This is a genomic window from Burkholderia sp. S171 (assembly GCF_009766085.1).
Classification (GTDB): Bacteria; Pseudomonadota; Gammaproteobacteria; order Burkholderiales; family Burkholderiaceae; genus Caballeronia.
The window spans coordinates 1-56,694 of sequence record NZ_LMUF01000011.1 but is presented as its reverse complement, the minus strand read 5'-3'; the positions used below and the strand labels follow the sequence as shown (position 1 = coordinate 56,694).

At 58.0% G+C, this 56,694-nt stretch carries 58 protein-coding genes and 2 tRNA genes (1 of these 60 only partly in view); 41 read left to right on the top strand and 19 right to left on the bottom strand.

Features of this window, described 5'->3' with window-relative positions; translation table 11 throughout:
• Positions 1 to 8, bottom strand: the 5' end (the start) of a protein-coding gene (locus GSQ93_RS07875; RefSeq protein WP_158935076.1) for a hypothetical protein. The gene continues 286 nt to the left of window position 1, outside the view; 8 of the gene's 294 nt are visible here — the first part of the coding sequence; the start codon lies at positions 6 to 8; the stop codon falls past the left edge of the window.
• 364 nt (positions 9 to 372) lie between these two features.
• Here GSQ93_RS07875 and GSQ93_RS07870 point away from each other — a divergent pair, with 364 nt between their 5' ends.
• The 19 genes from GSQ93_RS07870 (at position 373) to GSQ93_RS07780 (ending at position 14,196) form a co-directional block, all read left to right on the top strand.
• Positions 373 to 573, top strand: a complete 201-nt coding sequence (locus tag GSQ93_RS07870; RefSeq protein WP_158935075.1) for a hypothetical protein — start codon at positions 373 to 375, stop codon at positions 571 to 573.
• Positions 566 to 760 carry a hypothetical protein gene (locus GSQ93_RS07865; RefSeq protein WP_158935074.1) on the top strand — a complete coding sequence of 65 codons (195 nt, stop codon included), beginning with the start codon at positions 566 to 568 and terminating at the stop codon, positions 758 to 760. Before GSQ93_RS07870 ends, GSQ93_RS07865 begins: the two co-directional genes overlap by 8 nt.
• Before the next feature lie 131 nt (positions 761 to 891).
• On the top strand, positions 892 to 2,445 hold the full coding sequence (locus tag GSQ93_RS07860) for a hypothetical protein (protein ID WP_158935073.1): 1,554 nt from the start codon (positions 892 to 894) through the stop codon (positions 2,443 to 2,445).
• 232 nt (positions 2,446 to 2,677) lie between these two features.
• Positions 2,678 to 2,902, top strand: a complete 225-nt coding sequence (locus GSQ93_RS07855) for a hypothetical protein (protein WP_158935072.1) — start codon at positions 2,678 to 2,680, stop codon at positions 2,900 to 2,902.
• A gap of 3 nt (positions 2,903 to 2,905) precedes the next feature.
• The gene (locus tag GSQ93_RS07850; protein WP_158935071.1) at positions 2,906 to 3,433 is read left to right on the top strand and encodes a hypothetical protein; all 528 of its coding nucleotides are present in this window, start codon (positions 2,906 to 2,908) and stop codon (positions 3,431 to 3,433) included.
• A 2-nt stretch (positions 3,434 to 3,435) separates the two neighbouring features.
• Positions 3,436 to 3,885: a hypothetical protein gene (locus GSQ93_RS07845; RefSeq protein WP_158935070.1), complete on the top strand. Its 450-nt coding sequence runs from the start codon at positions 3,436 to 3,438 to the stop codon at positions 3,883 to 3,885.
• A gap of 464 nt (positions 3,886 to 4,349) precedes the next feature.
• Entirely contained in the window at positions 4,350 to 4,670 is a 321-nt protein-coding gene (locus tag GSQ93_RS07840) for a hypothetical protein (RefSeq protein ID WP_158935068.1), read from the top strand.
• 71 nt (positions 4,671 to 4,741) lie between these two features.
• A complete protein-coding gene (locus GSQ93_RS07835) occupies positions 4,742 to 6,748 on the top strand; it encodes a hypothetical protein (RefSeq protein ID WP_158935067.1) in 2,007 nt (668 codons plus the stop codon).
• A gap of 7 nt (positions 6,749 to 6,755) precedes the next feature.
• A complete protein-coding gene (locus GSQ93_RS07830; protein ID WP_158935066.1) occupies positions 6,756 to 7,967 on the top strand; it encodes a hypothetical protein in 1,212 nt (403 codons plus the stop codon).
• 34 nt (positions 7,968 to 8,001) lie between these two features.
• The gene (locus GSQ93_RS07825; RefSeq protein ID WP_158935065.1) at positions 8,002 to 8,193 is read left to right on the top strand and encodes a hypothetical protein; all 192 of its coding nucleotides are present in this window, start codon (positions 8,002 to 8,004) and stop codon (positions 8,191 to 8,193) included.
• Positions 8,194 to 8,202: 9 nt separating this feature from the next.
• Entirely contained in the window at positions 8,203 to 8,454 is a 252-nt protein-coding gene (locus GSQ93_RS07820; protein ID WP_158935064.1) for a hypothetical protein, read from the top strand.
• Positions 8,455 to 8,463: 9 nt separating this feature from the next.
• Positions 8,464 to 8,667 carry a hypothetical protein gene (locus tag GSQ93_RS07815; RefSeq protein WP_158935063.1) on the top strand — a complete coding sequence of 68 codons (204 nt, stop codon included), beginning with the start codon at positions 8,464 to 8,466 and terminating at the stop codon, positions 8,665 to 8,667.
• Between the two features lie 2 nt (positions 8,668 to 8,669).
• Positions 8,670 to 8,891 (top strand): hypothetical protein, encoded by a 222-nt coding sequence (locus GSQ93_RS07810; RefSeq protein WP_158935062.1) that lies wholly within the window; start codon positions 8,670 to 8,672, stop codon positions 8,889 to 8,891.
• A gap of 58 nt (positions 8,892 to 8,949) precedes the next feature.
• Positions 8,950 to 9,552, top strand: coding sequence for a hypothetical protein (locus GSQ93_RS07805; RefSeq protein ID WP_158935061.1), 603 nt, complete (start codon positions 8,950 to 8,952; stop codon positions 9,550 to 9,552).
• Positions 9,545 to 10,849 carry a hypothetical protein gene (locus tag GSQ93_RS38020; protein ID WP_158935060.1) on the top strand — a complete coding sequence of 435 codons (1,305 nt, stop codon included), beginning with the start codon at positions 9,545 to 9,547 and terminating at the stop codon, positions 10,847 to 10,849. Before GSQ93_RS07805 ends, GSQ93_RS38020 begins: the two co-directional genes overlap by 8 nt.
• A 24-nt stretch (positions 10,850 to 10,873) precedes the next feature.
• Positions 10,874 to 11,026 carry a hypothetical protein gene (locus tag GSQ93_RS07795; protein ID WP_158935059.1) on the top strand — a complete coding sequence of 51 codons (153 nt, stop codon included), beginning with the start codon at positions 10,874 to 10,876 and terminating at the stop codon, positions 11,024 to 11,026.
• A gap of 7 nt (positions 11,027 to 11,033) precedes the next feature.
• Positions 11,034 to 11,279 carry a hypothetical protein gene (locus GSQ93_RS07790; RefSeq protein ID WP_158935058.1) on the top strand — a complete coding sequence of 82 codons (246 nt, stop codon included), beginning with the start codon at positions 11,034 to 11,036 and terminating at the stop codon, positions 11,277 to 11,279.
• Positions 11,280 to 11,985: 706 nt separating this feature from the next.
• Positions 11,986 to 12,189 (top strand): hypothetical protein, encoded by a 204-nt coding sequence (locus tag GSQ93_RS07785; RefSeq protein WP_158935057.1) that lies wholly within the window; start codon positions 11,986 to 11,988, stop codon positions 12,187 to 12,189.
• A 1,308-nt stretch (positions 12,190 to 13,497) separates the two neighbouring features.
• Entirely contained in the window at positions 13,498 to 14,196 is a 699-nt protein-coding gene (locus GSQ93_RS07780) for a hypothetical protein (protein ID WP_216857586.1), read from the top strand.
• Here GSQ93_RS07780 and GSQ93_RS07775 read toward each other — a convergent pair.
• Together GSQ93_RS07775 and GSQ93_RS07770 are read right to left on the bottom strand one after the other, a co-directional pair.
• Positions 14,193 to 15,209: a hypothetical protein gene (locus tag GSQ93_RS07775; RefSeq protein WP_158935056.1), complete on the bottom strand. Its 1,017-nt coding sequence runs from the start codon at positions 15,207 to 15,209 to the stop codon at positions 14,193 to 14,195. The two genes, GSQ93_RS07780 and GSQ93_RS07775, sit on opposite strands and share 4 nt — an antisense overlap.
• A gap of 267 nt (positions 15,210 to 15,476) precedes the next feature.
• Positions 15,477 to 16,880: a site-specific integrase gene (locus GSQ93_RS07770; protein WP_158935055.1), complete on the bottom strand. Its 1,404-nt coding sequence runs from the start codon at positions 16,878 to 16,880 to the stop codon at positions 15,477 to 15,479.
• Between the two features lie 131 nt (positions 16,881 to 17,011).
• Between GSQ93_RS07770 and GSQ93_RS07765 the strand changes: the two genes are divergently transcribed.
• The 3 genes from GSQ93_RS07765 (at position 17,012) to GSQ93_RS07760 (ending at position 18,044) form a co-directional block, all read left to right on the top strand.
• Positions 17,012 to 17,086 (top strand) — tRNA-OTHER (locus GSQ93_RS07765).
• Positions 17,087 to 17,279: 193 nt separating this feature from the next.
• Complete coding sequence (locus GSQ93_RS37600; RefSeq protein ID WP_174254593.1) at positions 17,280 to 17,453, top strand: hypothetical protein; 174 nt, start codon at positions 17,280 to 17,282, stop codon at positions 17,451 to 17,453.
• A 57-nt stretch (positions 17,454 to 17,510) separates the two neighbouring features.
• The gene (locus GSQ93_RS07760) at positions 17,511 to 18,044 is read left to right on the top strand and encodes a Fur family transcriptional regulator (protein ID WP_158935054.1); all 534 of its coding nucleotides are present in this window, start codon (positions 17,511 to 17,513) and stop codon (positions 18,042 to 18,044) included.
• 667 nt (positions 18,045 to 18,711) lie between these two features.
• On the opposite strand, the gene GSQ93_RS07755 is transcribed toward GSQ93_RS07760, so the two are convergent.
• From GSQ93_RS07755 to GSQ93_RS07745, 3 genes are all read right to left on the bottom strand, one after another.
• Complete coding sequence (locus tag GSQ93_RS07755) at positions 18,712 to 19,044, bottom strand: hypothetical protein (RefSeq protein WP_158935053.1); 333 nt, start codon at positions 19,042 to 19,044, stop codon at positions 18,712 to 18,714.
• Positions 19,045 to 19,115: 71 nt separating this feature from the next.
• On the bottom strand, positions 19,116 to 19,781 hold the full coding sequence (locus GSQ93_RS07750) for a peptidoglycan DD-metalloendopeptidase family protein (protein ID WP_254073801.1): 666 nt from the start codon (positions 19,779 to 19,781) through the stop codon (positions 19,116 to 19,118).
• Positions 19,782 to 20,005: 224 nt separating this feature from the next.
• Positions 20,006 to 20,911, bottom strand: a complete 906-nt coding sequence (locus GSQ93_RS07745) for an aldose epimerase (RefSeq protein ID WP_158935052.1) — start codon at positions 20,909 to 20,911, stop codon at positions 20,006 to 20,008.
• Between the two features lie 583 nt (positions 20,912 to 21,494).
• Between GSQ93_RS07745 and GSQ93_RS07740 the strand changes: the two genes are divergently transcribed.
• Together GSQ93_RS07740 and GSQ93_RS07735 are read left to right on the top strand one after the other, a co-directional pair.
• Entirely contained in the window at positions 21,495 to 22,325 is an 831-nt protein-coding gene (locus GSQ93_RS07740; protein WP_158935051.1) for an undecaprenyl-diphosphate phosphatase, read from the top strand.
• A 100-nt stretch (positions 22,326 to 22,425) separates the two neighbouring features.
• Positions 22,426 to 22,502, top strand: a tRNA-Arg gene (locus GSQ93_RS07735).
• A 121-nt stretch (positions 22,503 to 22,623) separates the two neighbouring features.
• Here the strand turns inward: GSQ93_RS07735 and GSQ93_RS07730 are convergent.
• Positions 22,624 to 23,610 carry a sulfonate ABC transporter substrate-binding protein gene (locus GSQ93_RS07730; protein ID WP_158935050.1) on the bottom strand — a complete coding sequence of 329 codons (987 nt, stop codon included), beginning with the start codon at positions 23,608 to 23,610 and terminating at the stop codon, positions 22,624 to 22,626.
• A 174-nt stretch (positions 23,611 to 23,784) separates the two neighbouring features.
• Positions 23,785 to 24,093 (bottom strand): hypothetical protein, encoded by a 309-nt coding sequence (locus GSQ93_RS07725; protein ID WP_158935049.1) that lies wholly within the window; start codon positions 24,091 to 24,093, stop codon positions 23,785 to 23,787.
• A gap of 269 nt (positions 24,094 to 24,362) precedes the next feature.
• Between GSQ93_RS07725 and GSQ93_RS07720 the strand changes: the two genes are divergently transcribed.
• Positions 24,363 to 24,770 (top strand): RT0821/Lpp0805 family surface protein, encoded by a 408-nt coding sequence (locus tag GSQ93_RS07720; protein ID WP_158935048.1) that lies wholly within the window; start codon positions 24,363 to 24,365, stop codon positions 24,768 to 24,770.
• Positions 24,771 to 24,832: 62 nt separating this feature from the next.
• Complete coding sequence (locus GSQ93_RS07715; RefSeq protein WP_158935047.1) at positions 24,833 to 25,285, top strand: NUDIX domain-containing protein; 453 nt, start codon at positions 24,833 to 24,835, stop codon at positions 25,283 to 25,285.
• Positions 25,286 to 25,345: 60 nt separating this feature from the next.
• Here GSQ93_RS07715 and GSQ93_RS07710 read toward each other — a convergent pair whose 3' ends face one another.
• Together GSQ93_RS07710 and GSQ93_RS07705 are read right to left on the bottom strand one after the other, a co-directional pair.
• Positions 25,346 to 26,239, bottom strand: coding sequence for a transporter substrate-binding domain-containing protein (locus GSQ93_RS07710; RefSeq protein ID WP_174254592.1), 894 nt, complete (start codon positions 26,237 to 26,239; stop codon positions 25,346 to 25,348).
• Between the two features lie 145 nt (positions 26,240 to 26,384).
• Positions 26,385 to 28,094, bottom strand: a complete 1,710-nt coding sequence (locus tag GSQ93_RS07705; RefSeq protein WP_158935046.1) for a glutamine--tRNA ligase/YqeY domain fusion protein — start codon at positions 28,092 to 28,094, stop codon at positions 26,385 to 26,387.
• A 350-nt stretch (positions 28,095 to 28,444) separates the two neighbouring features.
• Here GSQ93_RS07705 and GSQ93_RS07700 point away from each other — a divergent pair, with 350 nt between their 5' ends.
• The 11 genes from GSQ93_RS07700 (at position 28,445) to GSQ93_RS07650 (ending at position 39,576) form a co-directional block, all read left to right on the top strand.
• The gene (locus GSQ93_RS07700) at positions 28,445 to 28,663 is read left to right on the top strand and encodes an ornithine acetyltransferase (RefSeq protein WP_254073805.1); all 219 of its coding nucleotides are present in this window, start codon (positions 28,445 to 28,447) and stop codon (positions 28,661 to 28,663) included.
• 735 nt (positions 28,664 to 29,398) lie between these two features.
• Entirely contained in the window at positions 29,399 to 32,023 is a 2,625-nt protein-coding gene (gene alaS / locus GSQ93_RS07695; RefSeq protein WP_158935045.1) for an alanine--tRNA ligase, read from the top strand.
• A 355-nt stretch (positions 32,024 to 32,378) separates the two neighbouring features.
• Entirely contained in the window at positions 32,379 to 32,570 is a 192-nt protein-coding gene (locus GSQ93_RS07690; RefSeq protein ID WP_254073804.1) for a hypothetical protein, read from the top strand.
• Between the two features lie 138 nt (positions 32,571 to 32,708).
• Positions 32,709 to 33,743 (top strand): low specificity L-threonine aldolase, encoded by a 1,035-nt coding sequence (locus tag GSQ93_RS07685; protein WP_158935043.1) that lies wholly within the window; start codon positions 32,709 to 32,711, stop codon positions 33,741 to 33,743.
• Between the two features lie 25 nt (positions 33,744 to 33,768).
• Positions 33,769 to 34,299 (top strand): NUDIX domain-containing protein, encoded by a 531-nt coding sequence (locus tag GSQ93_RS07680; RefSeq protein ID WP_158935042.1) that lies wholly within the window; start codon positions 33,769 to 33,771, stop codon positions 34,297 to 34,299.
• A 101-nt stretch (positions 34,300 to 34,400) separates the two neighbouring features.
• On the top strand, positions 34,401 to 35,555 hold the full coding sequence (locus GSQ93_RS07675; protein ID WP_158935041.1) for an iron-containing alcohol dehydrogenase: 1,155 nt from the start codon (positions 34,401 to 34,403) through the stop codon (positions 35,553 to 35,555).
• Positions 35,556 to 35,558: 3 nt separating this feature from the next.
• Positions 35,559 to 36,005 (top strand): thioesterase family protein, encoded by a 447-nt coding sequence (locus GSQ93_RS07670; RefSeq protein ID WP_158935040.1) that lies wholly within the window; start codon positions 35,559 to 35,561, stop codon positions 36,003 to 36,005.
• An 11-nt stretch (positions 36,006 to 36,016) separates the two neighbouring features.
• Positions 36,017 to 36,970 (top strand): branched-chain amino acid ABC transporter permease, encoded by a 954-nt coding sequence (locus tag GSQ93_RS07665; protein ID WP_301952051.1) that lies wholly within the window; start codon positions 36,017 to 36,019, stop codon positions 36,968 to 36,970.
• Entirely contained in the window at positions 36,963 to 38,138 is a 1,176-nt protein-coding gene (locus GSQ93_RS07660) for a branched-chain amino acid ABC transporter permease (protein ID WP_158935039.1), read from the top strand. The genes GSQ93_RS07665 and GSQ93_RS07660 overlap by 8 nt, the downstream gene beginning before the upstream one ends.
• Positions 38,135 to 38,875 (top strand): ABC transporter ATP-binding protein, encoded by a 741-nt coding sequence (locus GSQ93_RS07655; protein WP_158935038.1) that lies wholly within the window; start codon positions 38,135 to 38,137, stop codon positions 38,873 to 38,875. Before GSQ93_RS07660 ends, GSQ93_RS07655 begins: the two co-directional genes overlap by 4 nt.
• The gene (locus tag GSQ93_RS07650; protein WP_158935037.1) at positions 38,872 to 39,576 is read left to right on the top strand and encodes an ABC transporter ATP-binding protein; all 705 of its coding nucleotides are present in this window, start codon (positions 38,872 to 38,874) and stop codon (positions 39,574 to 39,576) included. Before GSQ93_RS07655 ends, GSQ93_RS07650 begins: the two co-directional genes overlap by 4 nt.
• 15 nt (positions 39,577 to 39,591) lie before the next feature.
• On the opposite strand, the gene iolB is transcribed toward GSQ93_RS07650, so the two are convergent.
• The 7 genes from iolB to GSQ93_RS07615 form a co-directional block, all read right to left on the bottom strand.
• Positions 39,592 to 40,401, bottom strand: coding sequence for a 5-deoxy-glucuronate isomerase (gene iolB, locus GSQ93_RS07645; protein ID WP_158935036.1), 810 nt, complete (start codon positions 40,399 to 40,401; stop codon positions 39,592 to 39,594).
• The gene (gene iolE, locus GSQ93_RS07640; RefSeq protein ID WP_158935035.1) at positions 40,398 to 41,303 is read right to left on the bottom strand and encodes a myo-inosose-2 dehydratase; all 906 of its coding nucleotides are present in this window, start codon (positions 41,301 to 41,303) and stop codon (positions 40,398 to 40,400) included. The genes iolB and iolE overlap by 4 nt, the downstream gene beginning before the upstream one ends.
• A 3-nt stretch (positions 41,304 to 41,306) precedes the next feature.
• Positions 41,307 to 43,169, bottom strand: coding sequence for a 3D-(3,5/4)-trihydroxycyclohexane-1,2-dione acylhydrolase (decyclizing) (gene iolD / locus GSQ93_RS07635; RefSeq protein ID WP_158935034.1), 1,863 nt, complete (start codon positions 43,167 to 43,169; stop codon positions 41,307 to 41,309).
• Positions 43,166 to 45,160: a 5-dehydro-2-deoxygluconokinase gene (iolC, locus tag GSQ93_RS07630; RefSeq protein WP_158935033.1), complete on the bottom strand. Its 1,995-nt coding sequence runs from the start codon at positions 45,158 to 45,160 to the stop codon at positions 43,166 to 43,168. Before iolC ends, iolD begins: the two co-directional genes overlap by 4 nt.
• A 52-nt stretch (positions 45,161 to 45,212) precedes the next feature.
• A complete protein-coding gene (locus GSQ93_RS07625; protein WP_158935032.1) occupies positions 45,213 to 46,025 on the bottom strand; it encodes an ATP-binding cassette domain-containing protein in 813 nt (270 codons plus the stop codon).
• 16 nt (positions 46,026 to 46,041) lie between these two features.
• Entirely contained in the window at positions 46,042 to 47,244 is a 1,203-nt protein-coding gene (locus GSQ93_RS07620) for an ABC transporter permease (protein ID WP_254073800.1), read from the bottom strand.
• A gap of 158 nt (positions 47,245 to 47,402) precedes the next feature.
• Positions 47,403 to 48,455, bottom strand: a complete 1,053-nt coding sequence (locus tag GSQ93_RS07615; protein WP_158935031.1) for a sugar ABC transporter substrate-binding protein — start codon at positions 48,453 to 48,455, stop codon at positions 47,403 to 47,405.
• 212 nt (positions 48,456 to 48,667) lie between these two features.
• Between GSQ93_RS07615 and GSQ93_RS07610 the strand changes: the two genes are divergently transcribed.
• From GSQ93_RS07610 to GSQ93_RS07595, 4 genes are all read left to right on the top strand, one after another.
• Positions 48,668 to 49,564: a MurR/RpiR family transcriptional regulator gene (locus GSQ93_RS07610; protein WP_158935030.1), complete on the top strand. Its 897-nt coding sequence runs from the start codon at positions 48,668 to 48,670 to the stop codon at positions 49,562 to 49,564.
• Positions 49,554 to 50,552 carry an inositol 2-dehydrogenase gene (gene iolG / locus GSQ93_RS07605; protein ID WP_158935029.1) on the top strand — a complete coding sequence of 333 codons (999 nt, stop codon included), beginning with the start codon at positions 49,554 to 49,556 and terminating at the stop codon, positions 50,550 to 50,552. The genes GSQ93_RS07610 and iolG overlap by 11 nt, the downstream gene beginning before the upstream one ends.
• Positions 50,549 to 51,568, top strand: coding sequence for a Gfo/Idh/MocA family oxidoreductase (locus GSQ93_RS07600; protein ID WP_158935028.1), 1,020 nt, complete (start codon positions 50,549 to 50,551; stop codon positions 51,566 to 51,568). Before iolG ends, GSQ93_RS07600 begins: the two co-directional genes overlap by 4 nt.
• Before the next feature lie 66 nt (positions 51,569 to 51,634).
• Positions 51,635 to 51,862, top strand: coding sequence for a sulfurtransferase TusA family protein (locus tag GSQ93_RS07595; RefSeq protein WP_158935027.1), 228 nt, complete (start codon positions 51,635 to 51,637; stop codon positions 51,860 to 51,862).
• A gap of 77 nt (positions 51,863 to 51,939) precedes the next feature.
• On the opposite strand, the gene galU is transcribed toward GSQ93_RS07595, so the two are convergent.
• On the bottom strand, positions 51,940 to 52,821 hold the full coding sequence (gene galU / locus GSQ93_RS07590) for a UTP--glucose-1-phosphate uridylyltransferase GalU (protein WP_158935026.1): 882 nt from the start codon (positions 52,819 to 52,821) through the stop codon (positions 51,940 to 51,942).
• A gap of 224 nt (positions 52,822 to 53,045) precedes the next feature.
• Positions 53,046 to 55,928, bottom strand: coding sequence for a valine--tRNA ligase (locus GSQ93_RS07585; RefSeq protein ID WP_158935189.1), 2,883 nt, complete (start codon positions 55,926 to 55,928; stop codon positions 53,046 to 53,048).
• Positions 55,929 to 56,694: the final 766 nt, after the last annotated feature.

Here is a 56,694-nt window from a genome sequence, read left to right as displayed (position 1 = left end):
TCAATCATGTCATTCTCCGGTCTAGATGTGCGTTTTTGGCAGAAAGTGCTTTCAACATATCAGAAGGACCGACCAAATACGTTAGCGTTCTGCCCGGTGAAGACTTCTATCAGCAGTCGGAACCTGAGCCTATGCAGGCTACTGCGCATCGAATCCCACTAATCCACCGACGCACTGAAGCCGCCTTACAAAATTCTTTCCAACTACCAAATATATTCCAGAGCAAAACAGGCGTGACGGGGATGTTTTGGGCTGTTATTCCACATTATTTATCAAATTGTGATTTCTCACTAAAATGCGCTAAAAAATAATTGTTGAAATCGGTACTACCCGATTTTAGGATGGGGTATTGAATCTCAACTGGTGAACGTCATGGCTAATCCGAAAGGCCCGTTACTCTGCACCTCCTTTTTACTTACCCCTGAATTGCGGGAAAAAGCCAGAGTCGTTACTGAAAAATCTGGTGCTCCACTTGGCGCAATGGCTCGCATTGCCCTTTCTGAATACGTTGATCGGTATTTGGAGCGGGAGCGAATGTATGGGGAGGCAATACGCGGAGCGAATCATGAGTGATTTTAAAAAGACCGTAGTGGCATTCATGCTGACCATGACCGCCGAAGCGCTAGCCGTTTGGATATGGCTAGCTTTATCGGACGGATTCGAACCGGTGACAATGCTGTTATCGGCTATTGCAGTTCTGCTGTTTATGGGTTTGACGACCGTGGTGTATGTGACCGCCGCACCGTTGAATCGCGCATAAAGAAAAAGCCGCCCCGGAGAGGACGGCTTATAAAATATTCGTAGTGGTTAAATCACGAACAGACAAATGTGATTATAGCCACCACGCACGGACTAAGCAAAGCTTTTTAACCCTTAGTCAAGGTGGTAATCGTGGAATATTCAGAAGTTGAAATGCAGGCCGTTGAGTCTGCTGCGCAATTGATTGCGGGAATTGACAAACCTGATAACGCTGTTAAACCGCCACGACTTAAAACGGTATCAGCGTTCGATATGACCGCGCCCGGTGCATGGCGAGCACGGCGCGACCTTTACCGCTCACTTTGCCATACCCCCAAAGACCGTATCTCATTCGAAGCCGCCGATTTATACGAGGATATTCTCGATCTATGGCAGCAGCGCGACCGCGTTCAAAACTTCAGCAAACGGCACAACTGCTTTTACTGGGGGCGGCCCATTGCCAAGTGGGCGAAGAAATACAAATGCACGGAGCGCCAGTTTGATTATTGGTTGAAAGTTTTGCGTGATTGCAAATTGATTGCCACATGCATGATGAAAACCAAAACCAACATGCTGCAAATTCGGCCGCTGGTAGCCGAAGGTTCAGCCTATTTAAGCGGGTGGCCGGATTCGCAGAATTTTAAACACTTGTTAAAACCTAAAACCCAAGCCCAGCAAGGCCAAGCGGAGGGATTTTGTCCCGCTGCATTAGAACAAAATTTGTCCCAATGCATTAGCACCAATTTTGTCCCGCTTAAAAACTTAGGTTTGCATGTAGGTGTTGCATGTACAGGTCTAAAAGACTTTGTGGACGCTTCGCTTTCCACAGAAGCATCAACGAGCAATTCGAAAACCGATTCAGGGAAGACCGACCCCGAAAACCAAACCCCGGTTCTCCTTGAGAGCATTTTGAAGTTTCCGAAATTTTGTACAGCATCTACCCGGAATTCCGCTGGATTACTCTGGGAAAGTTTGGTTGTCCAATATCAGCCTGAACACCATGCTCCGCTGGCGGTGCGTGCCTTCCGGGATCTGCGTACGGCGTTCGAGAAGATCGATTCCATGGCCGACTTGCCCGGACATGAGCCGGTGTTGCGGTGGGGAATTCGTAACTGGGTGTTTTGGGCGCGGCCTATCGGGTACGAACAACAGGTGAACCCCAAGGCGGTGGTGACCCGGTTAGACACGTTGCTGGCGGCGTACAGGGAGGAACGGGAGTGCGAATTGAAGAAAGCTGCCGACAAGGCAGAGATGGCGGCAGCGATTAAGAAGGCCAACGCTGAAATACTCGCGGCGCAAGCGGCGAAGGCATCAGCACCCCCACCAGTGAAAAAGCTAAGTTCCATTGCACAGGCTGTGGCGCAGTTCAAGGCTGGTAAGGCACTGGTCGAGCAGGCCGCCACGCCGCCCGCCGAGCCTTGCCCTTGTGCTGGCACCCCGGAAGCGCATGAGCCGGTTGTAGAGGCCGTGGCAGCACCCGCGCCCGTTCAATGTCCGGCGGTTGTCCTGGCTGATTCAGTGACACCGGCCCTGCTGTTGGACGACGAGCCGTGTAACGAGCCGCCGTTCGAAAGCGAAAGATGCGCGCTAACGCCAACCGAACTGCGAGTGCTGGATATCGCCAAGCAAAAAGCAAAGCAGCGGGCTAAGGCGAAAGCGACCGGGGCAAACATGTTCCAGCACGCGAAGGCCAGCGCGACCGCCTAAGCGAATTATGTCGGGCCTGCCGCCGCGCGTTTGATGAACGGTGAGGGTGCGAAGTAGTAGCCCGTCATAGAGGTTTTTAGCTTACGGCATCGTCCGCGCAATCAATTGCGTACTGCTAATCGGTTTGACAATCAAACGATCGGTGCAATAAATAGTTATACGAAGGACTTCCCATGCAGGACCGCAAACGCGCAGACTACTCATATGGACTTATGTCTAGCGGAGCACCAACATGATCGAAGAAGCGATGAGCATTCCACTCCGGCTGATTCCAGACAGCACGATTCAGTTAATTCTGGAAAATATAGCGCGCGGTGACCCCGTATCGCATGCGTGTGGGTCGGCAGGCGTGGCGAAATCTGGTTTTTATCGCTGGCTCACCGAGGATTCCTCGTTGGCTGAGCGATATGGCGAAGCGCTGAAACAGCAAACCCGCGCCCGTTATGTGAAGGAGTAAAACATGGCTACACGCACCCGACCCGCTTGGGACCTCCCGCTTAGCGAAATCAACCGCCGCGCCGATGAGCTAGCGCGCGTGGATCGATATTTCAAAGCAGCACAGCAGCAAGTCCGTGCCGATGCCGCCGCTAGTTCGCGCGTTGAACATGAAATCTTTCATGAAATTGCGAAAAATATGACACCCGATCAAGTCTTCGCGTACTCCGCAGCACTTCGACGCGGCGAAAATCCTAATGTTCGTGATTACACTGACGCGCGCGCAGATACAGCGGGACGCGAGCAGCTTATTACGCATACCCGTGAAGACGTTTCAGGTCGGAAGTACTACGAATATTCGTTTCGCGAACCGGGTGTTGGTTCGAAGACCGCCACGTGGATGAAGCCCTTTCTAAAGCAACCGATGCTGCAAATTCGCGTCAACCGGCGCGCGGGTCAACCAGATTCCGTCTCAGACGCCGCGTTTTTAGCGCAATGGGAGGCTGACCAAGCCATGCGTAGATCAGGTGTATTCCCCCCCTTGGAGCTTTAATCATGAGCGCTCGCCAACCCCTTGCTGAAATCGTGGCGCTTGATCAAATCGCCGAAGAGTACAAAAAACTGATTCAAATCGCTGGCCTTCGTGCGGGAATTGTTGATGTTTGCCGTCAGGACGCCACGTCGCCCGATGACTTCCGCCGCATGCTAACCCGTACATTGCAAAGCACCTTGCCGAGTACGGCATTGCGCAGCGTTCGCGCTGATGCATCACATATGCCTAACACTGAATTCGCCCAGACCGAGGCAAAGGTACGCGAGGCCATTTTCGATCAAGCGCATCAATCGGAGACGTTGCGACCCGTAACTACGCGTGATCGGTCGGGGCGGGACGTTACGGAATATTTTGGGCAAAAGGCGGCGTGGATGCGCGCCTATTCATCACCACCGAGGTTAGCGAAAACAATCGGCGGTGAACTCGTTCGCTTGTCGGTGATCGTGAGTTGATCATGTCCGACCCGATCACGAAAACGTGCAAGCGCTGCCAGTGCGATTTACCGCTGAGTGCATTCCATCGTGATCGAACCATGAGCGATGGACGCGAACGGCGTTGCAGGTCATGCAGGGCATTGATGGCAGCGGAAAGGTACGAAAAGAATCGAGAAAAGATTCTCGAAAAGTGTCATGAGTACTTTGATGCGAACAAACCGGAAGTGTTGGCGAGAAACGCCACGTGGCGGGCAGCGCACCCGGTAGAGAACGCCGGGTATTGCCGCAAGCACCGGGCGAAAGTCAAAGCAGAACGGCACGGGAGTACATCGTGACTGCACCAGCAGCAAAACCCAACCAAGGTAAGAATCGCCCTACTACCGCTCATTCGAAACCGAAGGGCAAACGATTGAGTTTGCAGCAATACAAGGTTGCGCAAAGATTGGCGCACGACGAATTCAAGCGGCAATGCGGAGGCTGAAATGACAATTGATATTGGCCGAATTCAGGCATTAATGGGTGTAGTCCAGCATATCACCTCGATAGAAGTCCCGAGAATCCGCCGTGTGCATGGCGCGAATCTCGAAAGCGCTAACGGCGTTGTTCGTGCACTCGAAGCCGCCCACACGTCTGTATTTGAAGCGCGTTCCCTCGCGGCTGGCGATCCACAGGCATGGGCGACAATCGACAGTGCTTTGAGACTAGTTGAAGATCGATTGGGTGAAGCTATTGCCGAGGCGATGGCGTTCGCTGAAGCGGAAATTGAGCTACTGGCGGAAGCGGCACGAAGCACGAAACATTGAAGTTATAACGCGCGTCCGAGTTAGTCGAATCATGCAATCAATTGCGCAGCGTCAAATCCGAGGGGAGCATCTTGTCAGACAAACCTATACTAAAAATACCGGTTGATACCGAGGAATGGGACCAGTTTGTAGACAGTTTCGCCAACTATCAAAAGCTGCTCGAAACACAGGGCGACGCTTGGGCTGGTAGCAATAAAGGCATTCGCCAGCAAAAGACGGCGTTTGACGAAGTTGATAAAAGCTTCTCCGACCTCGTATCTAAGGCCACTGACAATAAATTCAGCGGCCCCGGCGGTGCGTTCGTCAAGGTTCAGAAGAACTCGAAAGAAACTGAAAAATCGTGGCGTAACATCGCTAAGGACTTAGAGAAGTCCGCTAAAAGCATGGGCGGCCTCGCCCGTAACGGCCTTAGCTTTAGTGGTGTGGGCGGCCTTCTAGGTGTGGGCGGCCTAGCAGCGGCAGGCATGGGGGTATTCAACGCAGTGCGAAGTGCTGATAACTCGCTGGCTGATCAAAATTTATTGGGTAGAAAATTAGGTCTAGCCCCCGGTGAGGAAGGCGCGTTTACCAACGTGTACGAGAAAGCTGGTGGAGACGACGCGCTACTTCATAAAGTAGCGAGTGTAAAGAGTGATCAGAGCCAATGGCGGTCATTTATGGCCTTGGGCATTAGTCAAAACCAGATTCAATCGATGGACCCCGCGCACCTTGCCGCCGAAGTCCTTAAACGCGGTGGCGAGCAGTTCAATGCACGAGGCGCAAGTACGGGGCTATGGGCGAGTGCCACGGGCGTTAGTTCGCTCATAGACGTTAATTCCATGCGCCTTGCTGGCAGCTACCAAGGCAAGTTCGATGGCATGGGAAAGCAATTCGAAGACCTCATTCCGAAGCTGGCCGCGAGTCAGAAAGCGCTTGATGATGCAACGATGGCACGCCAGAAGATCGAAGCGGCGTTGGCTAAGGACGAACTTGAGCTTTACCAAGCGCTCGAAAAGCTGAACCCGTTGGTTATCAAAGGAGCCGACGCCGTAACGGATTGGATCACCGCATTCGCTAAAACCGAAGATTTCGACAAGGACGTGCAGGAAGTTTCCACAGCCTTCACGGAGCTAGGCACAGCCGCTAATTGGGTGTCCGGCAAGTTAAATGCTCTATTCGGTGGTCCCGACTCGGACCCGAAGAAAGACTCGACGGTGACCGTTGATAAAGACGGGCTGTTAGCGAACCTTGTGGCCGCATGGCAGCACCCAAAAGACTTCCTCAACGGTAAAGTCAACGGGGAAGGCTTTTCATGGGATTACGGCAGTGCAGCGCATAAGCTGGTTAGCGGCAAGGACGGCAACAGTGGCGCGGGCGATGGTCCGGTCAACAATCCGGGAAATCTGCGCGTGCCCGGTAGCACGACGCAGTTTCAACACTTCGACAACGCTGACCAAGGCGCGTTGGCGATGGACCGGCAATTACAGCTGTACGCCCAGCGCGATCGCTTGAGCACCTTGCAAGCGATCATCGGCAAGTACGCGCCCAGTTCGGAAAACGATACGGCGGCGTACGTGCGGGACGTGGCAGGTCGTACCGGGTTCGAGTCCGATAAGCCGCTCGATATGAACGACCCCGCTATACGTGCTGCTGTTGAAGCCGCGATGATTCACCATGAGGGTACGCCATATGCCCGCCAGTTCGATCGGCAGCACATTCAGGACCTATTGACCGGCAAGACCATGCCCGACGATCCGACCACGCCGCAGAAATCGGCGTTCGAAAAACACGCGAGGGCTGACGACCCAATGCGCAGCATGCAAATCTTGCCGTACACCGATGACGACGCACGGGCCATAGCGGAAGGCAGTAAATCAGATAGTCAGGTCGTGAGTGAGTCAATAACCGATAGGCTAGTGCGAGGACTTAGCGTTATTGGTAACTCGCTGCGTGAGGGTGGTGGTGCATTCGCACGCGGAGATGACACAACGTCCAAACGAATTGACCGACAGGGCAACATCCTGAATAGCGTCAATGTCACGGTGAGCACGCCCGCCGGGAATAACACAACGATCACAGCTTCCACGCTGTCACAATAGGATTGGCATGCGCTACTATCGAATTTTGATAATTAATCAGGCAGGCGAAATCCTGATTCCGAATTTTGAGGGCCGCCCCGGTTTCACGGCTGTGCCGTTTGACACGCATGCTAGCACTTACACGTCTCTAAATTCCGGCGCGAATCCTTTTACTCAAGGCGGTTCAAACTATGCAGCGCAAAAACTCGAAATCGATATTGCACTGACTAGCATGGACAGTTCCCTGCCGGGTTCGTTCATCCGAGTATGGGGCGTTGGTCTTGCTGAGATTGCGCAGGCGTCGAACCTCAACGGCCAGATGGTCTACATCTACGCCGGAATGTCCCGAGGCCTGCCGCTGGCTAACCCCTCACAATCTGGCTTGATTGCCTGCGGGCAGATTTTTAAGTCGTTCGGAAACTGGACTGGCGTCGATCAGACGCTGGACATTTTCCTAACGGCAGGGGGTTCCAGCCCGAGTTCCAGCGCTGTGACCGGCCAGCCCGGACAGACGCTTGCACCGACGACCAACAACGCACCCGCCGCCATCGTATTTCAATGGCAAGCCGGTCAACCGTTGCTCAGTCCGTTAGTTAACACCTTGCAAACCGCCTATCCGCAATACAGCGTTGTCGGTGCTGTGCATGACGGTCTAGTGTGGGTAGGTGCGGCGGCTACGGGATTCTTTTACACGTTGAGTCAACTCGCAACGTATCTACGACAAAAAAGCCTTTCTATCATTGGCGGATATGCGCCTTCCACGGAACCCGGTAGTTATCCCGGCGTATCGCTGACGCTATCCAATAACACCATCACCGTGAGCGACGGCACGACCCAGACCACGCCTAAGCAAATTCAGTTCGTTGATTTGATCGGGCAACCATCTTGGGTAGATAGTTTTTCCGTAATGGCCTGCTGCGTGCTGCGAGCCGATGTCCATGTGAACGATTACGTGACGTTGCCTGATAACACGGTGGGCATTACCACGGCGGGCAGCAACAGCCAGTATTTTGCGCCGACGCTGGGGGCGGGCGTCTACACCAGTTTGAAAACCAAAAGCATTTTTAGCGGCACGTTTCAGGTAATCGAAGTGCGGCACGTAGGCGATAGCCGCGCCCCCGATGCAGCGGCATGGATAACTACGCTTAAGTTAATTCTGGCGAGTACGCCCGTACAGACGGTCACGGACTTGCCGGTAATAGCGAAGGCAGGACCAAACAAGTACGGATTTTCTTTATAACCACTTTACTATGTACTACTAAGGAGAGAACATCATGGCCGATTCTAGTTCTGGACGTAACAATCTCAATAGCGGTTCGGATTCAGCGAAGCATCACGGCTCGTTGCCTATTGATCGTTTCCACGATTCAGTGAAGCCCGGCGCATCTACACCGACTACCGGACCGAACGGTAGCGTTGTGCGCGATGAACGCCCGTCTGCTATTCCGGGTTCAGCCGTCAAATAGGGGTTGGAAATGAAAATCGATGAAATTGAATACGCGGTTCGGGCCTACCGCGAGATTGAGGCAATCAAAATGCATACGCGCATTAACTCGTTGGGCCGTCGCCAGCAGGAAAAAGTGGTGATTGCACGGCACATGCTGGAATTTGAATCGCGGGTTGCCGGTTTTCGTGAGTCGCTTGGCGCGTCCGACGCTGTGGAACCCGCGCAATCAATTGCGCAGGATGAACCCACGACGGCGCTAAAGCCCGATGTAAAGAGTTAGGGGCGTGACGTGCGAAAAGAAAGTTTGCAATCAATTGCGCAGTCGGCAATGAGATTAGGTAGCGTGGTGGTTATCGTGGGCGAGCAGAATTTGAAAATTCTCTGCGAAGTCGCCATGCAAACACCGTCAGGTTTGAGATGGTATGTGGACAATACTGAAGTACAGGCCAGCGAGGTTTCGCGCTTGCTGGATGTAGCACAACAAGGAGCTTAATTGTGCTTACGGAAATTGAAGACATGGAAGTGTCGTTCGAAGGGCGCTATAGAAGCCGTGACCGGCGCCTTGCTAGCGTGCAAGGGACGGCTCTTGGTGTTCTTAAGTTGATTCAACGTGCACGCGAATTCGAAGAAGTCGATGACAATATTCGTTGCGCGGCGTACTGGCTACGCCTAGCCGCGACCGAATTAGATGAATTGCTGAAAGCGCGAAAGGATTAACCGTAGTAGTCACACCCCATTCAACTGGCACGGAGGCCAAAAATGATTAGAGGCCGTTATGCCGGTGAAGATTATTGGAAAGCAAGCACCACAGAAGCCGCAGGCAGCGGAAGCGCCGCCCAAAGTTAAGCGTTCGCGCAAGCGCATTACCAATGTTGGTTATGCTCCAGAAGTATTCGACCGAATCTTTCAGTACGTTGCAGCGGGTGAAAAGCTTGCGGAAGCGTGCAGGCGTCCCGGCATGCCGAACGCTGTTACCGTGCGCCGCCGTCTGGCCGTAGACGACAAACTGAATGATCAGTATCTGGCCGCGCGGAAAATTCACCTGCATGCGCTGGCTGACGAGATAGATTGCCTGCCGGATCAGGCAATTGCAAAGATTGCCAAGCCAACGGGCACCGACTACATGGCGTGGTCGAAACAAAAGGCTGAAAACAGAAAATGGCTATTGCAAAAGCTGTTGACTGAGTTTCAAGGGCTTGAAGATGGTGGCGGCACGGTCACGCTGAATATCATCGGTGCACCCGACGCGCCACCCGCGCCAGCAGGTACACCCAGCAAACCGTACGTACCACCGGGCCAGCCGGTGCTTAAGATCGTGGGCGGTCCCCCGCAATCAATTGCGCAGCCTGCCGAGGATGAGGACGCGGGCAATGGCTAGTCGTACCATCCAGCTAATGCCGCTGCACCAGACCCAGCGAGACGTATATCGGGGCTTAGCAAAGCGTACCGTCATTCGTTGCGGGCGGCGCTGGGGCAAGAGCGCGCTTATCGAAGTAGTGGCGGGTTACGACGCACTGAAGGGGCAGCGCGTCGGTATTTTCGCGCCTGACTACAAGCGCGTTACCGAGATGTACGCAAATCTCACGCGAACGCTGAAGCCAGCTATCAAGTCGCAAAACAAGACCGAGCTAACCATCGAACTGCTTACCGGTGGCGTGATCGATATCTGGACATGCCTAGACCCGAACGCAGGCCGTAGCCGTAAGTACCACCGCGCCATTGTTGACGAAGCGGGGTTCATTCCAGGACTTGAAGAAATTTTCAGTCTGTCTATCGAACCCACGTTGCTGGACTACGGCGGCAGCGCCATTGTGTGCGGGACGCCAAAGGACATTACTGAAGACAATTTTTTCTACAAACTGTGCACCAACAAAATTGCTAGTGAAAATTGGCCGGTGGTGTGGACAGAGTTTCATCAACCAACATCGTCAAACCCGTTTCTACCCGCCACCGAAGTAGCAGAGCTAAAGCGAACCAAGCCGCCGCTGGTGTATCAGCAAGAGTACATGGCGGAGTTCGTTAACTGGACTGGCGAGAGCTTGTTTAAAGCCACCGACTTGCTGGTGGACGGTCAAGGTGTGGCCTATCCACAGCATTGCGAATTCGTGTTCGCCACCATCGACACCGCCGTTAAAGACGGCGCGGAAAACGATGGCACCGGCGTAATCTATTGGGCAATCAATAAGTATGGATCGGGCGCACCGCTGACCATTCTTGATTACGAGCTATTGCAGATCAGAAGCGACCTTCAGGTTAGCTGGATTCCATCGATCTTCGCACGGTTGGAAACGCTGGCGAAAGAGACCAAAGCCCGGTACGGCTCGCAAATGGGTATCTACATCGAAGACAAGCAAAGCGGTTCTATGTTGATCCAACATGGTGAGCGTGCAGGGTGGAATAGCCATGGAATTCCCGCTGAATTCACGCAGATAGGCAAGAGCGGACGCGCACAGATTGCCATGGGTCCGGTGTTTGAGCAGAAAGTAAAGCTGAGTCAGTACGCGTTCGACAAGGTAGTCGAATTCAAAGGCTCTGCCCGCAATCACCTGCTCACGCAGGTAACGGGTTTTCGCTTGGGTGACAAGGAAGCGTACAAGCGGGCGGATGACCTCGCGGACTGCTTTTTTTACGGTGTTATGGCGACCTTCGAAGGCGAATCACCAGTACTTTTTTGACCGTAAAATTTCGGAGTACATATCATGATCGAAAATACACCCAATCCTAATGTTGCTGTTCCAAAAGAAACCGCGCCAATGGCCGCCGATACCAAGGCCGATAGCACAGACCGGCAAAACCGTTCGCTGGTGAAAGACCTGCCGCCGGGTGACATGAAACCCGCCAACGCCAAGTAGGTGCGCCATGAAGACTATTTATCAGTGGCTGTCCGAAATGGAGGCCGAAGCGATGGCCTGTGCACCCGCGCCCGCACGTGGACATGTGATTTTTGTATCTGGTCGCACAAGAATTGACGTGAAATACCAGCCGAAAACGGACCGGCTTACATGGCTTGTGGATAACCGCGTGGCAGACCGTGAAATAGCCAGCAAGGCGCTGGAGCATGCACGCGCATTCAAAGACCTGCCTTTTCCAGCTAAGCGGGGATGATTGTGGAAGAACAACCACGTATGTTCGTCGTGCAATCAATTGCGAAGGCACGTGCACAGACTTTTGAGGGACCTGCATACAGGCCTTGGGAATGGCCGGGCCATCATTCCCTGCCGCCGCCACCAGACCCGCCAAAGAAAGCATACGGCCACAACGATGACAGACCGGCTAGAAAGCCCGTCGATAACCCTAATATGGTGTGTGTCACCACGGTAGAAGGGAAACGAAAATGGACGCTATCCCCGCAGCTTGTTGAGGAAGTACAGCGGCGCGTTCAGGAAGGCGAGAGGACCAAGGCCATAGCCAGTGCTTTAAATCTGCCCGTTAGCACGATAAACAGGGTACGGACCGCTATGCGCAAGGAAACGGTGGCTAAGCCGGTGGCGCAAGAGCGGTGTCAAGAGCCGCAGCGTACGTTCGTTATCGATTGGAAATCCCGCCTTGCTGCTGTTGAATACAGTGTTCCGCCTACAGGATGTTTGCCACGGAAAGGCCGCAAGTGCGTAAGCAGCATGACACGCGGACAGTTGGCCGAAGCACTTAGATCGCACGGCGTGCTCGTACCGCTCGCAATCAATTGCGCAGCACCTGGACAACAGCCGTGCGCAATCACAGGAAAGCCCGTAAAACCCCGCAAAACGCAGTACGCAAACAAAAAATTCGTGGGCGAAAAAGGTTTTGATGTTGAAGAACTATGGAGAGAAACATGCGCGACCTAGAGCGAATCAAAGCGCAAGCCAACACTTGCGTGATATTCACCGATGCGCATCCACAGGGCGTACGCGGGGTCATTCATATGGCGCGCACGCAGGCTATCTACTGTCACCCTGTAGACGGCGGTCATGTATGGACGATCAACGGCGAGCACGTGCGTGAAAGCACGGTGCGTTCGTTGATATCAGGTGGTTGACGTGCGCGTGCAACCGCCGCCACGCAATCAATTGCGCAACGCCGCTATCCGCACGTCAGTAGTAGACCCCCTAAAAGCCCTATAAATAGGCCAAAATAGTAAAAAAATCGCGGGCGGCCGAAGGCCGGAAAGAGGTGTTGATTTTGAAGTACTACACGTAGCGTATATCGGCACACTAGAGCGTCTTAAAGCCGTATAAGCACGTACAAACAGCTACACAATGCAAACACTTTTGGCGCGTTCTCGCGATTTGTAATTCTGCAATTTCACCGGCAAATAGCACGTTCACACACTGGTAACGCCTGTCACGCACTGTAGTCCGCTGCGGGATGCAAAAGTCGTTCGTTCGCCAAAGTGCCAATTAGTCAGCGTAGCGCGTGCGTGCGCGCAAAGAAATTTTCAGCCCGCCCGCCGTCCGTCTTTGATCGTCGTGCAGCAAGTGCGCGCTGGCCCCGAAAAGCTGGAAAATGGCGATAAAATAAAGGTGGATGCGACAATGAATAGTTGTTCGATAGGGGGTGTGAAAATTCGCTGATAACGCGAAATTCGGTTGATAGAATCCCTTATGTAAAGTGACTCTTACAGGCCCTTTTATGCAAGTCTTTGATAGTAAATATGTTATTCACCTGTAAACAGCGAGTAAGTCCAAAATTCGTAATAAAGGCTCGAATACGCCACTTTCCTTACCAACTGGCTTACAGGTAAGGTTTACAACGGTCGAATAATAGTTGTCGGTGCATGGTTTTACACGCAATCAATTGCGCAGACAGAGTTGTTCAATACATCGCGCTATGATGACGATCCTAACGACAATAAGCGTGGGCGTATGAGATTTCGGACCACATTCCTATACGCCGTGACCTGTGCGTGCTTGCTCGATTCGCAGGCGCACGCGCAGGATGCACAACCCCCCACAGACACCGATCTTAAGGCCGCATACTGCGTTGGCTCCATTCAGCAGAGCCTAGCGAACATGCCGTCCGGTATGCCTGAGGCGTTCGTCAAAAGCCAGCAAGACCGACTCAACCACTTGCAAGCCTTTGTAGTGCCTCGCATGCAGTACGTTGATCCCTTTGGGCTTGCCGCAGCACGCGGACGGGGGCAGACCGACGAGCAGGCGGTTACCGCGCCGGATATGCTAGCGTGCGTTTCCCGTTGCACCACCTCGCCAACCGTTGACGCGGTTACGGCAATGAGGCAATGCACACTTTCTTGCGACACCGAGCACCGATTGCCGCGTCTTTGGGCTTGTGGTGACCTTTCGTGGTTGCCCTTCTAATAAAAGTATCTGCGTTTACCGGTGGAGTCATGAACGACAACGATATATCGGCCAATGAAGCCGATCCGGTTAAACCCCGACCTATGGAAACGCCGGTCAAACTATTTACCGTGACCGCAGCTAACGGCGAAGACATGTTGCCTATGGTGCAGGAGTTCGCACGTTTCATCGGGCTTGAGCAGGCAGCGCCGGGACGCCATAGCTTGTTGTTAGTACTCGCGTTATTTGGCGGCGCGCAGTCGGGCATGTTGAACCCCGCAAAGGTCGTGCGCGAGATATGCGCGTTAGAAGGCATCGGGCCGCCCAGCAAGTTGAAGCCGCCTATCCAAAACAAGCATCCACCGCTGAAGGGCCTATGGCATAAGCACTATCTGGAAGATGGGCGGCGGGCCATGGCGAGCAATATAAAGAAGGGGCTGGGACGCTTTGGCCTTCCGTTGATGCAACAGCGTGCAGATGACGCGGCAGCGGCGGGTATAGAGCGCCCGGTCCCGCTGGATGAACTTGACGAGATAATCACCGATGGCGTGTACGGCAACTGGATGCGTCTTGCAGCATCAGAAGCACTAACCGGTGAATGGCTGGTTTTTGCGAAATACGAAGGCCAGAACTATTACCTTGCGCTGGCGACCCACGACAGCAACACACATGATCAAGTGCGCCAGAAGATTGACGCACTATGCTGTGAGGAATTTCCTTTCCTCGCTAAGTTGCTTGCAGACGCTTAGTCAGTGCGAGGATTTGGCCGTGCAGACTCTACGCCCACGCTTCTCAACCATTTGTCCGCGCACGTTCGGAAGGCCTTTAAATCACGATAGATCGCCGCATCCCGCTGTTTGAGTTTTTTGGTGGATGCGACGAGTTCCCTACGCTTGACTATTGCCGATCCCATTTGCTGCGGGGCACCCATTGAACCGGTGTCATAGGAGTCAAATTCCCGTATCAGCACGTTATTGGCTTGGAAGGACGAGATAAGCCCCTTAGCCTGTGCATAGATGACGACAATCAACCGCCGCAATTTAGCGTCAGGTACCTTGCCTACCCGCGACGACGCCCCGTTGTAGATCGTAAAAGCGTCTGCCGATACCGGATAAACATGGTCGAGATAATCTTCTTCCTCGACCGCCAGCAATTGCTTACGTGTGTCCGACGAATATCCGTACCACACTGACTTTAATTCTTCGCGAATGGCCTCAACGAATGCCACTGTCTCCGTTAGCTCTTTGGCAGATTCGTCGGCGGCACGTCGCGCCTCAAGTTCGCGGGTGTCGCGGTATTGTTTGTTCGAAATCCATACCGCCGCCAGAATCGCACCGATGGACCCGACAGCCTGCACCCATGCTGCAACGGCTTCAGAGGTTTCGGCTGGATGGTGGAAGTAGGCGCTTGCGCCCATGACGCCCGCTATCGTTGCAAGTGGTATTTGCCACCCGTCGATTTTCATTGCATGCCCCCGTTTTTGCCCGCCAGCATAGCACCGGCAGGCCCGCGCAATTGATTGCGCAGAACGGACGAGCGTTTCACGGAATGCAGATGGTGTTGCGGCTTTCGTTGGCACGCTATCGGCAGCAGCACGGTAAAATGCCGTGTCCTTAGGCGATGGCCCTCTCAGCGTCGATGCCCGCCCGCCCGTCAAACGGCGGTTTTTTTCGTGCGCTAGTCCGGTGTTGCCCGCATGACCGGCGCAATCAATTGCGCGCATCACATTACCGGCGACCAACAGAAAAGGGCTTCCGGTCATTACTGGCCTTAAAGATACGGGCGAACAGTTTCACCACGCCACCAACTCATTTTACCGTCTTTGCCATCGGGTTTAGGATATCTGCCCGACGCTATACCCTCATAAAACACCGATTTTTTCACATTTAACAGCCGCATTACGTCGCCAGCGCGAAGCCGGGGAGATAACGGTGCTCTATTAATAATATGAACTGCCATGTGCGCCCCGACTTATTAACTCAAATGTTTAAATCGAACTCCATAATACTCCGGTTTAATCCGTTGTGCATTATGCCGCGTGAGGAAATGGCAACACCTGAGCAGCTAGAATTTCATCCAAGTAATTGCCCAATGCCGTCCATGCCGCCCGCATTTCATCCGCATAATCGTATTGCAGGTAAATACGGCTTAATTTGTCGGCTTGTGCGTGATTCAGGCATCGATGCGCCACACCCTCCGGAATATGAAGGACCTGCATTAGTGTTCCGGCCGTGCGCCGCAGATCATGACAGCGCCACTCACCACCGGGAAGCATTAGCGCGTCTACTTGTTCGGTACGACCTGCAATAGGGTTACCGTTGTCACGCTGACGGTCTGCCAGTGCCTTACCTACCGTTTGGTTATTCAGCGGCTTTAGGCGGTCGGTGCGCGAGGGGAACACCCAAGCACTACGCTTATCGGCATCAAGCTTTTGTCGTTTGTCCCATAGTGCTTGGAATTGCCGCAGTACGAAATCGGAGAGGTAAATGGTGATCGCGGTTTGAGTTTTAGTGTTTTCTTTGGGGATTGACCAAGTACGGGCTTGTAAATCAATATGCCCCCATTCAGCCGCAACCGTTTCACCTACGCGAGTACCACAACCGAGCATGACCCAAACAGCGGATTGCACAACCGCCGTTAATCCTGACTTGGACATTTTCTCTTTGAGTGCCTTGATTTCATCAACGGATAACACACGCGTGCGTTCATTGTCTGAAACAGGATCGTACGCGCCGCGCACTACGTCAGTGTCTTGAATTGCCAGTACATCGGATTCCACTAACAAACGTTTCCACGGTTGATTACTCTCGCCATACCGGAACATTTGTTTTAAGTCCCGCACGATCATGACCGCCAGCCGATTTGCTTCGCGGTTGGACACTCGACGCACAACGTTTAACACATCATTTTTTGTGATTTTCGTGAGGAGTGTATTACCCAAGAACGGCAGTACGTCCTTTTCCAACATGCGTTTGGCTTCAGCGCCACCGTCTTTACGACCTTTCTTGCCTCGCTTGACCGATATTTCCGCGTGCCAGACATCGAAAAGGTTTTGGACGGTCTTTTCGGCATTGCGCTGCTCTTCGCGCGCGCGATTTTCAGCTTCCTTGTCATCGATCAAGGTTTTAGCGTAATCAACGCCTTGCCGTGCGAGCGCTTGAATATTGGCGGCGTGAACCAAAGCATCTTTCCAACTACAAAAATCCGGCCCGCTTCCGTAGGGTTCGGGGATTCGGTACTGCAATTCCTTGCCGTCTACGTGATAACGAACGAGCCAAGTTTTTGTGCAATCAATTGCAACGCGCATGCGCAGGCCTCGACCCGCTGTTATTTGGTAAGGCTTGTCTTTGGCCTTTGCCTTAGCGAATGTCATCGCCGACAGCTTTTCATCGCCTAAGCTTTCATCTGCTTTCACTGTAAGGTTCTTTGCCACGTCACTCTCCGTGTACGGAATTTGTACGGTTTTAGTCCGGATTCCAGTGTACGCGTGCGGAGCAATGCGGAGTGATAAATCGTCGTTAAAGCCTTACTGGATAAGGGTAGTCGGAATATTGCGGAGCTTAGCGGAGTGTCGCGGAGTTGCCTTTTTACCACTTTGGGATCAGAGGGTCGAAGGTTCGAATCCTTTCGCTCCGACCACGTTTTAAATGAAAGGGTCACGAGTTTAACTCGTGACCCTTTCGCCATTTCTGGCACTGTTGCATCGGCTGAGCGCTGTGCCGCAGCCGCCCAGCGTGTCCGTTCTCTCGCAAATCCCCGATATCGTTTAATCTTCTGCGTTCACCCTTCGTATTCGTTTCTGAACTTCCTGAACTTTATTTCCGGGCCGTCCATGCCGCGTTTCGCTGCTTTGCTCATCTGCTCCCTATTCCTGTCCGCCTGTGCCGACGCCACCGTGCCGCATCACACGCCGCCGCAAGATCCGCCCGATTACAAAGGCGTGCCCACCGATACCACGCCGCCGGTCATGATCATCGCGCCAGCCAAGCCTGAGCAGCCGCAGTAAAGCCATGACGCCGCGCGCCCGAAGCTTGGCCCTCATGCCGCAGCGTATAATCCGCCTATGAAAACGCCCGCCAACGACGCCCAGTCTCACGCCCACTCGTCCGCCGACGCGCTCCAGGCGGCGGTCACGATGGCCGACGACTATTGTCGCGAGCGTGGCCAGAAACTCACGCCCATTCGGCGCACCGTGCTCGAGTTGCTGCTGGCCTCGGGCCGCGCGACCAAAGCTTATACGTTGCTCGATGAAATGCGGGCGATGCATCCGAACGCGTCGCCTCCCACGGTGTATCGGGCGCTGGATTTCCTGCTGTCGGCAGGGCTGATTCATCGGATCGAATCGATCAACGCGTTCACCGTCTGCCACGACCTCACGCATTGCCAGCACGGCGTGCTGATTGTTTGCCAGCAATGTGGCCGCGTGACCGAGTTGCAGCAGCAAAAACAGTTGCGCCAGAGCCTGATGTCACAGGTCGAGGCGAGCGGATATCGGCTGGCGGGCGACGACATTGAGTTAAAGGGCATTTGTCCGGCATGTCAGGCCGCCGAAGACCCCAGCGCGCATCAGCACGATCACGACCACGCGTCGCATTAATCTCCGCACGCAACGCGTAAAATTCAGCGCAAGCAAAGGCCGTTTCCGACGCCAGTCGGAAACGGCCTTTTTGTTGTGTTCCTTAGGCAATCCCGGTACGGATTCTTTACGACTCCCGCCGGCTCAAAGCAATCTCGTAAGCAGAAAGCCGGAGCAGGGCGCTAACGCTCAATTGATAACCAAATAAAGCGAAGCCCCGGTGCGGGCACACCGGGGCTTCTGACCCGAAAGGACTGTTCGCGCAGAGAATCTCGGGCTGAACGTATTCTAGAGTGCATCAATCGGGCTGATTGTGATCACTTGTATCAACGCGTAACCCAATGTGCATGGGCGTTTCCAGAGGTTAAGGCTGTCTGGTCAACGAAGGCCGCGACACGTAATTACTACGAGCGGAAAGCGGATTACACGGCGGCTTATGCGAATTTCTTGCCGCAAAGGTATGATCCCATTTCCTGATATCGATTCCCGATCATGACCTCGTTGTGGATTTTCCTCGCCATTTGTCCGATCGCACTGGGTTCGTTGCTCGCGTTCGCCTCGCATATTGACCCGTTGTCCGGTCACTGGCGCGGCGCGCAACTCCTGGGCTTGCTGGGTCCACGAGCAAACCGGGCGGTGAGTGAACACGTTGCTCGCCTCGGCCGATCGATCAAGAAACACGCGAGCGCTACTGCTTGCAGCGAATCACCATCGACCGGTTCTTGACGTTCGCGCCGAAAATCCCGGCCACGGTTCCACCTGACGTCGCCCCGTTGTCGACATCTTTCGACACCACGTCGTAGCCGTACGATCCGCACATCTCGCCCGCCTTCTTGTAGCATTCCGCCCAGCTCGTACTCGCGTCCCCACCGCTGCAATTGATTGCAAAACCGGTGTCGCCGGACGGCAGATAGGTCATCTTCGCCGAGTCGGCGCAGCCAGCGAGTGTCAGCGCAACCGCCATTGCTGCAGCCGTCGCGGCTACCTTTCCGAGCGTCGTGGCGCAAACTTGTAATTTCATCGATTCTTCCCTGTATTTGATTGGGCATGCCCGCCTTCATTGAGCGTGCCCGTCTTCAATTGAGCGGCGCGTTACCGTGCCGGCAGATAGCGCGATGGATCAATCGAACTGCCTTTGTAGCGCAGTTCAAAATGCAGCATCACGCGATTCGTGTCGGTGTCGCCCATTTCCGCGATGGGTTGACCCTGCGTGATGCTCTGGCCCTCCTTCACGAGGAGCGCGCGGTTATGCGCGTAAGCGGTCAGATAGTCGGCATTGTGCTTCACGATCAGCAGGTTGCCGTAACCGCGCAGCCCGTTCCCCGCATAGACAACCGTTCCTGCGGCCGCCGCCACGATCTGCGTCCCGGGCGCGCCCGCGATGTCGATGCCCTTCGAACTCTTGCCGTCGAAACCGCGAATCACGCTGCCTTGCGTCGGCCAGATAAGCGAAATGCTGGTGGCCGGCGTGACCAGGGCGGATGACGAAGGCGACGAATCCGATGGTTCCGCGCCGCTCGTGCGGGCCGGCGCAGATGACCCAGCCGGTGTCACGCTTCCCGCTGGTGGCGCCACGCGCAGCACCTGGCCGACTTCGATCGCATTCGGGTCGGTGAGATTGTTCCAGCGCGTGATGCTCTGGACCGATGTCCGGTTAGCCCGCGCGACCTTCGACAATGTGTCGCCCCGTTCAACTCGATAAAACCCCGGTCCGACCGGCGCGGAACCACACGCGGCGAGCACTGCGACCAACGTCACGCAGGTCAGCCGTCGAATTATTTTTACCAAACTCAAAACCTCGCAAAGCGCCGCACAAACCGAAAACGCTGCGGCAAACAAACCAGGACGCGCATCGGCGAAATGTCCGATTTTACCGTCCCGGCGGCGTCGCCCTCAGAAGCGGGCCAGATGCCGGGCTAGTTGCTGCTCGTGTCCCGCTGTTGTCCCGCTCTTTTCGCGCTCATGTCCTGCTCATTTCCTCTTCAATCAGCCGGCGAAACGGTCAGCCGCAGCGCTGCCGTTTCGGTTTTTCCCGGCGCAAGCCAGCGCAGTCCGCGGCCATTGTGAATGGCATCCGGAAGTCCGACCCACGGCTCGACGCAGTAGAAATCCGATGTGGGTTCCAGGGTCCAGGTCGTCACGGCGTACCACGGTACCGAGTCGGGGCGTTGCAGGTCGAAATTCACCGCGCGCTTCAAACCCGGCGTGACAAGGCGAACAGGGTTGTCGGACGGGCCGGTAAAGCAATGGAAACGATCCAGGATGTTGGCGTCGTCCAGCGCGTACCGCGCTGCGCCCGCTTGCGGGTCGGTAATCGAACCATCGTCGAGTTGCCGGCGCGTCTCCGTGCGCGGCAATTCCAGACTGCTGATCCCGCGTTGGCCGTGCGGCAGGGCGAAGTAGAAATGATGGCCTGAGTAGTAGGGCAGCGGCACTTCGCCGGGGTTCGACGTGGTGAGTTCGACATCAAGCGTCACGGCGTCGACCAACCGATATGCTGCCTCGAAACGAAATGCGAACGGATAACCCTGGCGCGTGAAATCGTTGTCCACGAGCGTCATTCGTACGCCGTGACCGTCCGGGTCTTTCCGGTGCTCGAACGGCAGATTGCGCGCAAAACCATGCATGGGGAGTTCGTGAACGACGCCTTCCAGATCGCGCCATTTGCCGATTTCGCCATCGACGAAATGGCGCCCGAGAAACGGAAACAACAAGGGGTTGCCGCCACGAATCTTGACGAAATTGGACCAGTCCGGCGTGGCCGGCCAAAAAATAACGGGCTCGCCGCCGACGCGCCACGTCATCAGCCGTCCGCCCGCGCTCGGCGCGAGTTCGAGAACGGCGTCATCGAACGTGATTTCCAGGATGTCTTCAGGCTGGGATGACATATCGGTGGTCTCCTTGAGTAGATGGGCGAACTGCGTGGGCGAACTGCGTGGGCGAACTATGTAGACGAACAAATGTTCGAACCCGCAACGAACAGACGATGTGACGCGATGGGCGGCTCAATTCTACGGGGAAACCCTTTTGGGGAAACTGCGACTGACGCAGGCGCTTTCATTACCTTGATAATGCAAGCGCGATGTAACGCGGATGAAACATCTTTCGACCCTGACGATCTCACACAGATCAAGCGGTCCTGCCGAACGAAGAGGATGATATGGATCTGGCGATGATGTTTGGAGTGTTCATTTTTGGCACGTTTGGCGCCGGCACCCTGCTGTTTTTATACAAGGTGCGACCGTGACGCAGGCATGACGCAATCACATTAAAAGCCCGTTATTACAACGGGCTTTTTTATTTATTACGAATAAATTCCATTATCCAAACGATTAGCTTTCGATAATGAAAGGCACCACGCAAGGCTTGGCGCTGCTTTTGGTGACCGGCATAATCGGCCCGGTTTGCTTGGTCATTTGCTGCACCGCCGCGGCTATGTGCCTGTCGCCAATAACGAAAGAGGATCGACGCGTGACTTTGTGGTTTCTGATTTTTCTGAGCGTACTCCAGGGTGTGACTGAATTGTTCCCGGTCAGCAGTCTTGGACATACGCTTCTGGTGCCCGGCTTGATCGGGATGCACATCGACAAACACGCGCCGCAGTTGTTGCCGTTCCTGGTCGCGTTGCATCTGGGTACGGCGCTCGCGTTGCTGTGGTACTTCCGCAAGCGCTGGATTGCGCTGATCAAGGGGTTTGTCGGATCGCTGCGCGGCCGCAAAAATGCTGATGGGCACATGATGTGGGCGCTGATCATCGGCACTATTCCGACGGGTATCGTCGGGCTGGTGCTTGAAAAGCGGCTCGAGGCGCTGTTCCACGATCTGCGGATAGTCGCAGCGGCGTTGATGGTGAACGGCGTGCTGTTGTGGGTCGGCGACCGGCTGACGCGTGCGCGCGCCGAGCGTTCGCCTGAAGACCTCACGTTCAAGCAGGCGTTTCTGGTCGGCCTCGCGCAGATCGGCGCGCTGATTCCGGGGTTTTCGCGCAGCGGGCTGACGATTATCGCGGGCGTTGGCGCCGGGATGAGTTCCGAGAAAGCAGCGGAGTTCTCGTTCCTGCTGGGTACGCCGATCATCTTCGCCGCCGGCGTACTTGAGTTGCCGAAGCTGTTCCACGCACCGGATCAACTCTTCGATGCCGTCCTCGGTGGCGTGCTGACGGGAATCGCGGCGTATTTAAGCGTGCGTTTCCTGATGCGTTACTTCGAAGGCCGCGGTCGGTTGGCGGCTTTCGGCTTGTATTGCGTGGTCGCGGGCGCGTTCTGTCTTGGCTGGTTCATGCTGCATCCGCAACCGGTTTAAGGGCGGTAACGCGAGGGTTTAAACCGCATTCGAGCGGGCGAGGTCTCGGAATGAGGCCTCGCATCCTTTCGATGAGGTAAAATCCCGGTTCACCTGCAACGCGGCAGTAGCTCAGCTGGATAGAGCATCGGCCTTCTAAGCCGAGGGGCGGGGGTTCGAGTCCCTCCTGCCGTACCAGAACCTCTGGTTCGTCTCAACGCCTTGGGCGTGCGAAACCACGACATCGCGCGATGCACAGCAGGGCGGTTCAGCAGGGCGCGCTCACGCGAACCCGCCACCGCTTCAAAAGTCGTTACGCCTACCGCGCTGTCAGCGCGTCCTGGTCCCGCCATACGTTGTCCTTCACCGTCACCGCCTTCGGAATCAGCTTCGCGCGATAGAACATGTCGGCCACGCCCTGCTGGGTCGTGACAATCTTCTCGTCGATCGGTGTAGCGCCATACGGCACTCGGCGTACCCACGTCTCCACCAGCCCGGCATCAAGCCCGATTTTCGGCGCGAGCAACGCCGCCGTGTCCGCGGGGTGCTGCGTGACCCACGCGCCGGTTGTTCGCAACTGATCGATCACGGCACGCACTGCCTGGGGATTTTGAGTGGCGAAGCTGCGCGTCGCCTCGTAGAAATTGAATGGTTTCGGTAACCCGGTGTAGTCCGCAAGCGTGCGCACGGTCAACGCCTTTTGCGCGGCGGCGTAATACGGATCCCAGACGATCCATGCATCCACATCGCCGTTTTCGAAGGCCGCGCGGGCGTCCGCGGGTGCGAGATAAACCGGATGGATATCGTCGAGTTTCAAGCCCGCTTTCTGCAGTACGGCAAGCAGCAGGAAGTTCGAACTTGATCCCTTCTGCAACGCGATGCGCCGGCCTTTCAGCTCAGCCAGCGAATGAATCGGCGAGTCCGCTTTGACGAACAGCGCCTCATTGGTTTCTCCGCCCGGCTCGGCGCCGACATAAACGAAATTCACGCCCGCAGCCTGCGCAAAAATGGGCGGCGGTGCGCCCGTATAGCCGAAATCGATGTTGCTCGTATTGAGCGCTTCGAGCAATTGCGGCCCGGCAGGGAATTCATACCAACTGACCGTGTAGCCGAGCGGTTTGAGCTTTTGCTCAAGTGAACCCTGGGCCTTGAGCACGGCAAGCAAACCGGCCTTCTGGAAACCGATCCGCAAATGCTTCGCAGGCGCACTCGCCGCATCTTGCGCCGACGCAGACAGCGGCAACAAAGCAAACGCAGCAGCAATCCATAACCCTGATAACGACAACGACAAGCCCAGCCTTTTCATGGAGATTTCCGTGGAAGAAGAGATATCGTTGACCATAGCGGCGATAGGTTTGCGCGTCGAATAAGCGATGCTTCGAAGCTAATGACGGAATACGTGAAACAGATAGGCGAAAGCGTTCGACGACAAAAAAGGGCAGCCGAAGCTGCCCTTGATTCATGCCGGGTTGCGACAAATCTACGGAGCGAGTTGCCGGCATAAGAACACCAGCGTGAGCAATGCACCGATCCAGAACGCGCCGCCTATGGCGGTCATCACGCGCGGCCAGATTGACGGCTGCGTAGCGCCGCGCGGGTCGGGAACATACGCGCAGCTTGACCATTCGGACCGCTCGGGCCGTCTCGCCAGCATCCGGTCCATCGCCAGGAATCCCTTGGGCATCGTGATCGCACACGCGATAATGGCGGCGCACAGCCACTCGTAGAGCGTGGGCGTTTGGGCGGTAGCGAGAAGGGTGTTCATGATCGAAATAGAAGCGTAGTTCACAAGCTGTCGATATTAGTTTTCCGTCTCCAATACCTCTATCAGACACCTCTGAGATAGTCCCGGGTTGCTCTGAAAATCAGAGCGCATGGCCATTCGGCGGACGTTGGATGCTTGCAAAGTCCTTATGCCCTCATGCTATCCTCGACCCAGATGATCGTGATTATGGCAATGGCCGCGAATAATGCAGTCGTACCAACTTTGCTGCGATCTTGCTGATATAGCCGAAATTCAATATCTCAATATCAATACTAACGAGGGAGAGTGTTTCCATGTCATACCCATCTCGCGCGCTCAAGCGCGTCTCGGTGCAGCTCGCCGTGAAACTGATCGCAAGCTGTGTCGTGCTTGCCAGCGGCGCAGCTCACGCGGCGAACCTCGGGTTTCTCAACAACACGCCGATCACCTACATGAAGCAGCGTGACTTGCAGGCGCTCAACAACGCGGCCCACTCGGCGCTCGACACCAAGCAAGACGGCGAGTCGCTCGACTGGAACAATGAAGGCGCGGGCAATTCGGTTGCCATCAACGGCACGATCACGCCATCGGACACGAAGAAGGACGGCGACCGTACGTGCCGCAAGCTCACCATGGTGGCTCACGCCAAGGGCCAGACGCAGACCTGGGCGCCGACCGTCTGCAAGCCTGACGGCGGCAAATGGGCATTGTTGAAACAGTGACCTGTTTTAACCAGCCCGACGTTTCCTGTCACGCGGTATCGCGAATCCGGAAGGCCGCTTAAATGGTCGACCGGACGGTTTCGTGCGGCGTCGTGATTCTCAACACGCAAGGCGACGTGTTGCTGTGCCACGCGACTGAGACGTCGCACTGGGATATCCCGAAAGGCCAGGGTGAGGCGGACGAACAACCCGTGGAAGCGGCGTTGCGGGAACTCGTGGAAGAGACGGGAATTGTGATGGAGGCAGAGCGGTTGAAGGATCTGGGGCGGTTTGTTTATCGCCGCGATAAAGACCTGCATCTGTTCGCGGTGCGAGTGACCGACGACGAAGTGAAGCTTGAAGAGTGCGTCTGCGAATCGTATTTTCCGCGTCGCCGGGACGGCACGATGATTCCCGAAATGGACGCGTACAGATGGGTCACACCGATTGATGTCGATCAGTTTGCAAGCCGTAGCCTCGCGCGATTGTTCCAGACCACGCTGTCGCTTATCGAACTGCACCAGACACTAGCCTGAGCCGGAAAACAGGGGCCAAGCGCCGTACGTCAGGCCGCGATTAACCGGCGCTGGTCTCTGCTAATTGTCGGAACCGCGGTCGTTCGGATTCGCGAACAGCGCGCGCATTTCTGGCGACAGGGGGAACCGTAAGTTGATGTTGTCGGGGGGAATGGGCTGCATGAACCACTGGTTGTAGAGTCTTTCGGCTTCGCCTGAACGCTCCATGCCGGCAATCACGTCGTCGGCCAGTTGCTTGAAGACCGGGTCGCCCTTGCGCATGATGCACGCGTAGAGCTCGTGCGCGAGCGGCTCACCGGTGACCATGTACTCGTTTTGGGCTGGACCTTCCTGGGCAATCTTTCCGTATAGCAACGGATCATCCATCACGAACGCCACCGCGCGGCCGGTTTTCAGTGCATCGAAAGCTTCGGCATGGTCTTTCGCGCTGATGATTCGCAGATTCAGTTTCCGGTTCAGCGACAGCTCCCGCAGTAGCTGTTCATCCGATGTACCGGCTGTGGTCGAAACCGTCTTGCCCGCGAGATCGCCGTAGTTGAGGATGCCGGATTTGCGCTTCACCACCATCCTGACGCCGTAGTCGAAGAAGCTGTTCGAGAACTCGACCAGTTGCTCCCGGTCACGAATATGGGAGGTCGACCCACACTCCAGGTCGATCTGGTGATTCACCATATACGACAATCGGTTCGCCGATGTGACGACCACCGTGCTCACGGCGAGCCGGGGTGTTTGCAAGCGGAGTCGGACTTCGTCGACGATCTTGAGCGCGATGGTCTGTGAATAGCCGATCGGCTGGCCGTTTGCGTCGAGATAGGAGAAGGGGACCGACGACTCGCGCACGCCGAGGACGATGGTGTTGTTCTCGGCGATCTTGCGTAACGTAGGCGAGGACAGGTCGACTGTGCCCGCGAAAGCCGTTTGCGCCGCGATCAGCAGTGCAAACGCGCACGACACGCGGCACGTGCCTGAGGCACGTGATGTGCGTGCCGCGTGTGACGTATGTGTTATTCGCCACGTGCGGACGAACGACCTTGGCAAGGTGCGTTGCAAAGCATCCCCCACAACAGGTGCGGGCGTCCGGTGGGACGCGCCGATGGCTTTAAGCCGGCTTGGTCCAGCTATCGCGCAGGCTGACAATTCGATTGAACACCGGCGAGCCGGGTTTCGAATCGATACGGTCAGCGACGAAATAGCCGTGGCGTTCGAACTGGTAGCGATCTTCGGCGTTTGCCTGGCGTGCGCCCGGTTCGAGATAAGCGCGCACGATGCGCTTCGAATCCGGGTTCAACGCATCGAGAAATTCCGCGCCGCCTGCACCGGGTTGCGGTTCCTTGAAGAGGCGGTCGTAGATCCGTACTTCGGCTTCATACGCGCCTTCTGCGCTGACCCAGTGAATGGTGCCCTTGACCTTGTAGCCGTTTGCGCCTTCCGTGCCGGACTTGCTGTCGGGGAAATACGTGCAATGCACAGCCGTGATGTTGCCGTGCTCGTCCTTGTCCGCGCCCGTGCATTCCACGACGAACCCGTACTTCAGCCGCACCTTGTTGCCGGGGAACAACCGGAAATAGCCTTTCTTCGGGACTTCCTGGAAGTCCTCGCGCTCAATCCACAATTCCCGTGAAAACGGAAATTCGCGCGTGCCGCGCTCAGGATGATGCGGGTGAACCGGCGCGCTGCAGGCTTCGCTCGTGCCTTCCGGATAGTTGTCGATGATCAGTTTCAGCGGGTCCAGCACCGCGATTGCACGGGGCGCCTTTTCGTCGAGATCATCGCGCAATGCGCCTTCCAGCACGCTCATGTCGATCCACGAATCCACTTTCGTCACCGCCACGCGATCGCACATGAGCCGGATGCTTTCCGGCGTGAAGCCCCGACGCCGTACACCAACGATAGTCGGCATGCGCGGGTCGTCCCAGCCGTCCACATGATTTTCCGTCACCAGTTGCAGCAGCTTGCGCTTGCTGGTGATGGCGTACGTGAGATTCAGGCGGGAGAACTCGATTTGCTGCGGCAGCGGACGGGTGAACTTGCCGTCATCGGCGAGTTGATTCAAGAACCAGTCGTACAACGGACGGTGATCTTCAAACTCGAGCGTACACAGCGAATGCGTGATGTTTTCGAGCGCGTCCGATACGCAGTGCGTGTAGTCGTACATGGGGTAGATGCACCACGTGTCGCCGGTCCGGTAGTGATGCGCAAAACGGATCCGGTAGACGACGGGATCGCGCATGTTGAAATTCGGCGACGCCATGTCGATCTTCGCGCGCAGCACATGCTCGCCTTCCTGAAACTCGCCCGCTTTCATGCGGCGGAACAGGTCCAGGTTCTCTTCCGGCGTGCGGTCGCGGAACGGTGAATTCTTGCCCGGCTCCTGGGCTGAGCCACGTGTGAGCCGCATCTCTTCAGCCGACTGGCTGTCGACATAAGCCTGGCCGCGTTCGATCAGCAGCTCGGCGAATTCGTAGAGCTTGTCGTAATAGTCGCTGGCGAAGTACAGGTGTTCGGTGCCGTCTTTATTCCAGTCGAAGCCGAGCCACTTGACGGCGTCGACGATGGAATCGACGTATTCGACGCTTTCCTTTTCCGGGTTCGTGTCGTCGAAACGCAGGTGGCAGACGCCGCCGTAATCACGCGCGATGCCGAAATTGACGCAAATACTCTTCGCATGGCCGATGTGCAGATAGCCGTTTGGCTCGGGTGGAAAACGTGTTTCGACCCGCTGCGACCATTTGTCGTTGCGATTGTCTTCGTCAATGATATTGCGGATGAAATTGTTTACCGCCGGAGCGTCGTTGCGATCGGTGTTCATGCGAGAAAGAGAGAGCGGACGAGGGCGCTAGCGTTGAAGACCTGCGGCTTGCGTTCGGTAAGACTTATCTGGTCTTTCGATTCTACCTTAGCAAGAGGGGCAGGACAGCGCAGGCCGGGATTTTGCCGCGATCTGCGGCGTGGCTGCGACATCCGGGCACCTCGTAGGGTGATTGCGCGGTTGTAACCGGGCGATGGCGTTTTCGCTACGGCTTGTATCCGGCGTAACGGGACGTAAATCGAATTGTCGACATTGATGGGAGGATTTTAAGATAGCCTCGCGTTCCGAAATAATGAAATTGAAAGGTTCGGGGTGCGAGCGGTATTGACGATAAAAAGGACAATTTCATGATGAACAAGATCACGCGGGTTTCTTTTCGGGTTGCACGGGTTGCGGCAATGGGTGTGTTTATCGCTTCGATGTCGGCGTGCGCGATGAACCGCACGCAGGCCCATGCTGGTATTGGCGCGGCGGCAGGCGGGGCTTTGGGTTATGTGCTGACGGGTGGTCCGATTGGGACGGTCGCGGGCGCAGCGGCGGGCGGGTTGATCGGGGCAGGGGTGAGATAAGGGTTTTGACGCGCACTGGAGGACGGCTTCGCTTGAAACCCTTGTTCAACGAAGGAATTGGGCAGTGACCGCCCCAGCGAGAAGCGAGGTAGCAAAAACCGGTGAGGCCGGGCAGATCCGTGGGCATTGGTGCTTGCCCGAGAGCACGGGTGGCGAAGCGTGTCTATGTCGGGATTCGCGAGAAGGAGGGGTTCAAACATTCGTAGCTCTGGCGAGCACTGTGCTTTTGGGGCACCTATGAATCAAAACTGCACGCTGTGGACACTTAGGGTAGCGTGGTTGAAAGCGTTTTCTTTGCTTCGTTTCTTTGCCGCTTTGGGCAAAGAAATGACGTGCCGCCACGCACAGTGGCTAACAGTGATAAAGAAAACATCCAACGCGGGCAGTCCGCTAAGGCCAAAAGCAGCAACCCGGCATTGACCCAGTCCGCTAAGGCCAAAAGCAGCAACCCGGCATTGACCCAGTCCGCTAAGGCCAAAAGCAGCAACCCGGCAGTGACCCCGACCGCGAACCTGGCAAACCCGGCCTACCCCTCCCACGAGCACCGAAACCCAAAACCCCAAAACCGTCCACCGGCGCCAGCGAAAACCCCTTCCAAACCCCGTATAATCGACAATCCCATTTTGGCACCCGGCATCCGGCCCTCGCGCGCGACCAGCGACAAAAGACTAAAGACAAAAGTCAGACGCTCCGCCCCAAGCGCCGCTGCCGTACAAAACAGCAGACCCGCACGCCATGAAAGCCGCCGACATCCGCGAGAAATTCCTCAAGTTCTTTGAATCGAAGGGCCACACGATCGTGCGCTCGTCCAGCCTGGTCCCGGGCAACGATCCCACGCTGCTGTTCGTCAACTCCGGCATGGTCCAGTTCAAGGACGTGTTCCTGGGCACGGAGAGCCGGCCATATTCGCGCGCGACCACCTCGCAGCGCAGCGTCCGCGCGGGCGGCAAGCACAACGACCTCGAAAACGTCGGCTACACGGCCCGCCATCACACGTTCTTCGAAATGCTGGGCAACTTCTCGTTCGGCGACTATTTCAAGCGCGACGCTATCCACTACTGCTGGGAACTGCTTACCAAGGTCTACGGCCTGCCCGCCGACAAACTCACGGTCACGGTCTATCAGGAAGACGACGAAGCGTTCGCCATCTGGGAAAACGAAATCGGCGTGCCCAAAGAGCGGATCATCCGCATCGGCGACAACAAGGGCGCGCGCTACGCATCGGATAATTTCTGGACCATGGGCGACACCGGCCCGTGCGGCCCGTGCTCGGAAGTGTTCTACGACCACGGCCCGGAAATCTGGGGCGGCCCGCCAGGATCCCCGGAAGAGGACGGCGACCGCTTCATCGAGATCTGGAATCTCGTGTTCATGCAATTCAATCGCGACGTCCAGGGCAACATGACGAAGCTGCCCAAGCAGAGCGTCGATACCGGCATGGGCCTCGAACGTCTCGCCGCCGTGCTCCAGCATGTGCACAGCAACTACGAAATCGACCTGTTCCAGACGCTGATCAAGGCCGCCGCCCGTGAAACCGGCACGCCGGATCTCACCGACAATTCGCTGAAGGTAATCGCGGACCATATTCGCGCGTGCTCGTTCCTGATCGTCGATGGCGTGATTCCCGGCAACGAAGGCCGCGGTTATGTGCTGCGCCGAATCGTGCGCCGCGCCATTCGCCACGGCTACAAACTCGGTCGCAAGGGCGCGTTTTTCCATAAGCTCGTAGCCGATCTGGTCGAGGAAATGGGCTCGGCCTACCCGGAACTCAAGGACGCGCAAACCCGCGTGACGGACGTTTTGCGGCAGGAAGAGGAACGTTTCTTCGAGACGATCGAACACGGCATGTCGATGCTCGAAACCGAACTCGCCACGCTCGACGCCAAGGGCTCCAAGCAACTGGACGGCGAACTCGCGTTCAAACTCCACGACACGTTCGGCTTCCCGCTGGATCTGACCGCCGACGTTTGCCGCGAGCGCGGCATCACGGTCGACGAAGCCGCCTTCGACGAAGCCATGGCACGTCAACGCGAGCAGGCTCGCTCGGCCGGTAAGTTCAAGTCGGCGCAAGGCCTGGACTACGCGGGCGAGAAAACCACGTTCCACGGCTACGAAAACGAAATCTTCGACGACGCCAAAGTGGTCGCGCTTTACGTGGACGGTGTATCGGTGAAAGAAGCGCGGGTCGGCCAGCAGGCCGTCGCCGTGCTCGATCACACGCCGTTCTATGCCGAATCGGGCGGTCAGGCGGGCGATCAGGGTGTGCTCGCGAACGCAGCGGTGCGCTTCGCCGTCGTCGATACCCTCAAGGTCCAGTCCGACGTCGTTGGCCATCACGGCACGGTCGAGCAGGGCACGCTGAAGGTAGGCGACGTGGTGAAAGCGGAAATCGATACGGTTCGCCGTCTTCGCACCGCCCGCAATCACTCGGCGACCCACTTGATGCACAGGGCGTTGCGTGAAGTGCTCGGCAGCCATGTGCAGCAAAAAGGTTCGCTCGTCGATCCGGACAAGACCCGCTTCGACTTCGCGCATAACGCGCCGATGACCGACGAACAGATCCGTCGCGTGGAAGAAATCGTCAACGCGGAAGTGCTGGCGAATGCGCCGGGTATCGTGCGTGTGATGGCGTACGACGAAGCGGTGAAGGGCGGTGCGATGGCGCTGTTCGGCGAAAAATACGGCGACGAAGTACGCGTGCTCGACCTCGGTTTCTCGCGCGAACTTTGCGGTGGCACGCACGTGCATCGCACGGGTGACATCGGCTTGTTCAAGATCGTGATGGAAGGCGGCGTCGCGGCAGGGATTCGCCGCGTTGAAGCAATTACCGGCGATAACGCCGTGCGCTTTGTTCAGGAACTCGATGCGCGGATCAACGCGGCGTCCGCTGTGCTGAAGGCGCAGCCGTCCGAACTCACGCAGCGCATTACGCAAGTCCAGGAGCACGTGAAGGCGCTGGAAAAGGAACTCGGCGCGCTGAAGTCGAAGCTCGCGTCCAATCAGGGCGACGAACTCGTGTCGCAGGCGGTTGAGATCGGCGGGGTGTTTGTGCTGGCGGCTCAATTGCCGGGTGCGGATAGCAAGACACTGCGCGAAACCGTCGATAAATTGAAGGACAAGCTGAAGAACGCAGCCATCGTTCTGGCGGCCGTCGATGGCAACAAGGTCAGCCTGATTGCGGGCGTGACGCCGGACGCATCGAAGAAGGTTAAAGCGGGCGATCTGGTGAACTTCGTCGCGCAGCAAGTCGGCGGCAAGGGCGGCGGACGGCCGGACATGGCGCAGGCGGGCGGCACGGAGCCGGAGAACCTGGCAGGTGCACTGGCCGGGGTGAATGACTGGGTGAAGGGCAAGCTCTAAGCGTCCAAACCGTTAGCCGCTTCAACCGTTCGAAAGAGCCCGTTCTGAGTTACGACAGAACGGGCTTTTTTACGTCTGCGAGAGACGTCCTCTCTTCGCCGCTAAAGAGGACAAATGCCGTTATATAGACCGCAGTCCCGTCTCCGGCACGATTTCCATTGACGCTAAGGTGCTCGTGATCTGAGGCGAACCGGTTCGCGCTGACCTGACTCTATCCACCAAAAACCGCAAGCAAAACGACAGGTACGCGGCTTGCCATGTTGTAGCAAGCGCAGGCACGAAGCTTCGCGCGTTGACTACAAAAGGAATCTGTCTCATGAATCGAAAACTCGCTACACTCGTCGCCGCTTCCTCGATGTTCTTCGCCACGGGTGCCGTCTATGCCAAAGGATGTCTGGAAGGGGCGGCAGTAGGCGGCGTGGCGGGCCACGTTGCGGGCAAACACGGTGCCGTAGGCGCGGCCGGGGGGTGCGCAGTCGGTCATCACGAAGCGAACAAGAAAGACGCGGCAAAGGCAGCAGCAGCCAGCCAACCCGCCGGAAAATAATCGTAAAGCGTTCGCCGGACAGGGGCCACGGACAGGGGCCAATCAGGCACGGGCATGGCCGTTATTGACGTCTCCGCGTGTTCACGTATGAAACGTTAAAATGACGGCCACGCCCACCACCGCCTTGGCCCCGACCGCATGCAACATTTTGCCTCCGACAACTACGCCGGCATTTGTCCCGAAGCGCTCGCCGCGCTGATCGAAGCCAATAACAGCGGCCACGAGCCAGCCTACGGCGACGATTCCTGGACTCAAGGCGTGTGCGACCGCATCCGCGACCTGTTCCAGACCGACTGCGAAGTCTTCTTCGTGTTCAACGGCACGGCTGCCAATTCACTGGCGCTCGCATCGCTCTGTCAGTCGTATCACTCGGTCATCTGTCACGAACTTGCGCACATCGAAACCGATGAATGCGGCGGCCCCGAATTCTTCTCAGGCGGTTCGAAGTTGCTGACGGCGCCGGGTATCGACGGGAAGCTCACGCCGGATGCCATTGAAGCCATTGTCACGCGTCGCGCTGACATTCACTATCCGAAGCCGAAGGTCGTCACGCTGACGCAGTCCACCGAAGTGGGCACCGTCTACAGCGTTGAAGAAATTCGTGCGATCGCGGCGATCGCGAAACGCCGCCATCTGAAGGTGCATATGGACGGTGCGCGGTTTGCGAATGCAGTCGCGTCGCTGAATGTGCATCCGTCGGAGATCACGTGGCGCGCGGGTGTCGACGTGCTGTGTTTCGGCGGCACGAAGAACGGCCTGCCGGTCGGCGAAGCGGTCATTTTCTTCGATAAAGCGCTGGCCGTCGACTTTGCGTATCGGCTGAAACAGGCGGGGCAACTCGCCTCGAAGATGCGGTTTATCTCGGCGCCCTGGCTCGGCTTGCTCAACAACGATGTCTGGCTGCGCAACGCGCGCCATGCAAACGCCATGGCGCAATTGATGGCTGAGCGGCTGGAAGGCATAGAAGGCGTGAAGGTGATGTTCAAGCCGCAAGGGAACGCGGTGTTCGCCGAGTTGCCACCGGCAGTTGCGCAAGCGCTGCGCAACAAGGGCTGGAAGTTTTATCAGTTCATCGGCTCGGGCGGCTGCCGGCTGATGTGTGCGTGGGACACGCTGCCGGAAACGGTGGAGCAATTCGCCGCCGAGATCCGCGCGCTTTGCGCTACCCGTTGACCTTTGGATTCTCCAACCTCAGACCATGATCGAATACCATTTCTGTCCACGCGATGCCAACAAGCTGGTCGAACGCGCCGATGCAAGCCACGAAGGCGGGCGCGTGCGGCTTGCGTGTCCTGACCCGGAATGCGGCTTTGTGCACTGGGATAATCCGCTGCCGGTGGTCGCGGCTATCGTGGAATACGAGGGCAAGATCCTGCTCGCGCGCAACGCGGCGTGGCCCGAGGGCATGTTTGCGCTGATCACGGGTTTTCTCGAGAACGGCGAGACGCCCGAGGAGGGCATCGCGCGGGAAGTGCTGGAGGAAACGTCGCTGGTGGCGCAATCGGTGGAACTGGTCGGCGTGTACGAATTCATCCGCAAGAACGAACTGATCATTGCGTATCACGTGAAGGCGAACGGAACCATCAACCTGTCGCCGGAGTTGCTTGAATATCGTCTGGTCGAGCCGGCGAAGCTCCGGCCTTGGCGCGCGGGAACCGGTCATGCCGTGGCCGAATGGATGCGCCGACGCGGCCTGGCTGTTGAGTATGTGGACCGTCCGGGGCAGTAACACGCGCAACGCCTGCACGATACATGGCGTCCGCGCGGATTGACGGACTCCCGCCGGACTCCTAACATGCCAGACGCCTCACTCAAACGCGGACACACGTCATGGCCTTCATCTTCTACGTTACCCACATCCACCTCGGTTACGACGCGCTCGCTATGCTCGACAGCGAATGTACGCGCGTCGGCATCAAGCGCCCGCTGATCATCACAGACAAAGGCGTGCTGGCCGCCGGGCTTGTGTCGCAAACCGTCCAGGCGCTGGATCTGGATGCGGGCGCTGTTCCCATCTTCGATGAAACCCCGTCGAACCCGACCGAAGCGATGGTGATGAAAGCCGCCGCGCTGTACAAAAGCGAAGGCTGCGACGGCCTGATCGCGGTGGGCGGCGGTTCGTCCATCGATCTGGCGAAGGGCGTCGCGATCATGGCGACCCATCCGGGCACGCTGACCGAGTACGCGACCATCGAAGGCGGCAGCAACAAGATCACCGCCGAGGCCGCGCCGCTGATCGCCGTGCCGACCACGTCGGGCACCGGCAGCGAAGTGGCGCGCGGGGCGATCATCATCCTCGACGATGGCCGCAAACTCGGCTTTCACTCGTGGCATCTGCTGCCCAAGTCGGCGGTTTGCGATCCGTCGCTGACGCTGGGCTTGCCGCCCATGCTCACCGCGGCAACGGGCATGGACGCGATCGCGCATTGCATCGAAACGTTTCTTGCTCCGGCTTTTAATCCGCCCGCTGATGGCATCGCGCTGGATGGGCTGGAGCGCGCGTGGGCATCAATCGAGCGCGCGACGCACGACGGTCAGGATCGCGATGCGCGCCTGAACATGATGAGCGCGTCGATGCAGGGCGCGATGGCGTTCCAGAAGGGTCTCGGCTGCGTGCATTCGCTCTCGCATCCGTTGGGCGGACTGGTCGTGAACGGGCGCACCGGGCTGCATCACGGCACGCTGAACGCGGTTGTTTTGCCGGCCGTGCTGCGCTTCAACGAAAGCGCGCCGAGCGTGGTGGCCGACAAGCGTTTTGCGCGGATGCGCCGCGTGATGAATCTGGCCGCCGATGCCGATCTCGCTCAAGCCGTCCATGACATGACCGAGCGTCTCGGCTTGCCGACGCGCCTGTCGCAAATGGGCGTCGAGCAAGACATGTTCGACAAGGTCATCAAGGGTGCGCTTGCCGATCATTGCCACAAGACCAATCCGCGCGAAGCGAGTGCGGACGATTATCGGCGGATGCTGCAGGAGTCGTTCTGATTCATGAGCCGCCCTGTCCCAACGACGCGCGCGGATTATCCGCATTTCCTGTCGATCAATACGCGCTGGTCCGATAACGATCTCTACGGCCACGTGAATAACGTGGTGTATTACAGCTACTTCGACACAGTGGTGAACGAGTATCTGATCCGGCACGGCGCGCTCGATCTGGAAGTGGGCAAGACGATCGGGCTCGTGGTGGAAACGCATTGCAGTTACTTCGCTTCGCTGGCGTTTCCCGAACGTATCGATGCCGGTCTGCGCGTCACGCGGCTCGGTACAACGAGCGTGCGTTATGAAGTCGGTATTTTCAGCGCGGGTTCCGAGCAGCCCGCGGCGCAGGGACATTTCGTGCACGTCTATGTCGATCGCGACACGCGCCGTCCGGTTGCTTTGCCCGAGACGCTCGTCGCGGCGCTCAAGCCGCTCGTTAGCGTTGTCACCGGGTAGGTTCGCGCAACGTGAGCTCGTTCGTTCAGTGGTTCGCGATCAACCTTCTGAACGGAGTGAGCGTCGGGTTGCTGCTGTTCATGCTGTCGGCGGGATTAACGCTGATCTTCAGCATGATGGGCGTGCTCAACTTCGCTCACGCGAGCTTTTATATGCTCGGCGCGTATGTGGGTTACGCGCTCGCAGCGCATGGGGGCTTCTGGTTTGCACTGGTTGTTTCGCCCCTGCTCGTTGGTGCGCTTGGCGGCTTGTTCGAGCGGTTTTTATTGCGCCGGATTGAAACGCGCGGTGCGCTTGCCGAGCTTCTGCTGACGTTCGGCGCGGCTTATCTGATCGCTGAAGTCGTGAAGCTGGTATGGGGACTTGCGCCAATCAATGCTGTTGTTCCTTTCTCTCTCGATGGCCCGTTGTTCACGCTCTACGGCGCCGCATTTCCGCGTTATCGCGTATTCATGATGGGTGTGTCGCTGGCGATGTTGCTGGCTTTGTACGCCGTGCTGCGCGTCTCGCGGATAGGGCTCGTGGTAAGAGCCGCGCTCACGCATGCTGCGACCGTCGAGACGCTTGGTCATAACGTTCCTCGTGTGTTTACGCTGGTGTTCGCGACTGGCGCGGCGCTCGCCGCGCTGGCTGGCGTGATCGGCGCGCCGCTGTTCGTCATCGAGCCTTCGATGGCGGAGGGCATCGGGCCGATTGTGTTCGTTGTCGTGGTAGTCGGGGGGCTCGGGTCGGTGGGCGGCGCGCTGGTGGCATCGCTTCTGATCGGCTGCGTTCAGACGTTCGCCGTCGGGACTACGTTGTCGCTCGGAAGCATTGCCGCGTTTGCCGGCGCTGTGTTGCCGCCTGCTTGGGCCTCGTTGAGTGTCGCGCAGATCGCGCCCGTGCTGCCGTATGTGCTGCTTGTCGCAATGCTCGCGCTGCGTCCCTGCGGGTTATTCGGGCAGCGTGGCGACGACGATGTTTAGCGTGCGTGTTTCTTCACGTCAGGCGCTTCCGTGGCTCTTGCTGGTGGCCGGTCTAGCGTTGCCGCCAGTCTTCACATCGCAGAGCTGGCTGCTCGCCTATCTCGCGCAAACCGCGACCACGATCGTGTTCGCGCTCTCGTTCAATCTGCTGCTCGGCGAGACCGGATTGCTGTCTTTCGGTCACGCTGTGTACGCAGGTCTCGGCGCGTTCGCCGCTGCGCAAATTTTCAATCGATACCCCGTGCCGCTGCCCTTGTTGCCGTTGATCGCCGGCGTGTCAGCGGCGCTTGTGGGTGTTGTGTTCGGCTTCTTTTCAACGCGTCGCGCCGGCACGACATTCGCGATGATCACGCTCGGGATCGGCGAACTTGTCGCGGCAGGCATGTGGCTCGTGCCGGGATGGTTCGGCGGCGAGGGCGGTGTTCCTATCGATCGTGGGAGTGGTTTGAGCATCTTCGGCTTGAGCTTCGGGCCCTCGATCCAGGCTTATGCGTTGATCGCTGGATGGTGCGTGCTGGCGTGCATCGCGATGTTCGCTTTCTCGCGCGCGCCGTTCGTGCGGGTGGCGAATGCGGTCCGCGATAACCCCGTGCGTGCTGCGGCCATCGGCTTTGATCCGCGCCGCGTACGCTTTGCGATGGTCATCGTCGCGGCGTTTTTTGCGGGCGTGGCGGGTGGGCTGGGGCTGATCAATGTGGAACTGGCATCGGCGGAAGGGGTGGGGCTCGCGCGCTCGGGAAGCGTGTTGATCGCTGTGGTGATCGGTGGGACTGCAGAATTTTTTGGGCCGGTGTTGGGAGCCGTAGTGCTCACGTTTTTCAGCTTGGTGGTGGGGAGTGTATCGCTGGCGTGGGTGGCCTATCTTGGGCTGTTTTTTGTGTGGGTTGTGGTGGTGGCGCCCAAGGGCTTGGTGGGCTTTATTGCTGCACGATCACGCGACGGGTATGTGGCTATCGTGTTTGCATTGTGCGCCGTTGGTGCATGGCTGCTGGCGATCATCATCGCTGTGGAACTCGCTTACGCGCTGCAATTCGACAGCCACGGCGACGGTCTTGCGCATATCGCGGGTTTCCTTCTTGATGGCCGCAGCTTAAAGCCGTGGTGTTTCGCCGCCCTTTGCGCGGCGCTCGCTATTCTCTTCACCCGCCAAGCCCGGAGCGCACGATGAACACCGCGCTCGAATTGAAGCAGATCACGAAGCATTTCGGCGCAGCGCAGATCCTTCGCGGAGTGGATCTGAGTGTTCACGAAGGCGAACGCCATGCATTGATCGGTCCCAACGGTGCCGGCAAGTCGACGTTGTTCGACCTGATCGCCGGGCGCACGCAACCGACGAGCGGCCACATCGCGTTGAACGGGCTCGATGTGACGGGGATGCCCGCTCATCGGCTCGGACGTAAAGGCCTTGCGCGCAGCTTCCAGACCACGAGCGTCTTCACAGGTCTTACCGTCCACGATAACGTCCGTTGCGCGGTGCTCGGTTCGCGTGCGGCGACATGGAAAGATCGATGGTTTCGTTCAAGCGTAATCGATGAAGAAGCGCATCGGATCATGAAGGCCATCGGTCTTGCCGATCGCAGCGATGCGCTCGCCACCCGCCTCAGCTACGCCGAATCACGTTCTCTCGATCTGGGCCTGGCGCTTGCCACGGGCGCGTCCGTGCTGTTGCTCGATGAACCCACCGCCGGCATGAATCGCGCGGAAGCGGCCCGTGCGCTCGCGTTGATTCGTGAGACGACGCAGGGCAAGACATTGCTGATCGTGGAGCACGATATGGAAGCGGTGTTTGCGCTCGCCGATCGCATTTCAGTGCTTGTCCAAGGCCGTATTATCGCGACGGGAACGCCCGCCGACATTGCAGCGCACCCGGAGGTTCGCGCCGCCTATCTCGGCGATACGCCATGACAACGCTGCTTGAAATCAACGGCCTTAACGCATGGTATGGCACGAGTCATGTGCTGCACGGCGTGAGCTTGCGTATCGGCGAAGGCGAGATCGTTGCCTTGGCAGGACGCAACGGTTCGGGACGTTCGACGCTCGCCAAAGCACTGATGGGATTGGTGCGCGCGCAAGGGGTAGCGAACTTTCGCGGGGTATCGATGCTGGGGAAACGTCCTTATGCAATCGCTCGAATGGGCGTGGGCTACGTGCCCGAACAACGCGATGTTTTCCCAACGCTCAGCGTGCGCGAAAATCTGCAGCTCGGTATGAAGCGGGGCGGATCACGTTTCACCATCAACGACGCGGAGCAACTTTTTCCGGTGTTGCAAGAGCGGGCAGCGGTGAAGGCGGGGATGTTGTCGGGAGGCGAGCAACAAATGCTCGCGCTTGCCCGCGCGTTGATGGGCGATCCGTCATTCGTGATCGTCGATGAACCGACGGAAGGGCTTGCGCCACAGGTCGTGGCGCAAGTCGCTTCATGTCTGAAGACCTTGCGGGACCGTGGCGTGGCGATTCTATTGATTGAACAACGCATGAGCATTGCGCGCGATCTGGCGACGCGCGTCGCCGTGATGGGTCACGGCAAGATCGTCTTCGATGACACGCCCGCCGCGCTTGCCGCGAACGAGCGCGTGATCAACGAATGGCTTTCTATCGGCGGTTAAGCTACGTAGATAAGTTCAAGAAGGCTTGCTGTCCCGTTCCACGATCCATTCGTGCTTCGGGTCGTTTTTAAAATGCCAGGTCCGTTTGTCGCCCGCCATCACGTTCAGATAGTAGTTGTCGTAACCATACGGCACCACGACCGGATGATAGCCGCGCGGCACCATGACGACGTCATGATCTTCAACGGCCATGGTTTCATCGAGGTCGCGTTCGTCGGTGTAGACACGCTGGAACGCAAACCCTTGCGGCGGGTTCAGCCGATGATAATAAGTCTCCTCAAGCGAACTCTCGATCGGCACGTTGTCCCTGTCGTGCTTGTGCGGCGGATAGCTTGAAGCGTGACCGCCGGGCGTCCTTACTTCGACTACAAGCAAGCCCTCTGCAGGTTCGGTTTGCGGAAGAATATCGCAGACGTAGCGCGTATTCGCTCCTTTGCCGCGGGTTGAACGTGTCATCTGTGATGGCTCGATCAACCGCGCCGGATACTTGCCCGTAGCGGGCGCACTTGCCACACCGACTTCCGCGTTGCGATCTGCTCGTATCGTCGCGGCGAGCTTGGGCGGCAGATAAACCGCGTAGGGCGCCGTGTCCTCGAACACGCTGTCGCGCGAGCCGAGTTTCTCCCATTTATGCTCACCGGCTTCTATGCTCACCGTCCCCGACAAGACGACGATGCACACCTCACGCTGTGCTTCATGCACATGCACGACGTCACCCGTTTCTAACCGATAAGCGGCGAAGCCAACGTGTTTCCACAAAGCAGTTTCGGGCGTGACGCGCGCGATAGTCTGGCCTTCGCGCGAAGCCTTGACGAGCAGGCTCATGCGGCCTCCTGAAGAGTTTGATCGACGAGCGCGCGTAGCGTCTTGTAGCCTTTCTCGGCGTACGCATAGCTGGTGGCAATAACAGGATCCTGCTCCGCTTCAACCACCAGCCAGCCGCGATACCCATGGTGTTTCAATCGAGCGATGATCGATGGAAAGTCCACCGTGCCGTCACCGGGAACGGTGTACGCGCCGTTGATCACGGCCTCCAGGAAGCTCCAGTTCCGGTTCCGGGCAAGCTTGATGATTTCTGGCCGCACGTCCTTGCAATGCACATGGCAAACGCGCGCGATGTGCTTGTTGAGAACCGTCAACGGATCGCCACCGGCGAACGTGATGTGACCGGCATCGAAGAGCAGTCCGACAGCTTCATTAGTGAGGCTCATCAGGCGATCGATGTCCGCAGGCGTCTCCACGTACGCACCCATGTGATGGTGATAAGCCACGCGTACACCGCGCGAAAGCGTGTATTCGGCGAAGGTGTTCAGGCGGGTTGCGTACTCGTTCCAGCGATCATCGGAGAAAAAACGCGGTCGTTGATACAGCGGCTGGGGCGCCCCTTGAATAGAGTTCGACACTTCGCCGTAGACCATGACTGTCGCGCCGTTTTTCGCAAGCAGGTCGAGATGCGGACCCACGGCCGCGATCTCGTCCTCCGCACTGCGTTCGGCGAGCCGCCCGGAATACCAGCCGGAGACGAGCGCGAGGTCGTATCCGGCAAGCAGCGTTTTTAACGCTTCCGGCTCGCGCGGAAATTTGTTGCCGAGTTCAAACCCTTCGTAGCCGATCTGCTTGCCTTCGGTCAGTGCCACGCTGAGTGGCGTCTCACCGCCGAGCGAGGGCAGGTCGTCGTTCATCCATGACAGCGGATTGATGCCGATCCGTACATCGAACGTGCTCATCGGTTATTCCTTCGTGCGCTTCGAACGCGCCGTGATTTCATGTTCATAGTTTGCGCGCGCCGAGCGCACCGCTTCACGCGACGACACTTCCGGCACTGCGACTTCCCACCACCAGCCGCCTTCTCCCGTAGGGCGTGCAGGATCGGTGTCGATGCTGATCAGATACGAGCGTGTGGACGCACGTGCGCGTTGCATCGCGGCTTCAAGTTCATCGATATTCGCGACATGCTCAGCGCTCGCGCCGAGCGAGCGCGCATGCATCGCGAAGTCGATAGCGGGCGCGCCTTCCGGACCCTGGCGGCAATCGTCGATCAGGTTGTTGAACGGTGCGCCCCCGCATGCTTGCTGCAAGCGGTTGATACAACCGTATCCGCGGTTGTCGAGCAGCACCACGATCAGCTTGGCCCCGAGCATCACGGACGTAGCCAGCTCGCTGTTCATCATCAGATAGCTGCCATCGCCGACAATCACGATCACTTCGCTTGCCGGCCGTGCGAGTTTTGCGCCGAGACCGCCCGCGATTTCGTAGCCCATGCACGAGTAGCCGTATTCGACGTGATAACCGCCCGGTGTGCTCGTGCGCCAGAGCTTTTGCAGATCGGCGGGCAGCGTTCCGGCGGCACAGACCACCACGTCATGTGCTGCCGACTGAGCACTGGAACGCTGCACCGCACCGATCACATCGGCTTCGCGCGGCAACGTGTTCTCGTCTTGCTGCGCGCTCGTCACTTGGTCGACAGTGGCACGCCAGCTATCCGCGAGTTCGTGCGCGCGTGCGGTCCACGGTGGCGACGCACGCCAGTCGCCGAGTGCGTCGCTCAGCGCACCGAGGGCGAGACGTGCATCGGCTTCCACCGATAAAGCGCCTTGTTTTAAGGCATCGAATGCATTTGCATTAAGGCCAATCAGCTTCGCCTGAGCGAACAGCGTGTTCGATCCGGTCGTGAAATCCTGCAGCCGCGTACCGACTGCGAGCACGCAATCCGCGTCGTGCGCGAGTTCGTTAGCCGCGTCCGATCCCGTTACGCCGATACCGCCCAGATTCAGCGGATGGTCCCACGCGAGCGCACTTTTCCCTGCCTGCGTTTCAGCAACGGGGATGCCGTGGCGCTCGGAGAAAGAACGCAATGCGTCGGTTGCGAGGCCGTAGAGCACGCCGCCGCCCGACACGAGCAAGGGCTTTTTAGCCGCGCGCAATGCAGCGGCGGCCTGCGCGATTTCCTCATCGACCGGCGAGGGCGTGTGGAACGTCACCACACGCGGCTCGAAGAACGACGCAGGGTAGTCGTAGGCCATCGCCTGCACGTCCTGCGGCAGTGCGAGTGTCACCGGTCCGCACAACGCGGCGTCGGTCAGCACGCGCATGGCACGCGGCAACGCAGTCAGCAATTGCGCCGGATGCACGATGCGGTCGAAGTAACGCGAGACAGGTTTCAACGCATCGTTCGCGGAGATACCGCCATCGGCGAAATCTTCTACTTGCTGCAAGACCGGATCCGGGGCGCGCGATACGAAGACATCGCCGGGTAGCAACAACACCGGCAACCGGTTCACGTGCGCGAGCGCAGCGGCCGTCACAAGATTGGTTGCGCCGGGACCAATGGACGTGGTCACCGCCATCATGCGGCGTCGAAAATGCGCCTTCGCATACGCAATAGCCGCATGCGCCATCGCCTGCTCGTTATGCGCGCGATAGGTCGGCAGCGTCTCGCGATGCGCGTACAACGCCTCGCCAATGCCTGCCACGTTGCCATGTCCGAAGATCGCGAAGACGCCGCCGAACAGCGGCTCGCCGTCCGGCGTTTGCTGCGCGGCGAGGTAGCGGACCAGCGCTTGTGCGGTGGTTAAACGAAGCGTGCTGTTCATGCTGCCTGCTCCTGCGTAATCGCTTGCGTGGCGTTCTTTGTCCGCGCCTCACGCCATGCGTCGATCAGCGTTTCGAATGTCCGGCGAACCCGCGCGATGAGTTCAGCGTCGCCGATGGAACCTGCCAGCCACGCGTGACTCGGCTCGTGAAAGATCGTCCTGCCGACAGTAAATCCGCGACACGTCTTCGACAGCGCAGCGGCCTTGAAGCCTTCGCACAGTTGATCGACCGCCGCCGACAAGCCCAGCAGAACAACTCCGCGGCACGCCGGATCACGCTCGGCAATCAGCGCATCGACCGCTTGCCATTGCGCTGCGCTCATGGGTTCGAGCTTCCACCACTCGGGATAGATGCCAAGGTTGTAGAGGCGTTTCAACGATCGCAACGCGGTATCTTCCTCGATCGGCGGACCATTCTTCGGCACGATGATTTCGAGCAATAACTCGTGCCCGCTGGCCTGAACTGCGTCGTATAGCGCGCGAATCTGCGCTTCCTGTTCCAGGCGAAGATCGTGCGGATGATCGGGATGATAGTGAACCAGGCACTTCGCCACATGCTCGCGCGGCCACTCGATCAGTGTCGTGCCTATTGAGCGGCCATGATCGAAGATAAGCGGCATCGAGCCGGGCAATTCCACGGGCCGTCCGATCCACCATCCACGTCCGGTCGCCGCGTTCAACGCGTCCTGACCGTAGCGGTCATCGATCAGCACGCCGATGCGTCCTTCCAGGCCGCGTTCTTTTTCCGTCTGTGCCACGGCTTCCACGAACAAGGCTTTGAGTGCGGCAATGCGCGACTCGTCCGCGCCGGTTTGCTGCGCAAGATCGAAGAACTGGTTGCGATGATCGAAGGCAAAACCAAGCACTTCGTCCCATGTTTTGCGGGCCGGCGTGACACGATGCAGACGTGCGAGCGTGGCGTCACGATCGGGCCTGCGCATGCGGGCAGGGTCGGCCCGTGCGGCATCGAGAAAGTAGGTGAGTTCGGCGGGCGTCGGCATGGCGGGCGCGCAACCATGACGCGATACGACAAGCCCACCGCACGCATTCGCCGTGCGCGCACAGACTTCCAGCGGTTCGTCTCTTAACCATCCGGCGAGGAAGCCGGACGCGAAGGCATCGCCCGCGCCGAGCACGTTCAGCACCTCCACTTCAACGCCGCGATAAACCGGCGCATCGTCGATGGAAACCGGTACGGCACCGTCGATGATCGAGCAGCCCATCGGCCCGCGCTTGACCACCAGCATGGCGTCCGTTACGGCGCGAACGGCCGCGAGTGCGTCGATCATCGTGTCCTTGCCGCCGGCAATCCGAAACTCTTCTTCGGTGCCGATCACGAGATCCATCAACGGCAGGATGCTTTGCAGATGCGCGGTCACGCCTTCATTCGCGATGAACCGGGTCTCGCCATCGGCCTTGCCGGTGAGTCCCCAAAGTACTGGCCGGTAATCGATATCGAGCACTGTGCGGACCTGGTTGCGGCGCGCGTAATCGAGTGCACGACGGCTCGTGCGGTTGACCTGATCGGTGGAGAAATGCGTGCCCGTAATCAGCAGCGACTTCGATGAAGCGATGAACGCCTCGTCGAAGTCGTTTTCATCGACGGCCATGTCCGCGCAGTCATCGCGATAAAACACGAGCGGAAACGTATCGCGGTCTTCTATGCCGAGCAGGACCAAGCCGGTCAACCTGTCGTGATCGATACGCACGTGGCTGGTATCGCAGCCCTCGCGCTCCAGCGTCTCGGTGAGAAAGCGGCCCATGTGGTCGTTGCCAACACGTGAGAGCATCGCGGATTTGAGGCCGAGCCGCGCGCACCCGAACGCAATATTCGCCGACGAGCCGCCGAGATACTTCGCGAAGCTCGACACGTCTTCGAGCCTTGCACCGACTTGTTGCGCGTAGAGATCGACCGCGAGCCGCCCGAGGCACACGATGTCGCGAGTTCGCCCGGTTGCGAAGCGCGATCCGGTTGATGATTGCAATGCCATGTTCGATCCTGTTCTGTAGATGACGAAGAATGCAACTGCCGGGCGTGCTGGCTCAAGCCGGTGCGTCTTCCAGTTCGTTCATCATTTCCTGCATTTCGGCGCCGCCCGCCATCATGTCGAGTACTTCGTTCTTGGTGATGGTGTCTTTCGTGAACGTACCCATCGACTTGCCGCGATTAAGCAGCGTGAACGAATCGCCGATCGGATACGCGTGGTGTACGTTGTGCGTGATGAAGATCACGGAGATGCCTTTTGCGCGCGCCGTGTGAATCAGCTTCAGCACGTTAAAGCTTTGCTTGACGCCGAGCGCTGCGGTGGGTTCATCGAGGATCAGGACACGCGCGCCGAAGTGAATCGCCCGTGCAATAGCGAGACATTGCTTCTCGCCGCCTGACATCGTGCCTATCGGCTGATGCGCGTCCCGCACGTTGATGCCCATTTCGCCGAGCCGTGCCCGCGATGTTTCTGCGGCGAGATCCAGGTCCATGACGTTGATAAAGCCGAAGCGTTTTTTCTGCGGCTCGCGGCCCATGAAAAAGTTACGCGCCACCGACAGCAGCGGAACCAGCGCAAGATCCTGATAGACCGTTGCAATACCAAGATCGAGCGCTTCTTTCGGCGAGCCGAAGCGGACCGGTTTTCCATCGACGAGATACTCGCCGGAAGAGGGCGTATGGACGCCCGCCAGCGTCTTGATCAGGGTCGACTTGCCGGCGCCGTTATCGCCGAGCAGACAATGCACTTCGCCGCGTTTGAGGCGTATCGTGACGCCGTTCAGCGCGATCACCTTGCCGAAAAACTTGCTGACATTTTCCAGCGCAAGGATGGTGTCTTCGGGCGCTGCGCTCTGGATGGGATCGGACATGACTTTTCCTCCTTGCTTATTGAGCCTGTGACACGCGGCGGCGCACGTAGTGATTAAACAGCACGGCGATCAGCAGCATCATGCCGAGGAACACACGGAACCAGTCAGAGGGCACGCTGGTGTAGCCAATGCCGATCTGGACCACGCCGAAGATGAGCGCGCCGAAACATGCGCCGACCACCGAGCCATAACCACCGGTTAGCAAGGTCCCGCCAATCACCGCAGCAATGATCGCCTCGAATTCCTTTTCGAGTCCCCGGTCCGCTGCAGCCGAACCGATGTCGCACACTTGCAGCACAGCAAACAGGCACGCACAGAATGCGGTCAGCACAAACAGCGAGATCTTCACGCGCCGCACCGGCACGCCGACATTCTTGGCCGCTACCGCGTCGCCGCCGGCCGCAAAGATCCAGTTGCCGAAACGGGTCTTCGCGAGGACGAACGCGCCAATGGCGGCGAGCACGACCCACCAGAGGATCACTTTCGGAATGCCCGGCACCAGCGGCTGGCCGTTGTCGAGCATCTTCAGGATTCCTATGTGCCCCAGCCACACGAATAAATCGCGCAGGGCAACGCCATGGAAAAGGGTATTGGCAAACCAGTCTTTCGCGGCAATGTCGCCTACGCCGGAAACGATCGTCCGGTCGGCGAACATGATCGACAGAGCGAGCGTCAGGCCGCGCAAGATGAACAGGAAGGCCAGCGTGACGATGAACGACGGCAGCCGCGTGCGCATCACGATATAGCCGTTCAACGCGCCGAGCAGCATGCAGCCCGCGAAGGCGAAAATGATCGCGAGCCAGATCGGCCAGTGGAAATAGACGGTGGGAATGGCGACCATCATCCCTGCAAATCCGATCATGGAGCCAATCGAAAGGTCGAACTCGCCGGCAATCATCAGCAGGCAGGCGCCGACGGCGAGGATGCCCAGGTAAGCGGACACCTGCGACCAGTTCATGATGCCGTCGAGGTTGAACATGCCCGAGCCGCCGGCGGCGATCCCGAACACGACAAAGACCAATACGGCGCCGGAGATCGCGGCGAATTCCGGACGATTCAGGATGTGCCCGAAACGGGATTCGCGGCGGATACGCTCGTCGGCCGAGGCCGCAGCGGTGACAGTGGATGAGCTCGAGGTCGCGACGTCGTCAGACGGCTTGCGATGTCCCGAGAGAACAGGTTTTCCGGCTACGCCCATGATGTCTCCTTCGTCTTTCATTCGCGATGCGGCGTTGGTTCACGGGGCGAACATGCTGATGCGCGAGCGATACGGTTCAATAATGCGGATGACGTGATGAATGCTTGAAGGTGCTTGTCGAAGATGGCGGCGCGGTTTGCAACACGCTTGAGGTCAAACTAACCGCGCCGCCATCGGGTTCAACGGTACTGTCCTGCGTACTTGAGCACCTTGTCGACGTTTTCCTTGGTGATAAAGCCCGGGCCTGAGCCGATATTGCGCGCCCCGTAGGACGGAGCGAGCCCGTAGGTGCTAAGCCGCGCCTGGAACTTCGGATTCGCTTCGAGGGCCTGGCGAATCTTGACCGGATCGGTGGTGTGATCCTTCTTCACGATAGCCAGCACGGCGACCGGGATATAACCCTGCAAGTAGGGTTGCTGGTCGATAGCAAACTGGATCGTGCCATCCTGGATTGCCTTCGCGATGTCGGTGTCAAAGTCGAAGGTCGCGAACCAGAGCTTGCCGGCCACGCCCATCTGCTTGAGTGCCTTGATGGTCGGGTCTGCCGACAGCGGGCCGAGAGCGAGCACGGCCTGGGTATCCGGGTGATTACGCAGATACGCGCTCACCTTGGATTGCACCGTGGTCGGATCCTGGCCTGCGTCCAGCGTGGAGGACTTGAAATCGACGCCAAGCGCCTCGGCGAAACCGCGGCAACGTTCGAATGAAGCCGGATTGGTCGCGTAGTGGTTCACGCACAAGAATGATTTGATGCCCGCCGCTTTCGCCTTCTCGCCAGCAGCTTTGCCGGCCGTATATTCAGGCTGGCCGACGTGCATGATCGCGCCGAGCTGCGCGCTTTGCTCTTCGGTGCCGGAGTTGATGGTGATGAGCGGAATGTGTTTCGCCGTGACCTTGGCGATCGCGCCCTTCAGCACGTCGAAGTCGGCAATCGTGACGATCACACCGTCAACGTTACGAGCCGCTGTTTGTTCGATCAGGCGCGCCATATCGGCTATATCGCCGTTCGGCGGGTTGCGGTAATCCGTCTGGACATTGAAGTCCTCGTCCGCCTGCTTGATGGCGTTCTTGATCGTGTTCCACCACGAGTCCGAATCCGGCGCATGGCTGATCAAAACGAAATGGGCGTCGGGCGCAGCGTGGGCTGCCTGACTGCTCAGTGCTGCTGCGCCGCACAACGCAGCGGCAGCCGCGAGCGCGCGCAGAGCGCCTCGGCGATTGCTAAGTCTCATTGTCTCCACCTATCTCGGTTGTTGTTCTGAACGAGCATCCGGCGTCTTGCGTTCGGCGCGTAACGTCCCCTGCTCAGGACCAAGATTAGGACAAGTTTCGTCGCTCTGCAATAGGAAGTTTAACTATGCGAAGTTTGGAAAATTAATTCCATTTGTTCGATCAGGTATCTATAATCGATTGCATCGACTACAGAACAAACCACGAGCGCGGCATGCAGGAAGACACGCAAGACCCCCAAGAGACGACCGAGACGCTCACAGTCGATGAACTGATGCAGCGGATCACCGAGGCCTACGACGCGTTGCCGCGCCAGCTTAAAAGCGTGGCGACCTACATCGAGCAACATCGCAGCAACGTCATGATGGATCGCACCGGCGACATCGCGAGCGCGTGCGGTGTGCATCCATCGGCTGTTGTGCGCTTCGCCCAGCGCTTCGGCTTCTCGGGCTTCTCCGACCTCCAGGCAATCTTCAAGCAGGCCTACACGGGCCAGAACGGTTCCGCGCAGAGCTATCAGCAGCGCATCCGCAAACTCATCGATGAAAAGCCGGGCAAGTTGTCGGGTGGATCGGTGGCGCGCGAATTTATCGCGGCGAGCCGGAGTGGGCTGGACGAACTCGAAGCGGGTCTCGACGATGCCCAGTTCGAAGCTGCGGTGAAGATGCTGGAACAAGCTGAGAACATCTACGTGATCGGCGTGCGGCGTTCGTTTGCGGTGGCGAGTTATATCGTCTACGCGCTGCAGCACACGGCTAAACGCGTGCATTTGGTATCGGGTTTCGGCGGCATGTATCGCGAGCAGATCCGCAGCGTGAAGAAGGGCGACGTGGTGGTCGCGATCAGCTTCGCGCCGTACGGCAAGGAGACGCAGTATTGCGTGCGCGCGGCGCAGCACCACGGCGCCAAGACGCTGGTGATCACCGATGGCCAGCTTTCGCCGCTCGCGCGTCACGCGAGCGCGCATTTGTTCGTGAAGGAAGGCAGCGCGTTTGCGTTCCGTTCGCTCACGAGCACGATCTGCCTGTGCCAGGCGCTGTTTATCGCGCTTGCGTACCGGCTTGAACTGAACGTAGAAGAATCAAGGGAGACAGGCGGCTATGACGATTGATGTGGCGGTGTTCGGAGCAGGGCGGATCGGCAAGATCCACGCGGCGAACCTGGCGAAGCAGCCGGGTGTGCGCCTGAAATATGTAGTCGATGTCAACAAGGAAGCCGCCGCCGCATTGGCCGCGCTTCACGGCGCACAAGTGGCTGACGTGGAAGGCGCGCTTGGGGATGCATCGATAGGCGCGACCGTCGTGTGCTCGAGCACGGACACGCACGCTGACCTGATCCTGAAATCGGCGGCTCAAAAGAAACATGTGTTCTGCGAAAAGCCGGTGGATTTGACGCTCGAACGTGCACGCGCGTGTGCCGATGCCGTCGCGAAAGCCGGCGTGGTCTGCATGATCGGCTTTCAGCGCCGCTTCGATCCGACCTTCGCGGCGCTGAAGGCGCGCGTGGAGGCGGGGGAAATCGGCGATCCGGAAATGCTCGTGATCACGAGCCGCGATCCGGGCGCGCCGCCGGTGGAATACATCAAGCATTCGGGCGGCATTTTCAAGGACATGCTGATCCATGACTTCGATATCTTCCGCTGGATGCTCGACGACGAAGCCGACACGCTGCACGCAACCGGAAGCTGTCTGACGGACCCGGCGATTGCGGAGGCGGGCGATATCGATTCAACGGCTGTCACCATTCGCACCAAACGCGGCCGCTTGTGCCAGATCAATACGACGCGGCGTGCCGCGTACGGATATGACCAGCGCTTCGAATTGCTCGGCAGCAAAGGCATGTTGCAGGCGGGCAATGTCCGCCCGACAGAAGTCACGGCGTATTCGAAGACGGCGGTTTCAAACGATGTGCCGGAGGCATTTTTCCTCGAGCGTTATCGCGCGGCATACGCGCTGGAAATCGCCCATTTCTTCGATGCCGTCCAGGAAGGCAAGCCGGTTCGCACGACGGTCGCGGACGGGCTGAAGGCGTTGGAACTCGCTGAGGCGGCTACGCGGTCGTGGCGAGAAGGAACAATCATCAAGCTGGGGGCGGCATGAAAGCGGCCGTTCGGATTGGGATTGTCGGATTGGGTCGGCTCGGTCAGCGCCACGCACGCAATCTGGCGTGGCACGTGCCCGGCGCAACGCTCGCCGCAGCGTGCAGTCCGGTCGCGGCGGAACGCGAATGGGCGGCCGCCAACCTGCCCGAACTCGCGCTCTACGACGACTACGATTCGATGCTGAAAGACACATCGCTCGATGCCGTCTGGCTCGTCACGCCGACTTCGCTACACGCTGACCAGATCATCGCGGCGTTGCGCGCGGGCAAGCATGTGTTCTGCGAAAAACCGTTGTCGCTGGATCTGGAGCAGTGCGATCGCGTGATCGAAGAAAGCGCGCGTTTTCCTGAGTTGCAAGTGATGATCGGTTTCGTGCGCCGCTTCGATGCAAGCTATCGCGATGCTTTCAACAAGATCAGCGAAGGTGCTATCGGCCGGCCGTTCATGGTCCGCTCGCAGACCGTCGACAAGAACGATCCCGATGGCTTTTTCGTCCGTTTCGCGCCGACATCGGGCGGTCTGTTCCTCGATTGCAGCGTCCACGACATCGATCTCGCGCGCTGGATGCTGGGTAACCCGCGCGTTACGCGTGTATTCGCCAGCGGCACGATCGCGATCCACGAAGGGCTGGCGGAATGCGGCGATATCGATAACGGGGTCGCCATTTGCGAGTTCGAGGGCGGCCGGATCGCGGTATTCCAGGCATCGCGTACGAGCGCCCACGGTCACGATACCCAAACGGAAGTGATCGGGACGGGTGGGGCGCTATCGGTGGGACACAATCCGCGCACAAATCGGGTGGAAATCTACGATGCCGGCGGCGTCCGCAACGAATGCACGCCGACGTTCTTCGAGCGCTTTGAGCAAGCGTTCCTGCACGAAGCCGAGGTGTTCGTGGCGTCGCTGAGCGGCGGTCCGGCGACCGGCTTGACGCTCGACGATGCGCGCGAGGCTACGCGTATCGGGATTGCGATGCGGGAGTCTCTGGCTAAAGGCCAGGCGGTGAATTTTTAAGCACTGGGGTAAAATCGAATCCTTATTAGCGTGATTACTAAGCGGGTTCGAACAAGGCTCAATCTGATGGAAGTGCACAAGGAAGTCGATGCGCGCGGGCTCACGTGCCCGCTGCCCATCTTGCGGGCGAAGAAGGCGCTGGCCGATATGCAGAGCGGTCAGATATTGAAAGTGCTGGCGACCGATCCGGGTTCGCAACGCGACTTTGCCGCGTTTTCGAAGCAGACGGGCAATGAGCTGGTGGAATCGTCGTCGCACGACAAGGTCTTCACTTTCCTCATGCGACGCCGCTGATTGGCGAAAGAAAGGCCAATAAAAAATGCCCATGGGTTTTAACCATGGGCATTTTTTTACGCCTTAAACGTGAGCGTTTAACCGAGCAGATGCGGCGAACGCGTGTTCAAGTACTCCTGGAAGTCGGCCGCCACTTCCGGATGGCGCAGCGCGAATTCCACCGTTGCTTTCAAATAGCCCAGCTTGCTGCCGCAATCGAAGCGCGTGCCGTGATACTTGTACGCGAGCACTTGTTCGTCAGCGAGCAACGACTGGATTGCGTCCGTCAGTTGCAGTTCACCGCCAGCGCCCGGTTTCAACGCACGGATGTGATCAAACACGCGCGGTTTCAGCACATATCGCCCGACCACGCCCAAGTTTGAAGGCGCATCGGCGGGTTCCGGCTTTTCCACAATTCCCGACAGCTTGAAAATATTGTCTTCCCACTCTTTCCCGTCGATCACACCATACGACTTGGAATCCTGAGCCGGGATTTCTTCCACGCCAATGACCGAGCTGTGATAGTGATCGAACACTTCGATCATCTGCGTCATGACCGGCGGCGTGCCGTACAACAAGTCATCGGCCAGGATGACCGCAAACGGGTTATCGCCAACCAGCTTTTCGGCGCACAGCACTGCGTGGCCGAGACCGAGTGCTTCGGCCTGACGCACATAGAAACAATCCACATGGCTCGGTTTGATGCTGCGCACGAGATCGAGCAGCTTTTGCTTGCCGCGGGCTTCCAATTCGGCTTCGATCTCATACGATTTGTCGAAGTGATCCTCGATCGCGCGCTTGCTGCGGCCCGTCACGAAGATCATTTCCGTGATGCCGGCCGCCATGGCCTCTTCGACCGCGTACTGGATCAACGGTTTGTCGACGACGGGCAGCATTTCCTTCGGGCTGGCCTTGGTCGCGGGGAGGAATCGGGTACCGAGACCCGCAACCGGGAAAACCGCTTTCGTAACTTTTAGCATGTGATGACCCTGATCCTCGTATCGTGTTTAAACGTCAAGCCTGAAACGTTGGGCATGGAAGCAGATGCCATGATGCAGGTTGATGCGTTGATAAAAAAGTACGGCGAGATTAATTCTTCAAGAATAAATACGCGCTTTGCTATAAGGCGGAACAAGCAATCGGTCGTTTTCAGCGCCTAGCCGGCCGCGCCCGGCCGGCTAAACCCGCCGAAGCCCCTTAGCGCCTAAGCCGGAAGCCGCGACAACTGCGCTTTCAACTTGTCAGCAGTCGATTCGAATTCCGCCAGCCGCTTGCGCTCCTGCTCGACCACTGCGGCCGGCGCGCGCGCCACGAAACTCTCGTTTTCCAGCTTCACGCGGGCCTTTGCGATTTCCTGCGTCAGGCGATCCACTTCTTTCGTGAGCCGTTCGCGTTCAGCCGCAACGTCGATTTCGACCTTCAACACCAGCTTGTTCGTTCCTACGATAGCAACTGGCGCGCCACTTGCCTCCGCATCGAGCGCGGATTCGTCAGAAATGATCTTTACCTCAGACAAACGCGCCAGCGCCTGGACATAGGGCGCAAATGACTTGAGCCGCGCTTCATCACCCGTTGCCAGCAGCGGCACTTTGACTGCCGGCGACAGATTCATCTCGCCGCGCAGATTACGACATGAATCGATAATGGCCTTCAGTTCGGCCGCCCACTGTTCAGACGATTCATCAATCTTAGACGGTTGTGCGACCGGGTAGCGCTGAATCATGATCGACGCGGTTTCTGCGCCTTGAGTGGCTTGCGGATACAGGTCCGTCAGCGGTGCGACCTTCTGCCACAAGGCTTCCGTGATGAACGGAATCACCGGATGGGCCAGGCGCAGCACCGTTTCCAGCACGCGAAGGAGGGTGCGGCGGGTAGCGCGCTGCTGCTCCGGCGCGCCGGTCTGGATCTGCACCTTGGCCAGTTCCAAGTACCAGTCGCAATACTCGTCCCAGACAAATTTGTAGATTGCGCTCGCGACGTTATCGAAACGGTAATCGGCGAAACCCTTCTCCACCTCTGCTTCCACGCGCTGCAAAAGCGACACGATCCAGAAGTCCGCTTGAGAGAAGTGGAGGTATCCACCCGGTCCGCAATCGCCTGCCTCACATTCCTCTGGCTTACCGAAACCACAGTCGTGGCCTTCAGTGTTCATCAGGACAAAGCGGGTAGCGTTCCACAGTTTGTTGCAAAAGTTACGGTACCCCTCGCACCTTGCCAGATCAAAATTCACGTTGCGACCGAGCGTTGCCATCGACGCCATGGTGAAACGCAGGGCGTCCGTGCCGAACGGCTGAATCCCGTCCGGGAATTCCTTGCGGGTCTTTTTCTCGATCTTCTCGGCTTGCTTCGGGTTCATCAGGCCGGTAATGCGCTTGGAGACGAGCGTTTCCAGGTCGATGCCATCGACGATATCGATCGGGTCGAGCGTATTGCCCTTGCTCTTCGACATCTTCTGGCCTTCCGCGTCGCGCACCAGACCGTGGACGTAGACGGTGTCGAACGGGACTTTGCCGGTGAAATGCGTGGTCATCATCACCATCCGGGCGACCCAGAAGAAGATGATGTCGAAACCCGTCACGAGCACGGACGAGGGCAGGAAGTGCTTGAGTTCCGGTGTTTCGTTCGGCCAGCCGAGTGAAGAAAACGGCACGAGCGCCGATGAAAACCAGGTGTCGAGGACGTCGTCATCGCGTTTGAGCGCGCCGGTGTAGCCTTTTTCCGTGGCCTCCGCGCGGGCTTCTTCTTCCGTCTTTGCAACGAAGATTTCGCCGTTATCGCCGTACCACGCCGGAATTTGGTGGCCCCACCAGAGTTGGCGCGAGATACACCAGTCCTGGATGTTTTCGAGCCACTGGTAATAAGTCGTCGACCAATTTTCCGGGACAAACTTGATTTCGCCGTTGCGCACCACGTCGAGCGCCGTTTCAGCGATCGATTTGCCCGGATGGAACGTGCCTTCCGGCGCCGGCTTGCTCATGGCGACGAACCATTGGTCAGTGAGCATCGGCTCGATCGCCACACCCGTGCGGTCGCCGCGCGGCACCATCAGCGCGTGCGGTTTCACGGATTCCAGCAGGCCCAGCGCTTCCAGGTCGGCCACGACCTGCTTGCGCGCGACGAAGCGGTCCATGCCCCGATACTTCTCCGGCGCGTTGTCGTTGATTTTTGCGTCGAGCGTGAGAATCTCGATCATCGGCAAATTGTGGCGCAAGCCAACCTGATAGTCGTTGAAGTCATGCGCGGGCGTGACCTTGACCACGCCGGTGCCGAACTCGCGATCCACGTAGTCGTCCGCGATCACCGGAATTTCCCGGTTCGATAACGGCAGCATGACCGTCTTGCCGATCAGGTGGGCGTAACGCTCGTCTTCCGGATGAACCATCACGGCGGTGTCGCCGAGCATGGTTTCCGGGCGCGTGGTGGCGACCGTCACGTGGCCGGAGCCATCTGGCAACGGATACTGGATGTGCCAGAGGCTGCCAGCTTCTTCTTCGCTGACGACTTCCAGGTCCGAGACGGCGGTGCCGAGCACCGGGTCCCAGTTCACGAGCCGTTTGCCGCGATAGATCAGGCCTTGCTTGTACAGCGTGACGAACACGTCCTGCACGACGGGGGACATTTTGTCGTCCATCGTGAAATATTCGCGCGACCAGTCGATGGACGCGCCCAGGCGGCGCACCTGGCCCGTGATGGTCGAGCCGGATTTCTGCTTCCATTCCCAGACGCGTTTCAGGAATTCTTCGCGACCGAGGTCATGGCGCGATATGCCTTGTGCATCGAGTTGCCGCTCCACCACGATCTGCGTGGCGATACCCGCGTGATCCGTTCCAGGCAGCCACAGCGTGTTTTCGCCGAGCATGCGGTGGTATCGGGTGAGGCTGTCCATGATGGTCTGGTTGAACGCGTGACCCATGTGCAGCGTGCCGGTGACGTTCGGCGGCGGGAGTTGGATCGAGAAATCTTTTTTGCCTTCGATCAGGGTCGGCGCAGCGTAGCCGCGCTTTTCCCATTCCGGGCCCCAATGGGACTCGATGTTCTGGGGCTCGAAACTCTTCGCAAGCGTGTTGTCACTCGTGTTGTCACTCATGGGGTGGGATCTGCCGAAAAATGCGTAAAAGAAGCGGGGGTGGGGAATTATAAGGCCGGTGGAGGGGGCCGTTGGCACTTGGGGGTTTTGGGGGGGCGCGGGTGGTCGGGGGTGGTGCCGGGTTGGTGCTTTCGGCCTAAGTGGTCTGCGAGAGTCGGATTTTCTCTTTATCACTGTTAGCCACTGTGCGTGGCGGCACGTCATTTCTTTGCCCAAAGCGGCAAAGAAACGAAGCAAAGAAAACGCTTTCAACCACACTACCCTAAGTGTCCACAGCGTGCAGTTTTCATTCATAGGTGCCCCAAAAGCACGGTGCTCGCCAGAGCGGAGGATGTGTGAAGCCCTCCTTCTCGCGAATCCTGACATAGACACGCTTCGCCACCCGTGCTCTCGGGCAAGCATGAGTGTTCCACCGACAGCCACGGCCCCGCGCGTATTTATCACCTCATTTCGTCGCAAGCCAGCTGCGCCGTTTTCACTGCTTTTGGGAGGGTGACAGCCTCACGCATTTTTACGGTCTTGTTTCTTCGCTTCTTGGTGGGTTGGCGACGTGGTTCGGCGTGCACACAACTTTGGTGGGTGGTTTACGCGGATAACGCGGGGTGTTCCTTGGGCAGGTTCGGTCACTGGTGGCGAAGCGTGTCAGAACCTGAGTTCGGAGAAGGAGGGTTTCACACATCGGTGGTTCTGGCGAGCACCGTGCTTTTGGGGCACCTATGAATGGGAGCTGCACGCTGTGGACACTTAGGGTAGAGCGGTTAAAGCG

Coding starts and splice junctions, on each gene's coding strand:
- GSQ93_RS07870 (WP_158935075.1), top strand. CDS start 373: ATGGCTAATCCGAAAGGCCCGTTACTCTGCACCTCCTTTTTACTTACC.
- GSQ93_RS07865 (WP_158935074.1), top strand. CDS start 566: ATGAGTGATTTTAAAAAGACCGTAGTGGCATTCATGCTGACCATGACC.
- GSQ93_RS07855 (WP_158935072.1), top strand. CDS start 2,678: ATGATCGAAGAAGCGATGAGCATTCCACTCCGGCTGATTCCAGACAGC.
- GSQ93_RS07850 (WP_158935071.1), top strand. CDS start 2,906: ATGGCTACACGCACCCGACCCGCTTGGGACCTCCCGCTTAGCGAAATC.
- GSQ93_RS07845 (WP_158935070.1), top strand. CDS start 3,436: ATGAGCGCTCGCCAACCCCTTGCTGAAATCGTGGCGCTTGATCAAATC.
- GSQ93_RS07840 (WP_158935068.1), top strand. CDS start 4,350: ATGACAATTGATATTGGCCGAATTCAGGCATTAATGGGTGTAGTCCAG.
- GSQ93_RS07830 (WP_158935066.1), top strand. CDS start 6,756: ATGCGCTACTATCGAATTTTGATAATTAATCAGGCAGGCGAAATCCTG.
- GSQ93_RS07825 (WP_158935065.1), top strand. CDS start 8,002: ATGGCCGATTCTAGTTCTGGACGTAACAATCTCAATAGCGGTTCGGAT.
- GSQ93_RS07820 (WP_158935064.1), top strand. CDS start 8,203: ATGAAAATCGATGAAATTGAATACGCGGTTCGGGCCTACCGCGAGATT.
- GSQ93_RS07805 (WP_158935061.1), top strand. CDS start 8,950: ATGCCGGTGAAGATTATTGGAAAGCAAGCACCACAGAAGCCGCAGGCA.
- GSQ93_RS38020 (WP_158935060.1), top strand. CDS start 9,545: ATGGCTAGTCGTACCATCCAGCTAATGCCGCTGCACCAGACCCAGCGA.
- GSQ93_RS07795 (WP_158935059.1), top strand. CDS start 10,874: ATGATCGAAAATACACCCAATCCTAATGTTGCTGTTCCAAAAGAAACC.
- GSQ93_RS07790 (WP_158935058.1), top strand. CDS start 11,034: ATGAAGACTATTTATCAGTGGCTGTCCGAAATGGAGGCCGAAGCGATG.
- GSQ93_RS07785 (WP_158935057.1), top strand. CDS start 11,986: ATGCGCGACCTAGAGCGAATCAAAGCGCAAGCCAACACTTGCGTGATA.
- GSQ93_RS07780 (WP_216857586.1), top strand. CDS start 13,498: ATGAACGACAACGATATATCGGCCAATGAAGCCGATCCGGTTAAACCC.
- GSQ93_RS07775 (WP_158935056.1), bottom strand. CDS start 15,209: ATGACCGGAAGCCCTTTTCTGTTGGTCGCCGGTAATGTGATGCGCGCA.
- GSQ93_RS37600 (WP_174254593.1), top strand. CDS start 17,280: ATGCCGCGTTTCGCTGCTTTGCTCATCTGCTCCCTATTCCTGTCCGCC.
- GSQ93_RS07760 (WP_158935054.1), top strand. CDS start 17,511: ATGAAAACGCCCGCCAACGACGCCCAGTCTCACGCCCACTCGTCCGCC.
- GSQ93_RS07755 (WP_158935053.1), bottom strand. CDS start 19,044: ATGAAATTACAAGTTTGCGCCACGACGCTCGGAAAGGTAGCCGCGACG.
- GSQ93_RS07745 (WP_158935052.1), bottom strand. CDS start 20,911: ATGTCATCCCAGCCTGAAGACATCCTGGAAATCACGTTCGATGACGCC.
- GSQ93_RS07730 (WP_158935050.1), bottom strand. CDS start 23,610: ATGAAAAGGCTGGGCTTGTCGTTGTCGTTATCAGGGTTATGGATTGCT.
- GSQ93_RS07720 (WP_158935048.1), top strand. CDS start 24,363: ATGTCATACCCATCTCGCGCGCTCAAGCGCGTCTCGGTGCAGCTCGCC.
- GSQ93_RS07715 (WP_158935047.1), top strand. CDS start 24,833: ATGGTCGACCGGACGGTTTCGTGCGGCGTCGTGATTCTCAACACGCAA.
- GSQ93_RS07705 (WP_158935046.1), bottom strand. CDS start 28,094: ATGAACACCGATCGCAACGACGCTCCGGCGGTAAACAATTTCATCCGC.
- GSQ93_RS07700 (WP_254073805.1), top strand. CDS start 28,445: ATGAACAAGATCACGCGGGTTTCTTTTCGGGTTGCACGGGTTGCGGCA.
- alaS (WP_158935045.1), top strand. CDS start 29,399: ATGAAAGCCGCCGACATCCGCGAGAAATTCCTCAAGTTCTTTGAATCG.
- GSQ93_RS07690 (WP_254073804.1), top strand. CDS start 32,379: ATGTTCTTCGCCACGGGTGCCGTCTATGCCAAAGGATGTCTGGAAGGG.
- GSQ93_RS07685 (WP_158935043.1), top strand. CDS start 32,709: ATGCAACATTTTGCCTCCGACAACTACGCCGGCATTTGTCCCGAAGCG.
- GSQ93_RS07680 (WP_158935042.1), top strand. CDS start 33,769: ATGATCGAATACCATTTCTGTCCACGCGATGCCAACAAGCTGGTCGAA.
- GSQ93_RS07675 (WP_158935041.1), top strand. CDS start 34,401: ATGGCCTTCATCTTCTACGTTACCCACATCCACCTCGGTTACGACGCG.
- GSQ93_RS07670 (WP_158935040.1), top strand. CDS start 35,559: ATGAGCCGCCCTGTCCCAACGACGCGCGCGGATTATCCGCATTTCCTG.
- GSQ93_RS07660 (WP_158935039.1), top strand. CDS start 36,963: ATGTTTAGCGTGCGTGTTTCTTCACGTCAGGCGCTTCCGTGGCTCTTG.
- GSQ93_RS07655 (WP_158935038.1), top strand. CDS start 38,135: ATGAACACCGCGCTCGAATTGAAGCAGATCACGAAGCATTTCGGCGCA.
- GSQ93_RS07650 (WP_158935037.1), top strand. CDS start 38,872: ATGACAACGCTGCTTGAAATCAACGGCCTTAACGCATGGTATGGCACG.
- iolB (WP_158935036.1), bottom strand. CDS start 40,401: ATGAGCCTGCTCGTCAAGGCTTCGCGCGAAGGCCAGACTATCGCGCGC.
- iolE (WP_158935035.1), bottom strand. CDS start 41,303: ATGAGCACGTTCGATGTACGGATCGGCATCAATCCGCTGTCATGGATG.
- iolD (WP_158935034.1), bottom strand. CDS start 43,169: ATGAACAGCACGCTTCGTTTAACCACCGCACAAGCGCTGGTCCGCTAC.
- iolC (WP_158935033.1), bottom strand. CDS start 45,160: ATGGCATTGCAATCATCAACCGGATCGCGCTTCGCAACCGGGCGAACT.
- GSQ93_RS07625 (WP_158935032.1), bottom strand. CDS start 46,025: ATGTCCGATCCCATCCAGAGCGCAGCGCCCGAAGACACCATCCTTGCG.
- GSQ93_RS07620 (WP_254073800.1), bottom strand. CDS start 47,244: ATGAAAGACGAAGGAGACATCATGGGCGTAGCCGGAAAACCTGTTCTC.
- GSQ93_RS07615 (WP_158935031.1), bottom strand. CDS start 48,455: ATGAGACTTAGCAATCGCCGAGGCGCTCTGCGCGCGCTCGCGGCTGCC.
- GSQ93_RS07610 (WP_158935030.1), top strand. CDS start 48,668: ATGCAGGAAGACACGCAAGACCCCCAAGAGACGACCGAGACGCTCACA.
- iolG (WP_158935029.1), top strand. CDS start 49,554: ATGACGATTGATGTGGCGGTGTTCGGAGCAGGGCGGATCGGCAAGATC.
- GSQ93_RS07600 (WP_158935028.1), top strand. CDS start 50,549: ATGAAAGCGGCCGTTCGGATTGGGATTGTCGGATTGGGTCGGCTCGGT.
- GSQ93_RS07595 (WP_158935027.1), top strand. CDS start 51,635: ATGGAAGTGCACAAGGAAGTCGATGCGCGCGGGCTCACGTGCCCGCTG.
- galU (WP_158935026.1), bottom strand. CDS start 52,821: ATGCTAAAAGTTACGAAAGCGGTTTTCCCGGTTGCGGGTCTCGGTACC.
- GSQ93_RS07585 (WP_158935189.1), bottom strand. CDS start 55,928: ATGAGTGACAACACGAGTGACAACACGCTTGCGAAGAGTTTCGAGCCC.